The sequence below is a fragment of the Microbacterium commune genome (assembly GCF_014836945.1).
Taxonomy (GTDB): Bacteria; Actinomycetota; Actinomycetes; order Actinomycetales; family Microbacteriaceae; genus Microbacterium; species Microbacterium commune.
This window is the reverse complement of sequence record NZ_JACSPX010000002.1, coordinates 26,353-84,023: the sequence shown is the minus strand read 5'-3', so window position 1 is coordinate 84,023 and position 57,671 is coordinate 26,353. Positions and strand designations below refer to the sequence as shown.

Sequence of the window (57,671 nt, the reverse complement as noted above, 5' to 3'; positions counted from 1 at the left end):
GTGCACGCCGATGTCGAGCACGACGCGCAGGGCGCGCATGCGCTGGCCGTCGAGCATGCCCAGACGATCGGCCGGGTCGGCGAGGTATCCGAGCTGCTCCATGAGTCGCTCGGCGTACAGCGCCCACCCCTCCGCGTGGCCCGAGGTGCCGGCGAGCACTCGCCGCCAGGTGTTCAGCTCGGCGCGGTTGTACGTCGCCTGCGCGATCTGCAGGTGATGACCGGGGACGCCCTCGTGGTAGACGGTGGTCAGCTCGCGCCAGGTGTCGAACTCGGTGACGCCCTCCGGAACCGACCACCACATCCGACCGGGGCGGGAGAAGTCGTCGGTGGGGCCGGTGTAGTAGATCCCGCCCTCCTGGGTGGGGGCGATCATGCACTCGAGCTCGCGGATCTGCTCGGGGATGTCGAAGTGGCTGGCACCGAGATCGGCGATGGCCCGGTCGCTGGTCTCCTGCATCCACCTCTGCAGCGCGTCGGTGCCGTGCAGCTTGCGGCTGGCGTCGGCCTCGAGGTGGGCGACAGCCTCTTCGACGCTCGCGCCGGGCAGGATCTCGTTCGCGATCGCCTCCTGCTCGGTGATCATCCGCTGCAGCTCCTCGCGGCCCCACTCGTAGGTCTCGTCGAGGTCGATGCTCGCGCCGAGGAAGCGACGGGAGTTGAGTGCGTAGAGGTCGCGCCCGACGGCGTCCTCGGAACCGGCGACCGGCGCCAGCTCGCTGATCAGGAAGTGGCGGAGATCGTCGTAGGCGACCCGTGCGGCGCCGGCGTGATCGGCGATGTCGCGGGCGAGGGAGGCTGGCAGCTGGCCGTCACGCGGCCCGGCGGTGGCGGCGAACGAGGCGAAGAAGCCGCGATCGGCGCTGTACCGGGCGATCTGCGTGGCGACCTCCGTGACCTGGCGGCGCGCGGGCACGACGCCGTGCCGGATGCCCTGGCGCAGCGTCTCGACGTACCCCTTCAGCGCAGTCGGCACCGCGGCCAGCCGCTCGCAGATGACCGCCCAGTCATCGATCGTGTCGGTGGGCATGAGGTCGAACGCCTGACGGAAGTCCTGCGGCGCCGAGGCGATGACGTTCAGGTCGCGCAGATGCCACTGCGCATCGTGCAGCTCGAGCTGCAGTCGCAGCTCTGCCGAGAGGTCGGTCCTGGTGACCTCGTCGATGCTGTCGACGGGGGTCGCGGCATTCAGAGCGGCGAGCGTCTCGCGCGCTGCGGCGATGCTGCGCTCGTGCCCTTCCGGGCTCACGTCGTCGAGGCGGGCGCCTGCCTCGTTGCGTCCGATGTAGGTCGCGAGGATGGGCGACAGGTCTACCAGGGTGTCGACCCAGTCCTCGGCGATCTGATCGATGGCAGAGGGGGTGCGAGGCTCGGAACTCATGATCTCGAGCCTAGCCTCGCGCCCCTCCGCGCCGGGGATCAGTGCGCGGCTTCGTTCCAGTCGCGCCCGCGGCCCACCTGCACGTCCAGCGGCACGGTGAGCTCGGCAGCACCGGCCATGCGATCGCGGACGATGCCCTCGACCTCGTCCCACTCCCCCGCGGAGACCTCGACGACGAGCTCGTCGTGGATCTGCAGCAGGGCGCGCGAGGTGAGCCCCCGCTCGCGCAGGTCTGCGTGGATGCGGTTCAACGCGATCTTCATGATGTCGGCGGCGCTGCCCTGGATGGGCGCGTTCAGCGCGGCCCGCTCCGCGTTCTCACGCAGCACACGATTGGGGCTCGCGAGGTCGGGGAACGGACGCCGTCTACCGAAGATCGTCTCGGTGTAGCCGTCTTCCTTCGCCTGCATCACGGACGCCCGCAGGTAATCGCGCACGGCTCCGAAGCGGGCGAAGTACTCCAGCATCAGCTGCTTCGCCTCCGACTGCTCGATGCGCAGCTGCTTCGACAGGCCGAACGCGCTGAGCCCGTAGACGAGACCGTACGACATGGCCTTGACCTTCGTGCGCATGGCCGAGGTCACCTCCTCGGGCTCGACCCCGAACACCCGCGCCCCCACGAAACGGTGCAGATCCTCACCCGAGTTGAACGCCTCGATGAGACCAGGGTCGCCCGACAGGTGCGCCATGATGCGCATCTCGATCTGGGAGTAGTCGGCGGTCAGCAGCGCCTCGTACCCCTCGCCGACCTGGAATGCGCTGCGGATGCGGCGCGACTCCTCGGTGCGGACGGGGATGTTCTGCAGGTTCGGGTCGGTGCTCGACAGGCGGCCGGTCTGGCTTCCGGTCTGCACATAGGTGGTGTGGATGCGGTGATCGTCGCCGATCGCCGCATCGAGCGACTCGATGATCTGGCGCAGCTTGGTCGCCTCCCGATGCTGCAGCAGCAGCGCGAGGAAGGGATGCGGGTGGGTGTCCTGCAGGTAGGCCAGCACCGCGGCATCCGTCGAGTACCCCGTCTTGGTCTTCCGGGTCTTCGGCAGCTGCAGGTCTTCGAACAGCACCTCCTGGAGCTGCTTGGGCGAGCCGAGGTTGAACTCCCGCCCGACGAGAGCGAACGCCTCGGCGGCGAGCACGTCGGTGCGCGCGAGCAGCTCGCCCGAGAAGGTGGAGAGGACGTCGTGCGATACCGCCACCCCCGCCGATTCCATGTCGGCCAGGGCGATGACCGCGGGCAGCTCGATGTCGCCGAGCACGGCTGCGACCGACGCGGGCATCGCCTCACGGATGGCGGCGGCGGTGCGCAGCGTGAACCACGCCTCCTGTGAGGGAGTCGCACCGTCGGTCTCCGGGACCAGCTGTGTGGGGTCGGCTTCGGGGAGCTTCTCGTCGAGGTACCGGCCGACGAGGTGCGCGAGCGTCTTGTCGGGGAAGCTCGGCCGCATCAGCCAGCCGGCCAGCAGGGTGTCGTGAGCGAGTCCGCCCAGCCGGATGCCGTCGCGCAGCAGCGCCTTGACCTGCGGTTTGGCGTCGTTGAGCACCTTGGGCGCATCGGACTCGAGCCACGCGGTGAGCGCGTGCGCCGTCTCCGGGCCCCAGCTGCACTCGCGCAGCTCGGTCTCGGTCGCCGCGCCGACTCGCGTGATGGCTCCGCCGACGAGAGTGAGCAGCAGACCGACCTCGCCCTGCTGCTCCCCCAGCCATGCGGCGAGTTCGGCCGCGGACGATTCGACGGGCTCCGGCACCGCGACGGCCGGCTCGTCGTGTGCCGGCTCGTCGGGCGCGCCCACCGCTTCGAAGACGCGGGGCAGGAGTGTGCGGAACTCGAGGCGGGCGAAGATGTCGCGCACCCCCTGCGCGTCGATGGGCCTGACGATCAGCTCAGCCGGGGTGACGGGCAGCTCGACATCGTTCAGCAGGCGGTTGAGCCTGCGGTTGCGGCGCACATCCTCGATGTGCTCGCGCAGGTTGCCGCCGACGACGCCCTTGATCTCGCCGGCGCGCGCGAGCAGCTCGTCGAGGCTGCCGAACTGGGTGAGCCACTTCACCGCGGTCTTCTCGCCGACCTTCGGAACGCCGGGCAGGTTGTCGCTCGTCTCGCCGACGAGGGCGGCGATGTCGGGATACTGCTCCGGTCGCACCCCGTAGCGCTCCTGCACGGTGACCGGGTCGTAGCGCTTGAGCTGCGACACCCCCTGCACCAAGGGGTACAGCAGCGTGACGTCGTCGTTCACGAGCTGGATGGTGTCGCGGTCGCCCGAGACCACCAGCACGTCGTACCCCTGCTCCGACCCCTGCTTCGCGAGAGTGGCGAGGATGTCGTCGGCCTCGATCCCCTCCTGCGTCAGCACCGGGATGGACATCGCCGCCAGGCAGTCCTGCAGCAGCGGGATCTGGCCCTTGAACTCCCCCGGGGTCTCGGACCGGGTCGCCTTGTACTCGGGGTACTCCTCGGTGCGGAACGAGTGACGTGACGTGTCGAACGCGATCGCCATGTGCGTCGGCTTCTCCGCCTTGATCAGGTTCACGAGCATCGACAGGAAGCCGTAGATGGCGTTCGTGTGCTGGTTGTCCTTGGTGGTGAAGTTCTCGACCGGGAGGGCGAAGAAGGCCCGGTAGGCGAGCGAGTGGCCGTCGACGACCATGAGGGTAGGCTTTGCGGAGTCCGTCACCCTGCAAGCCTAACGAGGGCGACGGACACGTGCTGAGGAGGAGCATTGAGCGAGCAGACCGAGATGACCGGGCTGGAGTGGGCCACGCACCGCGGCATGGGCGCGCTGGCCGAGAAGATGGGCATCGAGTTCACCGAGTTCACCGTCGAGCGCGCGGTCGCGACGATGCCGGTCGAGGGCAACACGCAGCCGGTCGGCCTGCTGCACGGCGGCGCCTATGTCGTGCTGGGCGAGTCGCTCGGGTCGATGGCGGCGAACCTGCACGCCGGACCCGGCCGTCTCGCGGTCGGCATCGACATCAACGCGACCCACACGCGCTCGGCGACCTCGGGCTTCGTGACGGGCGTCTGCACACCCGTGCACCTCGGGCGCACCATGACCGTGCACGAGATCGCCGTCTCCGACGAGCAGGGTCGGCGCTGCTCCACCATCCGCATCACGAACCTGATCAAGACCGTCGACGCCTGACGGAGAACGCGAAACGGCCCCCGGCGTGACGTCGGGGGCCGTTTCACTGTCCGAGTCGATGCGACTCGGACCGAAGTCATTTCTTGGGAGCGAGCTGCTCGATGATCGCCTTCGCGACGTCCTGCATCGTGAGGCGACGGTCCATCGACGCCTTCTGGATCCAGCGGAACGCCTCAGGCTCGCTCAGGCCCATCTTCTCGTTCAGCAGACCCTTGGCGCGGTCCACGAGCTTGCGGGTCTCGAAGCGTTCGACCATGTCGGCGACCTCGGCCTCGAGCGTGATGATCTGCTCGTGGCGGGCCAGAGCGATCTCGATCGCGGGCAGCAGGTCGTTCGGGGTGAAGGGCTTGACGACGTAGGCCAGGGCCCCGGCCTCGCTGGCGCGCTCGACGAGCTCCTTCTGGCTGAACGCCGTGAGCAGCACGACGGGGGCGATGTTCGCCTTGTGCAGCTTCTCGGCGGCGCTGATGCCGTCGAGCTGGGGCATCTTGACGTCCATGACCACGAGGTCGGGCCGAAGCTCGGTGGCCAGCTGCACGGCGGTCTCGCCGTCGCCGGCTTCGCCGACGACATCGAATCCGTTGTCGCGCAGGATCTCGACGATGTCGAGGCGGATCAGCGACTCATCCTCAGCGACGACGACGCGACGCGGGGCGGATGCCGTGGGCTGCTCGGGCTGCTCTTGCTCAGTCACCCGTCCATCCTAGTCGAAGCCCGCCCGCGTCGGCGGAAACCGCGCACGGTCGACCTGTGCGGCTGCGCTACAGTCGAATGCGCGGTGTGCCGGCCGGCGTGGCGGAATGGCAGACGCGGAGCACTCAAAATGCTCTGTCCGAGAGGGCGTGTGGGTTCGAGTCCCACCGCCGGCACATGCGCAGAGGGCCGTCCCGGAGGGGCGGCCCTCTGCGCATCACGAAGACAGGGCCGCGAGCTCGGCGATCACCCGAGGATGGGCGAGCACGCGGAAGTGGCCTCCCGTGTCGAGGGGCACGTTCTTCGCGCCGGGCAGCTCGCTGCCCTCGGGGATGTGCGGATCGAACCGCGAGTAGATCGACACGATCCGCGCGTCCGCGTCGCGCTGGGCGGCGAGGGCGGTGATCGACGGATGCCGCGGCGACAGCGCGCGCAGACTGCGGGTCAGCATCATCCTGGCGTAGCGAGATCCGCCGAACGGGGTCGCGACCGCGAGCATGCCGCGCACCCTCGACGCCTCGCGGCCCAGCATCACCAGCTTGCCCGCGAGACCGCCCTTGCTGTGCGCCAGCAGCACCACGTCGTGCAGGTCGTGCTCGGCGAGATAGGTGCTCACCCGGTCGGCCATCTCGGCTATCGGGCTCAGGTTGCGCTCGAGCGGTTCGATGACGTGCACCGGATGCCCGTCACGGTGCGCCCGCTCGATCAGCGGCCGCATGAAACGCCAGCTCTCGTAAATGCCGGGAAGCACGACGATCGGCACTCCGGTGCCCCGGGAGTACGCCTCGGCCCTGTCCCGGTCGCCGAAGGCGCGAATCTGCCATGCCGCCGCGTAGGCGTAGTCCTGCGCCCACCAGATGGCTCTGCGCAGCAGGCCGCTCACCCGGCGTCGCCGTCCCGCACCCCGGCCGCGAGGTGCGCGGAGCAGAAGTGCTCGATGGCGGATGCCACGGCGCCAGGCGCCGTGTGCTGCGCATTGTGGGCACGGCCGGGGATCTCCACCAGCTCCGCGGTCCGCGCTGCCGCGCGCAGATGCCGGCACCAGCTCAGCGAGGCGATCGGGTCGCGGGAGCCGCGCATGATGAGCACGGGTACGTTCAGCTGCCCGATCCGATCCTCGATGCGGTAGTCCAGCAGGTGCCCCAGCTGCGTCAGGTACCAGAACGGACCGCACCGCAGGTAGTCGCCGAACACCAGGGCGTTCGCGCCCGGTGGCTCCCGCACCGTGTCCAGCGCCAGCAGCCAGGCCTGCTGCAGGACGGTGCGGCGACGCTCGTCCGCCACGGGGCCGATCAGCATCACCGCCAGGGGGAGATCGGGACGACGAGCGGCGAGCTCGACGACCCACTGCGTCCCCATCGATTGGCCGACGAGCACGACGGGCCCGGTCGCGATCTCGTCGAGCACGGCGCCGAGGGCATCCGCCATCTCCGCGACATCGACGTCGTGTCCTGGCTTCGGCAGACCGCCGAAACCGGGCAGGTCGACGGAGATCACCCTCCCGTGCGCCGTCAGGGCATGGTGCAGCCGCTCGAGGTAGCGGTGCGACATGCCGATCCCGTGCACCAGCACGAACGTCGTCGCCGCGGTGCCCCCAGACGCGACCGTGCGCACGCGCAGCGACCCGATGCGATGCGTCTGCTGCGTCTCCGTCGTCATCCCAGCACCGTATCGCGTCTCACGCGCACAAGCGCCGAGGGGCGGACCCGTCGGGCCCGCCCCTCAGCGCTGGAATGCTGCTCAGACTCCGGTCTTGTAGACGGGAGCCGCACCGCCCACGGCATCCCCGACCTTGTGGACGCGGATGTCGTTGGTCGAACCGATGATCCCGGGAGGCGATCCGGAGATCACGACGATCTGATCGCCCTCCTTCGCCAGGCCGCTGCCGAGCAGGTACTCGTCCGCCTGGCGGTACATCGAGTCGGTGTGCTGCACCATCTCCACCAGCGTCGACTGGATGCCCCAGGTCATGGCCATGCGGCGGCGGATGCCCGGCTCCGGAGTGAACGCCATCATGGGGATGCGGGGCCGCAGACGCGACAGACGGCGGGCCGAGTCACCCGACTGGGTGAAGACGCACAGGTACTTCGCGCCGACGAACTCGGCCACCTCGAGCGCGGCGAGCGTGATCGCGCCGCCCTGGGTGCGGGGCTTCGTGTTCAGCGGCGAGATGCGCTCGAGCCCGTGCTCCTCGGTCGACTCGATGATCCGCGCCATGGTCTCGACCACGACGATCGGGTAGTCGCCCACGCTCGTCTCGCCCGAGAGCATGACGGCGTCGGCCCCGTCGAGGACGGCGTTCGCGACGTCGGAGGTCTCGGCGCGGGTCGGCACCGGGCTCGAGATCATCGACTCGAGCATCTGCGTCGCGACGATGACCGGCTTCGCGTTGCGGCGGGCGAGCTCGACAGCGCGCTTCTGCACGATCGGAACAGCCTCGAGGGGCAGTTCGACGCCGAGGTCGCCACGAGCGACCATGATCCCGTCGAACGCGTCGACGATCTCCTCGAGGGCGTCGACCGCCTGCGGCTTCTCGATCTTCGCGATGACCGGGATGCGGACACCCTCTTCGGCCATGATCTCGTGCACGCGCTCGACGTCCGTGGCGTTGCGCACGAACGACAGGGCGATGACGTCGGCGCCGATGCGCAGACCCCACCGCAGGTCGTCCTCGTCCTTCTCGCTCAGGGCGGGGACGTTGACCGCGACACCGGGCAGGTTGATGCCCTTGTTGTTCGAGACGGCGCCGGCGACGATGACCTTCGTGGTGACGACGGTGCCGTCGGTCTCGACGACCTCCACGCGCACCTTGCCGTCGTCGATCAGCAGGAAGTCGCCCGGCTTGACGTCGTTGGGCAGTCCCTTGAACGTCGTACCGCAGATCTCGCGGTTGCCGATGATGTCCTCGGTGGTGATCTTGAAGATGTCACCGACCTCGAGCTCGTACGGACCGTCCTCGAAGCGGCCGAGCCGGATCTTCGGCCCCTGAAGGTCGACGAGGATGGCGACGGCACGACCCGAGTCCTCGGCCGCCCGACGGACGTTCGAGTAGTTCGCCTCGTGCACCGAGTAGTCCCCGTGGCTGAGGTTCAGGCGGGCGACGTCCACACCGGCGTCGATAAGGGCACGGACCTTCTCATAGGTCGAGGTTGCAGGGCCGAGTGTGGCGACGATCTTCGCGCGTCTCAACATCATCTCCAGGGTAAGAGGACAGAAATCAACATGGCGACGTTGCCGCGCTCAGCCTACGCGGGCTGAACGCTGAACGCGACATCTGTGACCGCGACCGGGGCGGGCAGCACCGTGGCACCCATCAGGTGCCTGTCGATCGCCGCGGCCGCCGAGCGGCCTTCGGCGATCGCCCACACGATGAGGGACTGCCCGCGTCCGGCGTCGCCGGCCACGAACACGCCGGGCACGGCGGTGGCGTACTCGCCGTCGCGCTGCAGGTTGCCGCGGTCGGTCACCACCGGCACGGTGTCTCCGCCGTACGACGCCGTCTCGGGGCCGGTGAACCCCATGGCGATGAGCACGAGCTCGGCCGGGATCTCCCGCTCGGTGCCGCCGCGCGGCACGCGCCGGCCGTCCACGTACTCGGTCTCCGCGACGCGCACGGCACGCACGCGCCCCTCCGAGTCGCCCAGGAACTCCACGGTGGAGGCCAGGTACGTGCGCTCACCGCCCTCCTCGTGCGCGGACTGCACCTCGAACAGTGTGGGCATGGTCGGCCACGGCTGGTCTTCGGATCGCACCGTTCCCGGCTGCTTTCCGATCGCGAGGTTGGTCACGCTGCGCGCGCCGTGACGGTGCGCGGTTCCGATGCAGTCGGCGCCGGTGTCACCGCCGCCGATCACGACGACATGCTTGCCGGCCGCGGTGATCTGACCGGCGACCTCGTCACCCGCACCGACGCGGTTCGACGGCACGAGATAGTCCATCGCGAAGTGCACGCCGTCGAGGTCGCGACCGGGGATGGGCAGGTCGCGCGGCACCGTGGCCCCCGTGGCGATCAGCACCGCGTCGTAGCGGCCGCGCAGCTCGTCCCACGACAGATCCCGCCCGATCTCCACGCCGGGGCGGAAGCGGGTGCCCTCCTCCTGCATCTGCTGCAGGCGCGCGTCGAGGTGGCGCTTCTCCATCTTGAAGTCCGGGATGCCGTAGCGCAGCAGCCCGCCGATCCGGTCATCCCGCTCGAACACGACCACCGTGTGCCCGGCGCGGGTGAGCTGCTGGGCCGCGGCGAGACCGGCGGGTCCCGACCCGACCACCGCGACCGTGCGGCCGGTGAGACGCTGCGGCGGCTGCGGCTCGACCCACCCGTTCTCGAACGCCTCGTCGATGATCGAGACCTCGATCTGCTTGATCGTGACCGCCGGCTGGTTGATGCCGAGCACGCACGCGCTCTCGCACGGCGCCGGGCACAGCCTGCCGGTGAACTCGGGGAAGTTGTTCGTCGCGTGCAGCCGCTCGATCGCCGCGCGGTCGGCGCCGCGCCAGGTCAGGTCGTTCCACTCCGGGATGAGGTTGCCCAGCGGGCATCCGGAGTGGCAGAACGGCACACCGCAGTCCATGCACCTGCTCGCCTGACGCTTCAGAACGGCCCGGTCGCCCGGCTCGTAGACCTCTTTCCAGTCCATGATCCGCACCGGCACCGGCCGCCGGGGCGGCAGCTCGCGTTCGGTCGTCTTCAGAAAGCCCTTGGGGTCAGCCACCGGTCACCTCCAGGATCCGGTCCCAGACGACGTCGCCGTCGGGGTCGATCCCCGCGGCCTCCGCCTCCTGGCGCATGGTGCGCACAGCCGCGTAATCCCGCGGCAGCACCTTCGTGAATTCGTTGATGACGCTCTCGAAGTCGTCCAGGAGAGCGGATGCCAGCGGTGAGGCCGTCCGCTCGACGTGCTCGACGAGCAGCTCGCGCAGCACCTCCGCATCGTCGCGCTCGAGCGCCGTGAGCAGCAGCTCGCCGCTCTGCAGCGCCTGGCTGTTCACCCGCGCCTCGCTGAGCCCGCGCACATACGCGACCCCGCCGGACATCCCGGCGCCGAGGTTGCGGCCGGTGTCGCCGAGGATGACCGCGACGCCGCCCGTCATGTACTCCAGAGCGTGATCCCCGACGCCTTCGACGACCGCGGTCGCCCCGGAGTTGCGGACCAGGAACCGCTCCCCCACCACCCCGGAGATGTACATGCTGCCGCTGGTCGCCCCGTAGCCGATCACGTTGCCCGCGATCACGTTGCGATGCGGCTCGAACCGGGCATCCCGGGCCGGACGGATGGTGACGTCTCCGCCCGAGAGGCCCTTGCCGACGTAGTCGTTCGCGTCGCCCTCGAGTCGCAGCACGATGCCCGGCGGCAGGAAGGCGCCGAGGGATTGCCCCGCGGTGCCGTGCAGGGTGATGTCGATCGTTCCGCGCGGAAGCCCCGCCACCCCGTGCCGGGCCGTCACGTGATGGCCGAGCATCGTGCCGACGGCGCGCTCGGTGTTGCGGATCGGCAGCTCGATGACGACCGGCAGCGCGCTGTCGATGGCTTCGGTCGCATGCGCCAGCAGCGCCGCGTCGAAGTGCTTCTCGAGCTCGTGATCCTGCGCCCGAGCGCTGCGCCTGGGCTCCCCGGCGGGGAACGCCGGACCTTCGAGGATCGGCGCGAGATCGAGGCCATCCGTCTTCCAGTGCCGCACCGCGGGATCGGTGCGCAGCAGGTCGTGCCGGCCGATGATCTCGTCGATCGAGCGGAACCCGAGCGCGGCGAGCAGCTCGCGCACCTCCTCGGCGATGAACTCCATGAAGTTGATCACGAACTCCGGCTTGCCGGTGAAGCGCTGCCGCAGCACCGGGTTCTGCGTCGCCACGCCCACCGGGCAGGTGTCGAGGTGGCACACCCGCATCAGGATGCAGCCGCTGACGACCAGCGGCGCGGTGGCGAAGCCGAACTCCTCCGCACCCAGCAGCGCGCCGATGATCACGTCGCGTCCGGTCTTCAGCTGCCCGTCGACCTGCACCACCACGCGGTCGCGCATGCCGTTGAGCATGAGAGTCTGCTGCACCTCGGCGAGGCCCAGCTCCCACGGCGTGCCGGCATGCTTCAGCGAGTTCAGCGGGCTCGCACCCGTGCCGCCGTCGTGTCCCGAGACGAGCACGACGTCGCTGAGTGCCTTCGCGACGCCGGCCGCGACCGCGCCGATGCCCGACTGGCTCACCAGCTTGGTGTGGATCCGCGCCTTCGGGTTGGCGCGCTTCAGGTCGAAGATCAGCTGCTTGAGGTCTTCGATCGAGTAGATGTCGTGGTGCGGCGGTGGGGAGATCAGCCCGACACCCGGGGTGGCGTGCCGTGTGCGAGCCACCCACGGGTACACCTTCTGCGGCGGCAGCTGCCCGCCCTCTCCGGGCTTGGCGCCCTGGGCGAGCTTGATCTGCAGGTCGTCGGCCTCGGTGAGGTACTGACTCGTCACGCCGAATCGGCCGGATGCGACCTGCTTGATGGCGCTGCGTCGCTCGGGGTCGGTGAGACGCTCCGGGTCCTCACCGCCCTCGCCCGTGTTCGACTTCGCTCCGAGGCGGTTCATCGCGATCGCGAGGGTCTCGTGCGCCTCCTGCGAGATCGACCCGTAGCTCATGGCTCCGGTCGAGAACCGCTTCACGATCGCGCTCACCGGCTCGACCTCGTCGAGGGGCACCGGCGGCCGCTCGCCGGTGCGCAGCTCGAACAGTCCGCGCAGCGTCTTCAGCTCGCGAGCTTGGTCGTCGACCAGACGGGTGTACTCGCGGAAGATGTCGTAGCGGCGGGTGCGGGTGGCGTGCTGCAGCCGGAACACCGTCTCGGGGTTGAACAGGTGCGGCGAGCCGTCTCGCCGCCACTGGTACTCGCCGCCCGTCCAGAGACGCTCGTGCGCCCGCGGTGCGGCGTCCTGCGGGTAGGCGTAGTCGTGCCGCCTCTGGTTCTCGGCGAAGACGTCGGCGATGCCGATGCCGCCGAGCTTCGTCTCAGTGCCCGTGAAGTAGCGGTCGACGAACTCCTGGCTGAGGCCGATCGCCTCGAACACCTGCGCTCCCGCGTAGGACGAGACGGTCGAGATGCCCATCTTCGACATGATCTTCAGCACGCCCTTGCCCAGGGCGTGGATGAGGTTGTGCACGGCCTCGTCGGGTGTGATCCCCGTGATGAACCCGGTGCGCACGAGATGCTCCACCGTCTCCATGGCGAGATAGGGGTTCACCGCCGCGGCGCCGTAGCCGATCAGCGCGGCGACGTGGTGCACCTCGCGCACATCCCCGGCCTCCACGATCAGGCCGACGCGCATGCGCGTCTCACGGCGGATCAGGTGGTGGTGCACGGCCGAGACCATCAGCAGCGACGGGATCGGCACGCGGTCCTTGTCGGAGTCCCGGTCGGAGAGGATCAGGAACTCCGCGCCGCGCTCGATCGCCGCGTCGGCCTCGGCGCACATGGCCTCGAGCCGCTCGGGCAGCGACTGCGGGCCCGCATCGAAGTGGTAGAGGCCGGAGATGGTCGCGCTGCGCCGGCCGGGCAGCGCGCGGTCGACGTGCTTGATCTTCGCGAGCTCGTCGTTGTCGATGACCGGGAAGTCGAGGCTCACCGCGCGCGCGTGCTCCGGACCCCACTCCAGGAGGTTGAGCTGCGGTCCGAGGCCGAGCCGCAGACTGGTCACGACCTCTTCGCGGATCGCGTCGAGCGGCGGGTTGGTGACCTGCGCGAACTGCTGCACGAAGTAGTCGAACAGCAGGCGCGGCCGGTCGCTGAGCACCGCGATCGGCGTGTCGCTGCCCATCGCGCCGAGCGGCTCGGCACCGGTCTGCCCCATCGGGGTGAGCAGCACCCGCACCTCCTCCTCGGTGTAGCCGAAGGTGCGCTGGCGGCGGGTGATGGATGCGGCGGGATGCACGATGTGCTCGCGCTCCGGGAGATCCGCGAGGCGCACAGCACCGGCATCCAGCCACTCCTGCCACGGATGCAGTGCCGCGAGCTCGCTCTTGACCTCCGCGTCCTCGATGATGCGGCGCTGCGCGGTGTCGACGAGGAACAGGTGACCGGGACGCAGCCGTCCGCGCCGCTTGATCCGCTCGGGCTCGAACTCGAGCACCCCGGTCTCGCTGCCGATGACGACCAGTCCGTCGACCGTCTCCGTCCACCGTCCGGGGCGCAGACCGTTGCGGTCGAGGGTCGCTCCCACCTGGCTGCCGTCGGTGAAGATGAGCGCGGCCGGACCGTCCCAGGGCTCCATCTGGATGTCGTGGAACTCGTAGAAGGCGCGCAGATCCGGCGCGATGTCGGACTGCTTCTCCCACGCCTCCGGCACCATCATCATGATCGCGTGCGGCAGGCTGCGCCCGGTGAGGGTCAGCAGCTCGAGCACCTCGTCGAAGGACGCGGAGTCGCTCGCGCTGTCGCTGCAGATCGGCAGGAGCGGACGGATGTCGCCCAGCAGATCGGAGTGCAGCTGCGACTGACGCGCGCGCATCCAGTTGCGGTTGCCGCCGACCGTGTTGATCTCGCCGTTGTGCGCCAGCATGCGCAGCGGCTGCGCGAGCGGCCACGACGGGAAGGTGTTCGTCGAATAGCGGGAGTGCACGACCGCGAGCTCGGAGGCGAAGCGCTCGTCCTGCAGATCGGGGTAGAACGGCTCCAGCTGCAGGGTGGTCAGCATGCCCTTGTAGCCGAGCGTGCGGCACGACAGCGAGACGAAGTAGGCGCCGAGCTCGTGCTCGGCGCGCTTGCGCAGTCGGTAGGCGAACCGGTCGAGGGTCAGCGGCGAGCCGCCGCGGGCGCCGGGAATGCTGATGAAGAGCTGCTCGAAGGCCGGGCGGGCTTCGTCGGCGAGCTGGCCGAGGTGCTCATTCGCGGTGGGAACGACTCGCCACCCGAGCACGTCCAGGCCCTCGGCGGCGGCGATGCGCTCGATGCCGGCCTTCTGCTCACGGCGGGCGCTCGACTCCCGGGGGAGGAACGCGAGGCCTGCGGCGTACTCGCCTGCAGGGGGGAGATCGAAGGAGACGACCTCTCGGAGGAACGCATCCGGCATCTGGGTGAGGATGCCGGCGCCATCGCCGGTGCCGGCATCAGAGCCGATCGCACCGCGGTGTTCCAGGTTGCGCAGCGCCTCGAGCGCCAGCGCGATGATGTCATGGCCGGGTTCCCCGCGGAGCGTCGCGACCATGGCCAGGCCGCAGGCATCCTTCTCGTGGGCGGGGTTGTACAGACCCTGCTTCGGGGGGTAGGCGCCGGAGGCGCCGTAGGGAGGCTGGAAGTACACCAGTCACCGTCCTCAGATTTCAGGTGAACCCGGGGACATCATCGGCCCGTGCGTTCAGTGCGATCTCTCGCGCGGAAGGAGAGCCCGAGCGGACCCTCACGTGACGGGAGCAGTGCTTGTGGCGATGGCTCCTAGTTGGCTTCGGCCGGGACGGGAGGCTCGCTCACGTCGACGAAGTCGGAGGAATTGTCCTGTGAGTCTACATCGGCGATCTCGGGTTCCCGACCGCGCACGTAGGGCGACGGCTCGACACCCGGGTGGCGACGGGTCTGCACGATGAGGATCACGATGCCGACGAGCACGCCGAGGATCGCAGCCCAGACGTTGCTGCGAAGACCGAACAGCACCTCGCTCGGATCGATGCGGATCGACTCCCACACGATGCGCCCGGCGCTGTACCAGATGAGGTAGACCGCGAACAGGCGCCCCCACTGGAAGAACACCGTGCGACCGAGCCACAGCAGCACCAGCACGCCCAGACCGTTCCAGAGCACCTCGTAGAGGAAGGTGGGGTGGAACAGCGTGCCCTCGGCGAGTCCCGCGGGGAACGCCGAGTTGGTCGACTCGATCTCGAGCCCCCAGGGGACGTCGGTCGGCAGACCGAAGAGCTCGTGGTTGAACCAGTTGCCGAAACGGCCCATCGCCTGCGCGAGCAGGATGCCGGGCGCCAGAGCGTCGGCGAACGTCCAGAATCGGATGCCGGTCCAGCGGCATCCGATCCACGCGCCGACGGCGCCGCCCAGAAGCGCGCCGAAGATCGCGATGCCGCCCTCCCAGATCGCCCACACCGAGCCGTACTCGAACGGGTTCCACGGGTTCCTGCCGGGACCGAAGTAGAAGTTCGGGTGGGTGAGCACGTGGAAGATCCGCGCACCGATGATGCCGAGGGGAACGGCGACGATCGCGATGTCGATCACGACCCACTTCTCGGCGCCCCGCTTCGTGAGGCGGTGGTTGGTCAGCAGCACAGCGGCGATGATGCCCGCGATGATGCACAGCGCGTAGTAGTGGATCGTCAGCGGGCCGATCTGGAAGCTGCTCTCCGGCGGGCTCGGGATGCTCGCGGGCACGACGGAGAAGCTGCTGAAAGGCGCGAGGGGCATGAGAGAGATCCTAGTATCGCGTCGTCGGCGTACCGCCGGCGAGGGTTCTGGTGGTTTCGGCGAGGGCGTCGAGTCCGCCGTCGCGGAGCGCCTTGACGAGGGCCGTGCCGACGATGGCGCCGTCGGCGTATTCGACGACGCCGGCGATCTGATCGGCGTTCGAGATGCCGATGCCCACGCACGCGTGCACGTCACCGCGGGCCCGCATGCGCTCGACGAGAGTACGCGCGGCGCGGTCGAGCTCGGCACGCTCGCCCGTGATCCCCATGGTCGACACCGTGTACACGAAGCCGGTGGACGAGGAGAGCACCAGGTCGAGTCGCTCGTCGCTCGAGGTCGGTGCCGCGAGGAAGATCCGGTCGAGGCCGGTGCGCACGCTGGCGTCGATCCACTCCCCTGCCGACTCCGGGGTGATGTCGGGCGTGATCAGGCCCGCCCCACCCGCGGCGAGCAGGTCGTCAGCGTAGCGTTCGACGCCGTACTGCATCACGGGATTCCAGTAGGTCATCACGACCACGGGAACGTCGGTCTGGTCGGTGATCGCCTTGACCGCGGTGAAGAGATCGCGCATCCGGAACCCGTTGGCGAGCGCATGCTGCGTCGCCTCCTGGATCACCGCGCCGTCCATCACCGGGTCGGAGTAAGGCGGGCCGAGCTCGATGATGTCCACGCCGTTGCGCGCGAGGGTGAGGGCGGCCTGGATGCTCGTGTCCAGGTCCGGATAGCCCACCGGCAGGTAGCCGATGAACGCGCCTCGTCCGGCCTCGTGCGCTTTGCGGATGGCATCCTCGACGCGACTCACTCTGCGTTCTCCTCAGCGTCGCGCGCCGAGGCGTCGTACAGCTCGAAGTACCGCGCAGCCGTGTCCATGTCCTTGTCGCCACGGCCCGACAGGCAGATCGCGATGAGTCCGTCGGAGCCGAGCTCGCGGCCGATGCGCAGGGCGCCCGCCAGCGCGTGGGCGGACTCGATCGCGGGGATGATGCCCTCCGTCCTGCTGAGCAGACGCAGAGCCTGCATGGCCTCGTCGTCGGTCGCGGGGATGTACTCGGCGCGACCGATCGCGCTCAGCCACGAGTGCTCGGGACCGACCCCCGGGTAGTCCAGACCTGCGGAGATCGAGTGCGATTCCACGGTCTGGCCGTCTTCGTCCTGGAGCACGAAGGTCTTCGCGCCGTGCAGTACGCCGGGCCGCCCGCGACCGATCGATGCCGCGTGGCGGGGCGTGTCGACACCGTCGCCGGCCGCCTCGACGCCATAGAGCTTCACGTCCTGATCGTCGAGGAAGGCGTCGAACATGCCGATGGCGTTCGAGCCGCCGCCCACGCAGGCGACGACGGCGTCGGGGAGTCGACCGGCCTCGGCGAGCAGCTGCTCACGAGCCTCTTCGCCGATGATCTTCTGGAAGTCGCGCACCATGGCGGGGAACGGGTGCGGTCCCGCCGCCGTGCCGAAGATGTAGTTGGTCGTCTCCACGCTCGCCACCCAGTCGCGGTAGGCGTCGTTGATGGCATCCTTCAGCGTTCGCGAGCCCGTGGTCACAGCCACCACCTCGGCGCCGAGCAGGCGCATGCGCGCGACGTTGAGCGCCTGACGCTCGGTGTCGACCTCGCCCATGTAGATCGTGCAGTCGAGGCCGAACAGCGCGGCCGCCGTCGCGGTCGCCACGCCGTGCTGACCCGCGCCCGTCTCGGCGATCACCCGGGTCTTGCCGAGCCGCCTGGTGAGCAGCGCCTGTCCGAGCACGTTGTTGATCTTGTGCGAGCCGGTGTGGTTGAGGTCCTCCCGCTTGAGGAACACGCGCGCTCCGCCGGCGTGCTCGGCGAATCGCGGCACCTCCGTGATGGGCGACGGACGTCCCGCGTAGGAGTGCAGCAGCGTCGCGAGCTCCGCGCGGAAGGCCGGGTCGGCTATCGCGTCCTCGTAGGCGGCGGCGAGCTCGTCGATCGCGGCGACGAGCGATTCGGGCATGTACCGCCCGCCGAACTCGCCGAAGAACGGCCCGTGCTGATCGCGCAGACTCACTTCGTCTCGCTCCGCTCGCTCAGTGCACCGCACTTGGTCTCCGTTCTGCCGCGCACCGGTGTGTCTCCGGCGGCGAGGAATGCGTTGAGGGTGGCGACCGGGTCGCCGGTGACCAGCGCCTCGCCGATGAGCACCACGTCGGCGCCGGCATCCCGGTACCGCGTGACGTCGGCGGGCTGCAGGACGGCGGACTCGGCGATGCGGATCGCAGAGTCGGGGATACGGTCGGAGAGCCGGGCGAACAGGTCGCGGTCCAGCTCGAGGGTGTGCAGGTTGCGGGCGTTGACTCCGATGAGGTGTGCGCCCAGATCGATCGCGACCTCGAGCTCCTCGGCGGAGTGCGTCTCGACGAGGGGCGTCATGCCGAGATCGGTGATGAGACCGTGCAGCTCGGTGAGCACCGTGCGTGACAGCCCGGCGACGATGAGCAGCACGAGATCCGCGCCGGCGGCGCGCGCCTCGAAGACCTGGTAGGGCGTGGCGACGAAGTCCTTGCGCAGAACCGGCACGGATACGCGCGCGGTGACCGCCTCGAGATCAGCGAGGCTGCCGCCGAAGCGACGCTCCTCGGTCAGCACGCTGATCGCCGACGCGCCACCCTGCTCGTAGAGCGAGGCCTGCAGCGCGGGGTCGGGGATCTCGGCGAGGGCCCCGCGAGACGGGCTGGCACGCTTGACCTCGGCGATGATCTTCACCCGGTCCGCCGGGGCGAGCGCGGCGAGCACATCGCGGGCCGGGGTTCGCGCTGCGGCCGCACGCTCGACATCGGCGAGCGGGCGGGAGACTGCGCGACGCTCGGCATCCTCCACGGCGCCGGCCGTCAGGTCGGCGAGGACCATCAGTGCGCCTTCGGTGCGTACTTCGGGCCCTTCACACCCCAGCCGGCCTTCGCCATCGCCCAGCCGACGATCGCGCCGATCACGATGACGGCGGCGCAGACCCACACCGCGATGGGCTGGTTCAGGCAGAAGAAGACCGTACCGGCGGTGAAGCCGACGAGCATGATCACGACGGCGGTCCAGGCAGCAGGCGAGTGTCCGTGGCCGGGGTCGGCGATCGGGTTGGTCATGTTCTCCTCCGGGTGGCTAGGCGATGCTGACAGTCTACCGGGCGGAGTCCGTCGGGTCGGTGCCGTGCGACAGCTCGTCCCACGAATCGACGGCGTCCTGCGGTCCTGTTTCGCGGTGTTCGGCTTCGGACGCCGACCGGTAGCGGCGCCCACCCGACTTCCAGCCGGGCGCGGTGGCGCACACGAAGGCGGATGCCAGCAGGAGGAGCACCCAAGCCGCCAGGGCGATCGCAGGCCAGCCTGTCGGCAGGATCGCGTCGACGATGTCGTAGAGAGCGGCGTCGCCGCTGAGTCCGGTCGCCTCCGCCACCGCCTTGGCAGCCACACTGCGGGGCGGGCCGAACAGCAGCGTCGTCGTGCCCATGATCAGGATGATCGCCGCGCCCGCCGCGAGCACCGCGAAGACGTACCGCAGCGCGATGCCGGCGATGGAGAGGGCCGCCCCGAGCGCCAGCACAGCGAGCGACAGCGGTGCGAGGAGGGTGAGCGCATCGGCTCCGACGATGAGCAGCGGCTCCGCAGCATCCGATCTCTCGACGACGAGCCAGGTCTGGGTGGACGAGATGATGCCGATCGCTCCCGCGAGCAGGAACGACAGCACCGCCAGCATGCGCGCACGACGCACCATCAGACCTCCTCCTGCACCGGGGCGAAACCGAGTTCGCGCCCGTCGAAGCAGGTGCTCGTGCCCGTGTGGCAGGCGGGACCCTGCTGGTCGACCCGCAGCAGGATGGTGTCCGCATCGCAGTCGAGCGCGACGCTCACCACCCGCTGGGTGTTGCCCGAGGTGTCGCCCTTGCGCCAGTACTCCTGACGCGATCGCGACCAGTACACCGCGCGGCCGCCGGTCAGCGTGCGCTGCAGCGCTTCGGCGTCCATCCACGCCAGCATGAGGACGTCGCGGGTGTCGTGCTGCTGCACGATCACCGGGGCGAGCCCGGCATCGTTCCAGGCGATCCGTGTGAGATCGGGCGACGTCATCGCACCACCACTCCGGCCTCCCGCAGCGCGTCCTTGACCTCACCGATCGTGAGCTGCCCGCTGTGGAACACGCTCGCGGCGAGCACGGCATCCGCCCCGGCGGCGATCGCGGGGGCGAAGTCGCCCACATCTCCCGCTCCCCCGGACGCGATCACGGGAACGGCCGACACCTCGCGCATCAGGCGCACCAGCTCGAGGTCGAAGCCGTCCTTGGTGCCGTCGGCGTCGATCGAGTTGACCAGCAGCTCGCCCGCTCCGCGCTCGATCGCCTCTCGGGCCCAGTCGAGGGCGTCGAGGGTCGTCTCGGTGCGTCCGCCGTGCGTGGTGACGACGAAGCCGGAGGGCGTCGTCGCGGCGCGCTTCACGTCGAGTGAGAGCACGAGCACCTGTGCGCCGAAGCGGTCGGCGATCGCGTCGATCAGCGCCGGGCGGGCGATCGCGGCGGAGTTGACCCCGACCTTGTCCGCTCCGACGGAAAGCAGACGAGCGACATCGTCGACGCTGCGCACGCCGCCGCCGACGGTCAGCGGCACGAACACGTTCTCGGCCGTGCGCTGCACGACGTCGTACGTCGTCGCTCTGGCATCGACCGTGGCGGTGACGTCGAGGAAGGTGATCTCATCCGCGCCCTGCGCCGCGTAGTGGGCGGCGAGCTCCACCGGGTCGCCCATGTCGCGCAGGTTCTGGAAGTTCACGCCCTTCACCACGCGCCCCGCCGCGACGTCGAGGCAGGGGATGACCCGGGCCGCGAGCGTCATCAGAGCCTCGCCGCGTCGATCGCGGTGACGAGGATCGCCCGCGCGCCCAGCGCGTACAGGTCGTCCATCACCTGGTTCACGCCCTTGCGGGGCACCATCACCCGCACGGCCACCCACGCGGGGTCGCGCAGCGGCGAGATGGTCGGCGACTCGCGGCCCCCCGCGATCTCGACGGCCTGATCGACGAGGTGGGCGGGCAGGTCGTAGTCGAGCAGCACGTACTGCCGGGCGACCATCACCCCACGCAGGCGGCGCAGCAGTCGGTCGGTTCCCGGAGCGTCGCCCGGGCGGCTGATCAGCACCGCCTCGGACTGGATGATGATCGGCCCGAAGATCTCGAGGCCGGCCTGACGCAGCGTCGTGCCGGTCTCGACGACGTCCGCGATCACGTCGGCCACGCCCAGCTGCACGGCGGATTCGACCGCGCCGTCGAGAGGGACGAGCTGCGCCGTCACGCCGTTCTCGCGCAGGAAGTCGTCGACCAGGCCGGGGTAGGCGGAGGCGACGCGGACGCCCTCGAGGTCCTCGATGGTCGCGTATCTGCCGGGAGGGGCGGCGAACCGGAAGGTCGAGCGGGCGAAGCCCAGCTGCTCGATCTCCCTCGCGTCGTCCTGCCGGACGTCGCGCAGCAGATCGCGACCGGTGATGCCGACGTCGAGCGCGCCGGACGCCACGTAGGTCGCGATGTCGCGCGGGCGGAGGTAGAAGAACTCGACGCCGCTGTCGGCGTCGATGACGTGCAGGGTCTTGGGGTCACGGCGACCGGTGTATCCGGCCTCCGCCAGCATCTCGGCGGCTGTCTCGGAGAGCGAGCCCTTGTTCGGAACGGCGATGCGCAGCATGGATGTCTTTCGTCTCTGGTGAACGGTGGTCTGAGCCTCGCTCACAGATGTCGGTAGACGTCCTCCAGGCTCAGGCCCTTGGCCAGCATCATCACCTGCAGGTGGTACAGCAGCTGGGAGATCTCCTCGGCGGCCTCGTCGTTCGACTCGTACTCGGCGGCCATCCACACCTCGGCCGCCTCCTCGACGATCTTCTTGCCGATCGCATGCACTCCGCGATCCAGCTGTGCGACGGTACCCGATCCCTCGGGTCGCTCGAGCGCGGTGGCGCTGAGCTCGGCGAACAGTTCGTCGAATGTCTTCACGATTCCAGGCTAGCCGCTCGCGCGCGCTCGCGAAGACCGATGACCGCGGCCTCGATGTCGCGGGCGCCGTAGACCGCCGATCCCGCAACGAACGTGTCAGCGCCCGCGGCCGCGGCCTGGGCGATCGTGTCGTCCGAGATGCCGCCGTCGACCTGCAGCCAGACGTCGGATCCGCGCCTGCGCGCCTCGTCGTGCAGAGCGCGCAGCTTCGGCATCGTCTCCGGCATGAAGCCCTGGCCGCCGAACCCGGGCTCGACCGTCATCACGAGGATCTGGTCGAACTCGTCGAGGATGTCGTACAGCGACTCCCCCGCCGTTCCCGGCTTGATCGCGATGCCCGCACGTGACCCGATCGCACGCAGGCGCCGCGCGAGGGCCACCGGGTCGGCGGCGGCCTCGAGGTGGAAGGTCACGCTCGCGGCTCCCAGGTCGGCATAGCCCGGTGCCCACCGGTCGGGGTCGTCGATCATCAGGTGCACGTCGAGCGGGATGGGGCTGGTCGCCTGGATCCGCTCCACCATCTGCGGGCCGAAGGTGAGGTTGGGGACGAAATGGTTGTCCATCACGTCCACATGCGCGAAGTCGGCGGTCGCGATGCGGGCGAGCTCGGTCTGCATGTTCGCGAAATCCGCGGCGAGGATGCTCGGATTGATGCGCGGTGCGGCGGGGAGGGTCACGAGGTGGTCCTTTCCGGATCGGTGCGCTGCAGCAGCGCGAGGAACATGGCGTCGGTGCCGTGCCGGTGCGGCCACAGCTGCGCGCTGCCGGCGCCGGGGCCGTCGCCGCGCGGGGCCAGATCGATGGGCGTCCGGGAGATGCCGGTCATCACCTCACGCGCGTCGAGCTCGACGATGTCGTCGCGACGGCGCAGGATCTCGGCGACGATGCCCGTCGTCTCCGCCAGATGCGGCGAGCAGGTCGCGTAGCCGACGATCCCGCCGGGCTTCACCGCGTCGATGGCGGCGTCGAGCAGCTGCATCTGCAGCTCCACGAGCTCGGCGACGTCCTCCGGCGACTTGCGCCAGCGGGCCTCCGGGCGCCGGCGCAGCGCACCGAGACCGGTGCAGGGCGCATCGACGAGGATCCGGTCGAAGGACGCCGGATGCTGTGCCGCGAACACGCGGCCGTCCTGCTCGTGCACGGGCACGTCGATCGGCAGGGGACGCACGGCATGCCGCACGAGCCCGGCGCGAGCGGGAACGACCTCGTTCGCCTCGAGCTCAGCCCCCGATTCGAGCGCGAGCGCGGCCAGCATGGCCGTCTTCCCGCCCGGCCCCGCACAGAGATCCAGCCACCGCTCCCCCGCGCGCACCGGCGCCGCTGCGGCCAACGCCAGCGCGACGAGCTGCGAGCCCTCGTCCTGCACGCGGACGGTGCCGCCGGAGTCGGAGATCACCCGGCGCGGGGCGCCGCCCGGCGACCCGAACGCGGTGGCCGCGTACGGGCGCGGTGGGGTGCCCGCCTCGGCGAGACCGGGGAGCGCGGCGAGGGTGACCTCGGGCGCATCGTTGTCGGACGCCAGCAGAGCGTCCAGCTCGTCCGCTCGGCCCTCGGCGGCGAGGGCGCGGCGGAGGGCGCGGATCACCCACACGGGATGTGCGGTGCGCAGCGCGAGACGCTCGTCGTCCGAGCGTGCGCCGGCTTCGATCCGCTGCTGCCAGGTCTCGGCGTCGTCCCGCCCGATCCGGCGCAGCACGGCGTTCGCGAACCCGGACGCCCCTCGCCCGGCCTCGGCGGCGACCAGCGACACGGATTCGTTCACCGCCGCGTGGGCGGCGACGCGCGTGGAGAGCAGCTGGTGGGTGCCGAGGCGCAGGGCGTCGAGCACCGCGGGGTCGATCTGCTCGACGGGCCGGCCGGCCGCCTCCGCGATGATCGCGTCGTACGTGCCGCGGCGACGCAGGGTGCCGTATGCGAGCTCGGTGGCGAGCCCGGCATCCTGCGGATTCAGGTTCGCTTCGACGATCAGCTTCGGCAGCAGCAGGTTGGCATACGCGTCGTCGTCCGATACGGCGCGGAGCACGTCGTAGGCGACCCAGCGGGCGGCCTGGATCTTCGGCGCGGTCACGATCCGAGCCTCACTGGTCCGGCATCGCGCATCCCGCGCCACCAGTCCGCGGCATCCATCGCTCCCTTGCCCGCCGGCTGCACGCGGGTGACCGCGAGCGGGGTCGTGCCCGTGCCGACGAACACGGCGGTCTTGGTGCCGTGCAGCAGGCCGGGGTCGAGGTGCGGTGCGTCTACCGGCGCCGGCGCCGCACCGAGGATCTTCAGCCTGGCCCCGGCGAGTGTCGTGTGTGCGCCGGGTTCGGGGGTGACGCCCCGGTAGCGCGCGTACACCTCGTCGAGTGGTGCGCTCCAGTCGATCGCGCCGTCGTCGAGGGTGAGCTTCGGGGCGAGGGTCGGCTCTCCCTCCTGCGGGTGCGCCTGGGCCGTCCCGGCGGCGATCCCGGCGACGACGTCGGCGGTGAGCGAGGCCCCGTCCTCCGCGAGCAGGTCGAGAGCGACGTCAGCCGTGGCGTCGTCCGGCACGGCGACGGAGCGCATGGCGAAGACGTCCCCGGCGTCGAGTGCGGGCACGAGCTGGAACACGGCGACGCCCAGTTCGGCGTCGCCGCCGATCAGCGCCCGCTGCACCGGTGCGGCGCCGCGCCAGCGCGGCAGCAGCGAGAAGTGCAGGTTGATCCAGCCCTTCTCCGGCGTCGACAGCAGCGGTTCGCGCACGATGCCGCCGTAGGCGACGATCACGCCGAGCTCGGCGTCGAGAGCGGCGATCTGGGCGGTCGCCTCATCATCGAGTCGCGCGGTCTTGATGACGCGCAGTCCGAGCTGCTCGGCGGCCGCGGCGACCGGCGACGGGGTCAGCACGCGCCTGCGCCCCAGCGGGGCGTCGGGGCGAGTGACGACGGCCGCGATCTCGTGCTGTGCGGCGAGGGCGCGCAGGGTCGGTACGGCGACGGCGGGGGTGCCTGCGAACACGAGGCGCATGGAAGGTTCTCCGGTCGGTCGAGCTGGTTCGGGTGATCAGATGTCGGGTTCGAGGATATCGAGATGCACCGAGAGGGGGATCCGCTGGCGCCCACGGCCGCGCCGGCTCTGCGCGGCGTCGGCGACGACGCTGGCGCGCAGCGTGTCGGCTACCTCCTGGCCGGCGGCGTACGGGAAGCGCACGAGTGCGCGCACGCGACCCTCCTCGTCGATCGGCACGGGTCCGAGCACGGCGTCCGCCGGGATGCCGATGCCGCCGAGCGCATCGAGCGCCCCGCGCACCGAGGCCGGGATCCCCTCGAGCTGCGCGAACCGGGCCGTCGGGGGCATGTGCAGCGGCATCCGCGCCTCCAGCTCGGAACGGGCGTACGCGGCGGCCGACCAGGTGGCGAGAGCGCGGGCCACGGGACCGTCTACGCCGACGAGGTGCACGGGTGCTCCGGGGGCGGCGAGGGCGGCGGCGTTCGCCCACCAGCGCAGGCACGACTCGCCGATCCGCAGCTCGGGTGCCTGCAGCATGCGTGCGCCGTCGAGCAGGATGACTGCCCGGTAGCCTCCGTCGGCGACCGGCTCGGCACCGCGGGTGGCGACGACCAGCGCCGGACGACCGTCGACGTGCTGCACCGCGTGCGCACCGTCGGAGACGATCACCCGCACGCCGGGGAACGCGCGGCCCAGCTCGTCGGCGGTGCGCTCCGTGCCCGATGATGCCAGCCGCACCTGGTCGGACGAGCACTCGACGCAGCGCCAGGAGTGCGCGGAGCGCCCGCACCACCCGCACACCGGAACGGCGCCCCGGCGTCGGGCGCCGAGCGGCCCGCCGCACTCCCGGCACCGGGCGGGATGCCGGCAGGAGGCGCAGACGAGGGTCGGGGCGAACCCGGGGCGGGCGACCTGCACCAGCACGGGGCCGTCTGCGGCTGCGGCGCGTGCGGTGGCGAAGGCGCTCGAGGGCACCCGCTGGCTGATCGTGCGCTCGAGCTCCTGCGGGGTGCTCAGCCGCACGTTCGGGATCACGCGGCGCGACGCGGTGATCTCGCGCAGCCAGGAGTGCTGCACGAGACGCTCCACGTCGGTCGAGCGGGTGTGCGCGACGAGCAGCAGCGCGCTGCCCTCCTGCTCCTGCCGGAGCAGGGCCGCGTCGCGGGCATGCACGTACGGCGCGAGCGGTTCGGCGAGCAGCGGGTCGGAGTCGTCCCAGATCGCGACGAGCGCGGCGCGAGCCGGTGAGTAGACCGCCGAGCGGTTGCCGACCACGACGCAGGGCGCCTCGTCGAGCGTCCGCAGGAATGCGCGGTAGCGGTCGGGGTTCGTCTGCCTCGCGTCATGGCGTGCGATCGCCGCTGCGGGCACGAGCTTCTCGAGCGCCGCGAGCAGCAGCTCCTGGTCGCGGTAGTCGGGCACGACCAGGATGCTCGATCTGCCGTCCGCGAGTTCCCGGGCGGCGGCGGAGGCCAGCAGCGTCGCCCATCCCGGCTCCGAGCCGCTCTGCACCGGGATCGCCTCGACGGCCGCCCGGCCCGACTGCGCGAGCACCTCCGCCAGGCCCTCGTAGCGCGTGATGACCTCGTGCGCGCGGGTCACGGCATCCGGATCGACCTCGATCGTCTCCTCGACCGGCGTCCACGCCTTCTCGACCCGCACCTGCCGTTTCGGGATGGCGAGTCGCAGGACGTCGGATGCCGAGCCCGCGGCGCGCTCCGCCGCGCGTCGCGCGAGACGGTACAGGCGGTCGGGCATGACCACCGTCGGCGAGACGACGCTCTCGATCTCGGAGAGCGTGCGGGTGGCATCGGGCTCGACGTCGATCTCGACGATGAACCCGTCGACGACGCGACCCGCGGTGCGCAGAGGCGCCTTGATGCGCACGCCCGGCACGACCTCGCCGAGCGTCTCCGGCAGCGCGTAGTCGAACAGCCGGTCCAGCTGCGGCAGCGGTGAGTCGATCAGCACCCGCGCGATGCGCCGCCCCTCCCCCGCGCTGGGCGCCGCCCGCGCGGGACGAGCCTCTGACACGACGACCTCAGAGGCCGGCGGCGCGACGCAGGTCGTCGGCGCGGTCCGTGCGCTCCCAGGTGAAGTCGGGCAGCTCGCGTCCGAAGTGCCCGTAGGCGGCGGTCTGCGCGTAGATCGGGCGCAGCAGGTCGAGCTCCTCGATGATGGCCTGCGGGCGCAGGTCGAACACCTGCGAGATCGCCTCGGTGATGGTCTCGTCCGAGACACGACCGGTGCCGAAGGTCTCGACGTAGAGCCCGACGGGACGAGCGACCCCGATGGCGTACGCGACCTGCACCTCGGCGCGGTCGGCGAGACCCGCTGCGACGACGTTCTTGGCGACCCAGCGCATCGCGTAGGCGCCGGAGCGGTCGACCTTCGACGGGTCCTTGCCGCTGAACGCGCCCCCGCCGTGCCGGGCAGCGCCGCCGTACGTGTCGATGATGATCTTGCGGCCGGTGAGACCGGCGTCGCCCTTCGGGCCGCCGGTGACGAAGGGACCGGCGGGGTTGATGTAGTACTTCAGGTCGTCGGCCAGGTCGAGGCCGGTCTGCTCGAGGACCGGGTCGATGACGACGGCGCGCACGAGCTGCTTCAGCTCGTCCTGGGAGATGTCGGGGTGGTGCTGCGTCGACAGCACGACGGCGTCGACGGTCTTCGGGGTGAAGCCGTCGTAGCCGAGCGTGACCTGCGTCTTCCCGTCTGGACGCAGGAAGTCGAGCTCGCCGGAGCGGCGGACCTCGGTGAGGCGCTCGGCGATGCGGTGCGCGGTCCACGCGGCCATCGGCATGAGCTGCGGGGTCTCGTTGGTCGCGAAGCCGAACATGATGCCCTGGTCGCCCGCGCCGAGCAGATCGCGGGGATCGGTCGATCCCCCGTCGCGCTGCTCCTGAGCCTGGTCGACGCCGTTCGCGATGTCGGTCGACTGCTCGCCCACCGAAATGCTGACACCGCACGACGAGCCGTCGAAACCGGTGTCGCTCGAGGTGTAGCCGATGCCGTTCACGACGTCGCGCACGATCGTCGGGATGTCGACGTAGCCCTCGGTGCGGATCTCACCGGCGACGTGCACCAGGCCGGTCGTGACGAGCGTCTCGACCGCCACGCGCGAGTCGCGGTCGACCGTGAGGAGTCCGTCGAGGATGCTGTCGGAGATCTGGTCGCAGATCTTGTCGGGGTGTCCTTCGGTGACGGACTCGGACGTGAACAGGCGCAGCGCGCTCATCGGGGCTCCAAAGCGGGGTCGTGGGGCGGAGCCGGTGACGGCTCGACGCCAGTGTGCATGAAGCCGCCGACATCCTGAGGAGGACGTCGGCGGCTCACAGTGCGAAGGCGATCACTCAGCGTGACGGATGCGCAGCTTGTCCTCGTTGATCTCGTGCAGGGCGATCGTGAGGGGCTTGTCCTCGACCGACGAGTCGACGAGCGGGCCGACGTTGTCGAAGAGGTTCCCCTCGTGCAGGTCGGAGTAGTAGTCGTTGATCTGACGCGCGCGCTTCGACGCGTAGATCACGAGCTCGTACTTCGACGAGACGCGCTCGAGAAGGTTGTCGATGGGCGGGTCGATGATGCCGTTGTTGTGTCCGGCCATGGTGGACCTCCTGGTCAGGCGACGGTGGCGTCGGGGGTGACGAGCTGTCGCGAAATCGATGCGGCGCGCAGCCTGAGGGCTCAGGGAGCCGAGCGACGCGCAGAGTCTGTGGCCAATTCTACGACCTCTTCGGCCGCCGTGGCGACGTCGGCGTTCACGACGAGGTAATCGAACTCGTTCTGCGCGGCCAATTCCACCCGCGCGGTGCGCAGCCGACGGGTGCGTTCCTCGGCATCCTCGGTGCCTCGGCCGACGAGACGCTGCACGAGCTCGTCCCAGCTCGGGGGCAGCAGGAAGACGAGGGATGCCGACGGCTCGGCCGCCCGCACCTGCCTGGCGCCCTGCAGGTCGATCTCGAGCAGCACGGTTCTGCCTTCGGCCAGCGCCGCGTCCACGGGCCCGCGCGGCGTGCCGTAACGGTGCTTGTTGTGCACCACCGCGTACTCGAGGAGCTGCTCGTCGGCGATGAGACGGTCGAACTCGGCGTCGTCGACGAAGTAGTAGTGCACTCCGTCGACCTCGCCGGGGCGCGGCGCGCGCGTGGTGGCCGACACCGAGAGGTGGATCTCGGGGTGGGTCTCGCGGATGCGGGCGGCGACCGTCCCCTTGCCGACCGCGGTGGGGCCGGCAAGCACCAGCAGGCGGCTGCGGGCAGGGCGCGGGTGGTGCGGCGGGAAGCGCTCGTCGAGCCAGTCCCCCAGCGCGCCGCGCTGGCGGACGCCGAGTCCGCCCAGCCGCTTGACGGGCGCGATGTGCAGCTCGGCGAGCACCCGGTCGCGCTTGCCGGCGCCGATCGCGGGCAAAGCCATCAGGAAGTCGGTGACCCGCATGGTGGCGGCGTCGGAGTCGGCATCCTCGCTCGCCTGGCGCAGCACGCTCTGCGGTGCCACGACCCGCGTGCTGAGGTCGCGTTTGAGTGCGGCGCGCGCACGGCGGCGCTCGAGCGCACGCCGGGAGGCGGCGACGCGGTCGACGTCCGGGACGGCGGGTCGTTCAGCCACGAAGGACCTCCTGATATCGCTGATTGCGGATGCTGATCGTCTCGGCGATGCCCGCCGCACCCATGCTCAGGATGCTGCGGCTCTCGCTCGCGAGCACGTTCGCCGCGACCGGACCGAATCGCGCGGTGAGGTCGGCCTCGGTCGCGCCCTGCGCCCCGAAGCCGGGCGCCAGGATCGGCGTGCCGGCGAGGATCTCGTCGCCGATGCCGACCTCCGCGCGGTCCACCGTCGCGCCGATCACGACGCCGACCGGGCCGAGCGCGCCCTCGAAGGCCGCAGAGCGGTTGACCCAGGTGACATCGCGGGTGACGCGCGCGGCGACGGTCTGCTCGTCGCCACCGGCCACATCGACCGTGCGGGCGGTCTGCAGCGCGGCCGCCTCGGGGTTGCTCGTCGCCGCGAGCACGAATACGCCCTTGTCTGCCCTGACGGCGGTGGTGAGCGTCTCACGCAGCGACTCCGGTCCGAGGTACGGGCTGATCGTGACCGCATCGGCCTCGAGCGGCGAGCCCGCCTCCAGCCACGCCGCCGCGTAGCCGGCCATCGTCGAGCCGATGTCGCCGCGCTTGGCGTCGGCGAGCACGATCAGCCCGGCATCCCGCGCGGCCGCCATGATGTCCTCCAGAGCGGCGTAGCCTCGCGACCCGAAGCGCTCGAAGAACGCGACCTGGGGCTTGACGACGGCCGCTCGGCCCGCCGCGGCATCCACCACGGCGAGTCCGAACGAGCGCAGTCCGTCGGCGTCCTGCGCCAGGCCCCACTGGTCGAGCAGGGCAGCGTGCGGATCGATGCCGACGCACAGCGGACCGAAGCGGTCCATCGCCGCCCGCAGGCGCGCTCCGAACGATTCGGTCATAGAGCGGCCTCGCGGTCGGCTGCGTACTCCTGCAGGCTGCGCACCCGGAAGCCCTCCTGGGTGGCGTCCATGCCGGTCACCGCAGCACCGAGCACGGCCATCGTGGTGAACAGCGCCTTGTCGGCGGCGACGGCCGCGGCGCGGATCTCGTACCCGTCAGCACGCGCGGCGCCGCCCGACGGGGTGTTCACGACGATGTCGATCTCCCCGTCGTTGATCAGATCGACGATGTTGCGCTCGCCGTTCTCCTGCGTCTCGCTGTACTTGGCCACGACCCGAGCCTCGATGCCGTTGCGGCTGAGGATCTCCGCCGTTCCCTCTGTCGCGACGAGCGTGAATCCGAGCTGCTGCAGGCGGTGCGCCGGGAGGATGACCTCGCGCTTGTCGGCGTCGGCGACCGAGATGAACACGGTGCCCGAGGTCGGCATCCCGCCGTATGCGGCGGACTGGCTCTTCGCGAACGCGGTCGGGAAGTCGCGGTCGATGCCCATGACCTCACCCGTCGAGCGCATCTCGGGACCGAGCACCGAGTCGACGACCTTGCCGTCGTGGGTGCGGAACCGCTTGAACGGAAGCACCGCCTCCTTCACGGCGACCGGTGCGCCCAGCGGCACCCGTGAGCCGTCCTGCGCGGGCAGCATGCCCTCGCCGATCAGCTCGGCGATGGTCGCTCCGGCCATGATGCGGCTCGCGGCCTTCGCCATCGGGATGCCCAGCGCCTTCGACACGAACGGCACGGTGCGGCTGGCACGCGGATTGGCCTCGATCACGTAGAGCACGCCGGCGCTGATCGCGAACTGCACGTTCAGCAGGCCGCGCACGCCCACGCCCTGCGCGATGGCCAGGGTCGCCGTGCGCACACGGTCGATGTCGGTGCGGCCCAGCGACACCGGCGGCAGGGTGCAGCTCGAGTCGCCGGAGTGGATGCCGGCCTCCTCGAGGTGCTCCATCACGCCGCCGATGTACAGGTCGGTCCCGTCGTACAGCGCGTCGACGTCGAGCTCGATCGCGTCGTCGAGGAAGCGGTCCACGAGCAGCGGCTTGCCCTCTTCGATGATCACCTCGCCCGCGGTGCGCACGAAGTAGTCGCGCAGCGACGGGGTGTCGTAGACGATCTCCATGCCGCGCCCGCCCAGCACGAAGCTCGGACGCACGAGCACGGGGTAGCCGATGTCCTCGGCGATCCGGACGGCGCCGTCGACGTCGATCGCCGTGCCGTTGCGGGGCGCGACGAGACCGGCGTCGTCGAGCAGGCGGGCGAACAGCTCGCGCTCCTCGGCCAGGTCGATCGCGGCGGGGCTGGTGCCGAGCACGGTGTAGCCGGCCGCCTCGATGCCCTTCGCGAGTCCCAGGGGCGTCTGCCCGCCGAGCTGGCAGACCACGCCGAGGATGGTGCCGCTGGCGGCTTCCGCGTCGAGCACCTCGAGCACGTCCTCCAGGGTCAGTGGCTCGAAGTAGAGGCGGTCGGAGGTGTCGTAGTCGGTCGAGACCGTCTCCGGGTTGCAGTTGACCATGACCGTCTCGTACCCGGCATCCGACAGCGCGAACGACGCGTGCACGCACGAGTAGTCGAACTCGACGCCCTGGCCGATGCGGTTGGGACCCGAGCCGATGATGACGATCTTGGTGCGCTCGCTCGGCGCGACCTCGGTCTCGAAATCGTAGCTCGAGTAGTGGTACGGGGTGAGCGCCGGGAACTCGCCGGCGCACGTGTCGACGGTCTTGAAGACCGGGCGCACGTCGAGTCGGTGACGGATGCCGCGCACCTCGGCCTCGTCGAGGTCGCGCAGCTGCGCGATCTGGGCGTCGCTGAAGCCGTGCTCCTTGGCCAGGCGCAGGGTGGCGCGGTCGAGCTCCGCAGCACCGGCGACGGTGTCGGCGACCTCGTTGATCAGCACGATCTGGTCGAGGAACCACGGGTCCATCGCCGTCGCGTCGAAGGCCTGCTCGATCGTCGCGCCCTTGCGCAGCGCCTGCTGCAGGACGACGATGCGTCCGTCGGTCGGGGTCTTCGCGATCTCGAGCAGCTCGTCGACCGTCCGGCTCTCGGTCCCCCAGTGGAAGCTGGAGCCGCGCTTCTCGAGCGAGCGCAGCGCCTTCTGCAGCGCGGTCGTGTAGTTGCGGCCGATGGCCATCGCCTCGCCGACCGACTTCATGGTGGTGGTCAGGGTGGCGTCGGCGGCGGGGAACTTCTCGAAGGCGAACCGGGGAACCTTCACCACGACGTAGTCGAGGGTCGGCTCGAAGCTCGCCGGCGTGACCCCGGTGATGTCGTTCGGGATCTCGTCGAGGCGGTAGCCGAGCGCCAGCTTGGCGGCGAGCTTCGCGATCGGGAATCCGGTCGCCTTCGACGCCAGGGCCGACGAGCGCGAGACGCGCGGGTTCATCTCGATGACGATGATGCGTCCGTTGGTCGGGTCGACGGCGAACTGGATGTTGCAGCCGCCGGTGTCGACACCGACCGAGCGGATGATGTCGATCGAGATGTCGCGCATCTTCTGGTACTCGCGGTCGGTGAGGGTGAGCGCGGGGGCGACGGTGATCGAGTCGCCGGTGTGCACACCGACCGGGTCGACGTTCTCGATCGAGCAGACGACCACCGTGTTGTCGGCGGTGTCGCGCATGAGCTCGAGCTCGTACTCCTTCCACCCGAGGATCGACTCCTCGAGCAGCACCTCGTTGGTCGGCGAGTCGTGCAGTCCCGCGCCGCCGATGCGGCGGAGGTCGGTCTCGTCGTAGGCGAAGCCCGAGCCCAGGCCGCCCATCGTGAACGACGGGCGCACCACGAGCGGATAGCCGAGCTCTGCGGCACCTGCGATCAGCTCGTCCATCGTGTGGCAGATGACCGACTTCGCCACGTCGGCGCCCGCCTCGATGACGAGCTCCTTGAACACCTGGCGGTCCTCACCGCGACGGATCGCGTCGACCTTGGCGCCGATCAGCTCCACGTCGTACTTCTCGAGGATGCCCCGCTCGTGCAGCGCCATGGCCGCGTTGAGCGCGGTCTGGCCGCCGAGGGTCGGCAGGATGGCATCCGGCTTCTCCTTGGCGATGATGGTCTCGATGACCTCGGGAGTGATCGGCTCGATGTAGGTCGCATCGGCGAAGTCCGGGTCGGTCATGATCGTCGCCGGGTTGGAGTTGACCAGGATGACGCGCACGCCCTCCTCGCGCAGCACGCGGCACGCCTGGGTTCCCGAGTAGTCGAACTCGCAGGCCTGACCGATCACGATCGGACCCGAGCCGATGACCAGGACGGAGTTGATGTCTTCACGCTTCGGCATCAGTTGGCGCCCTTCTTGTTCGCGATGACGAGTTCGCGGAATCTGCTGAACAGGTAGTGGGCGTCGTGCGGACCCGCCGCCGCCTCCGGGTGGTACTGCACCGAGAAGGCCGGGATGTCGAGCGCCCGAAGACCCTCGACCACCTGGTCGTTGAGCCCCACGTGGCTCACCTCCACCCTCCCGTAGCCGTGCGGGCTGTCGAACTCGCCCTCGAGCGGTGCCGCGACGGCGAAGCCGTGGTTGTGCGCCGTGATCTCGACACGGCCGGTGGCCTTGTCGATGACCGGCTGGTTGATGCCGCGGTGACCGAAGGTCAGCTTGTAGGTGTCGAGCCCCAGCGCCCGCCCGAACAGCTGGTTGCCGAAGCAGATGCCGAAGTACGGGATGCGCGCGTCGAGCACCTGCCGCAGCACGGCGACCTGCTCGTCCGAGGCGGAGGGGTCGCCGGGGCCGTTCGAGTAGAACACGGCGTCGGGCGAGGTCGACGAGATGTCCTCGAAGCTCGCGGACTGCGGCAGCACGTGCACGTCGAAGCCGAGGGCGGCCAGGTTGTCGACGGTGGACTGCTTGATCCCCAGGTCGATCACGGCGACGTTCCCGATGCGCTCGGTGGTGGCGGTGATGACGACCGGCTCGGAGACCGAGACCGTGGCCGACAGGTTCTGTCCGGCCATCTCCGGCGCGGCCGTGACCTGTCGCAGCTGCTCCTCGGCGTCCGAGGTCGCCGCGTCGCCCGAGAAGATCCCGCCGCGCATGGATCCCGTGTCGCGGGTGCGACGCGTGAGGGCGCGGGTGTCGATTCCGCTGATCCCGACGATGCCCTCGCGCACGAGGGCGTCATCAAGCGTCTCCTCCGAACGCCAGTTCGACACCCGGCGTGCGGGGTCGCGCACGATGTAGCCGGCGACCCAGATGCGCGACGACTCCTGGTCCTCGCGGTTCATGCCGGTGTTGCCGATGTGCGGCGCGGTCTGCAGCACGATCTGGCCGGCGTACGACGGGTCGGTCAGCGTCTCCTGGTAGCCGGACATGCCGGTGGCGAACACCACCTCGCCGAGCGTCGTGCCTCGGGCGCCGTATGCACGACCTTCGAAGCGGGTGCCGTCCTCGAGCACGAGCACGGCCGGCTCGGCGGGATTGACAGTGTGCGATGTCACGGGTTCTCTCCGTTCTCCGCGCCGGCGCAGAGGCGCTCGAGCTGCGGCAGGATCTCTGAGGGCCCACTCGAGGTGGGTCGGATGAAGGAATCGACGCGGACGTCATCGGTCGCCCGCCACACGAGGCGGATGAGACCGTCGCGCTCCACGACGCGGTCGATGGCGACGGTCGCCCGGTCTGCGGCGACCAGCCGCGCGGACGACAGGAACACGGTCGGCGCACCGTCGAGGCTGAACGCGACGCCCCGGTCGGTGAGCACGAGCTCGCCCCGAGCGCGGTAGGTCAGCGGTCTCACGGCGAGCCGCTCGAGAGGCTGATCGTGCGCGGTGGTGGCGACGTACAGGATCTCGTGTCTGCCGGTCACGTCGGCATGCTCGGGCACGCCGAGCGGGGCGGTCAGACCGGAGTCCCGCCGCAGGCGCCGGCGCCAGCCGATGAACATCGAGAGCAGGATCAGCGCGGCGACGAGGGCGATGATCAGCGCGGCGAGTTCGCGCGTCACTTCGACTCGCTTCGCTCGCTCAGCACATCGCACTTCGACTCGCTGCGCGCGTTCAGCTCCTCGACGAGGGCTCCCCCGTCGACCGTCACGACACCGCCGTGGATGGTCCACTGCACGCGGCCGGGCAGCTCGCGTCCGAGGTAGGGCGAGTTGTGACTGCGCCCGTGCAGATCGGACTCGGTGAACACCCCGGGCACGCTCGGGTCGTACAGGGTGACGTGCGCGGGGCGTCCGACCTCGAGCGCGCCGAAGCCGTCGAGGCGTCCGATGCGGGCGGGGGCGGCGCTCATGACCCGGGCGACGTCGGCCCAGTCGAGCTGGCCGGTGGCGACCATCGACTGATGCACGACGCGCAGCGCGCTCTCGAGTCCGACCATGCCGTTCGCGGCGGCCTGCCACTCGCACGCCTTGTTCTCGGCCGGGTGCGGGGCGTGGTCGGTCGCCACGATGTCGATCGTGCCGTCGGCCAGACCCTCGCGCACGGCCATCACGTCCTCGATGGTGCGCAGCGGCGGGTTGACCTTGTACCGGGCGTCGTAGTCGCGCACGAGTTCGTCGGTCAGCAGCAGGTGGTGGGGGGTGACCTCGGCGGTGACCTGGATGCCGCGCTTCTTGGCCCAGCGGATGATGTCGACCGATCCGGCTGTGGAGAGGTGGCAGACGTGCAGGCGGGAGCCGACGTGCTCCGCGAGCAGCACGTCGCGGGCGATGATCGACTCCTCGGCGACGGCCGGCCAGCCGGTGAGCCCGAGCTCGGCCGACACGACGCCCTCGTTCATCTGCGCGCCCTCGGTCAGACGGGGGTCCTGGGCGTGCTGTGCGATGACGCCGTCGAACGACTTCACGTACTCCAGGGCGCGCCGCATGATCAGCGGATCCCAGACGCAGGAGCCGTCGTCGCTGAAGACGCGCACCCTGGCGCGGGACCCGGCCATGGCGCCGAGCTCGGCGAGTCGCTCGCCCTTCTGCCCGACGGTGACGGCGCCGATCGGCTGCACCGTCGCGTATCCGGCTGCCTCGCCGAGCGCGAGCTCCTGCTCGACGACACCGGCGGTATCGGCGACGGGCTGCGTGTTCGGCATGGCGAACACGGCGGTGAAACCGCCGGCCGCCGCGGCGCGCGTGCCCGTCAGGACGGTCTCGGACGTCTCGAAGCCGGGCTCGCGCAGGTGGGTGTGCAGGTCGACGAGGCCGGGCAGCGCGACCAGGCCCGCAGCGTCGATGACGCGCGCTCCCGAGCGGGTGAGCCCGGTGCCGATCTCGGCGATGACGCCGTTCTCGATCACGATGTCGGCGCTGTCGCGCCCCAGCAGCTGGACGCCTGCGATGACGAGGGTCTGGCTCACTTCACTTCCCCTCTTCGTCGTGGCGCTCGCCTGCAAGCAGCAGATAGAGCACCGCCATGCGTACCGAGACCCCGTTGGTGACCTGCTCCAGCACGGTGGAACGGGGGGAGTCTGCGGCTTCGGATGAGATCTCGAGCCCGCGGTTCATCGGTCCCGGGTGCATCACAATGCTATCGTCCGGCAGGGTCGCCGCGCGCACCGCATCCAGACCCCACAGCCGGGAATACTCCCGTTCAGTGGGGAAATACGCGGCGTGCATCCGCTCGGCCTGGATGCGCAGCATCATGACGGCGTCCGGCCCGGCGGCGAGGGCGGCGTCGAGGTCGTAGAGCACGCGCACCGGCCACTGCGTCACGTTCTGCGGCACGAGTGTCGGCGGGGTGACCAGCGTGACGTCCGCCCCGAGCGTCGACAGCAGCCACACGTTCGAGCGCGCGACGCGCGAGTGCAGCACGTCGCCGACGATCACGACGCGCAGCCCTGTGAGGTCACGGCCGCGGCTGTCGCTGCCGTAGCGGCGCTTGCGGATCGTGAAGGCGTCGAGCAGCGCCTGGGTGGGATGCTCGTGCGTGCCGTCGCCGGCGTTCACGACGCCGGCGGAGATCCAGCCGCTCGTCGCGAGTGTGCGGGGTGCTCCGGATGCCGAGTGGCGCACCACCACGGCATCCGCACCCATCGCCTGCAGGGTCTGGGCGGTGTCCTTCAGGCTCTCGCCCTTCGAGACGCTGGAGCCCTTCGCGGCGAAGTTGATCACGTCGGCGGAGAGCCGCTTCGCCGCAGCCTCGAACGAGATGCGGGTACGCGTGGAGTCCTCGAAGAAGAGGTTGACGACGGTCTTGCCGAGCAGCGTCGGAAGCTTCTTGACCTCGCGCGACTGGGTGTCGGCCATGTCCTCGGCGACGTCGAGGATGCGCAGGGCCTGCTCGCGATCGAGGGTGCGGGTGTCGAGCAGATGCCTCATGATTCGATCGTCACCTCGTCGGCACCGTCCAGTTCGCGCAGGCGCAGGTTCACCCGCTCCGCGCGGGAGGACGGGATGTTCTTGCCCACGAAGTCGGGGCGGATCGGCAGCTCGCGATGGCCGCGATCGATGAGGATCGCCAGGCGCACCGCCGACGGGCGGCCGATGGACTGCAGGGCGTCGAGCGCCGCGCGGATGGTGCGGCCTGAGAACAGCACGTCGTCGACGAGCACGACGGTCTTCTGATCGATGCCACCGGCGGGGATCTCGGTGCGCTTCGGCGCGCGCGTCGGGTGCTTCGACAGGTCATCGCGGAACAGCGTGATGTCGAGGGATCCGACCGGGATCTCGGTGTCGGCGATGCCGGAGATGACCGAGCCGAGCCGCTCGGCCAGCGTCACTCCCCTGGTCGGGATGCCGAGGAGCACGAGCCCGTCGGCGCCTCGGTTGGATTCGAGGATCTCGTGGGCGATGCGCGTCAGGGCGCGCGAGATATCGGCTTCGTGCAGCACAGTGCGTGCAGACAACGGCCACTTCCCTTCTCCGCCTCACAGGACGGTGTTAAAGGTTCGGTGATGGTGAAAGTCTAGCTGAGACCGGGCGGCGCCCGACGCTGCGTGACGTCAGCGCTGTGCTGCAGCGCGCTGGGGCTCTTCCTCGGCGTGGGAGCCGGTCTTGATGACCCGCGAAGCGCGGATGGGGTGCCCCGTCGTCGTCAGGCACTTGCCGGTCTCGAGGTCCCACTTCCAGTCGTGCATCGAGCAGGTCAGCACGCCGTCCTCGATCTTGCCGGTGCGGGTGAGGTCGGCGCGCAGGTGCGGGCAGCGGCGCTGGACCACCCAGTCGTCGATCTCGGCATCCTCGGTCTGGTCGGTCTGCTCCTGATACCAGTTCTCGACGTACTCGATCCGGTCGACCGACAGGCACTTGAGGAAGGTGGTGAGGAACTCGTTGAACTTGCCGCTGCGCCCGACCGAGAACTGCATCGAGAGGAAGATGGAGTTCGACCAGTCGATCTCGTGGTCGCGGATGTTCGTCGAGACGAGGTCGGCGGGAATCGTGTACCAGTAGATGCACTCCTCGCCCGCGTACTCGCGGACCTTCGCCTTGGGGAAGTCGACGACCATGTCCAGCTCGCCGATCTTGAAGCGCACGTTGCCGCCGACGCCGAGGCGGATGGTGCGCGACTTCTTCAGCAGCGGCTCCCACCACTCCTTGATCGCCGCGAGCATCTCCGCCGGGGGGATGACCTCCGCGCGGGTGGCCTCTTCGTCGATGATCTCCTGCTGGCGCGATGCGCGCTGCTCTTCGAGGTAGTCCCACTTCTCGTCGAAGATGTGGGCGATCTCGTCTTCCGAGTACAGGCTCTGCGAGACGTCCATCTCGCCGTGGTTCATCTCCACCACGGTGCCGGGGATGAAGAGGTGACCGTCGTACTTCGGCGCGAGCTGCTTCATGTGCGCCAGGAACTCCTTCTGATCCGTGAAGATCGAGTCGTCGTCCTGACCCTTGCCGTTGAACCGGAAGAGCTCGTCGCGCAGGAACATCGGCGGTCCCGCCATCGGGAACACGTGGGGGGCGTCGACCTTCTCGATGTAGTACATGGCGCGCTTGTTCTGCGCCTCGCGCTTGAGCGCGGCGAACTTCTGCTTGGCGTCCTGGGGCAGGTCGTAGACCATGGGCCACCAGATCGCGCCGGACACCTGGGTGAAGTAGGCCTCGGGCTTGCCGAACGACAGCAGCGCCTCCAGGTCGAGCGGGTGCGAGTCGTTCTGGTTGAGGATCGACGCCGTCCCGTCGTCGACGCTCAGCGACGAGTCGCCGATCGGGCCGTCGCTGGGGGCGCGCAGCGGCGTGATCATGATCTTCAGATCGCCGCGCTCGATCACCTGGCCCGCGGGAGCGTAGGTGATGTTGTCGTAGCCGAGCTTGCGGATGTCGACCTCGAGGTCATCGGTGACGTACTCGGGCAGCAGGACCTCGATGTCCTTCGAGATGTACCTCTCGAGCAGGTTCGGGTCGAAGTGGTCGCGGTGACGATGCGAGATGTACAGGAAGTCAGCCTCGCGGCCCAGGCGCTCCCAGTCCAGCCCGCGGTTGTCGGGGAACGGGAACCAGGAGCCGTAGAAGGAGGGTCCGAGAACGGGGTCGCAGATGATGTTCCCGCCGACCGTCTCGATGAACATCCCGGCGTGGCCGAGTCCCGTGATCCGCATGTCTCTCCTCAGGGTTGGACGACGTCGATTGTATCGAGCGCTCGCTGGGCGAGGCCGGTGACCGGCCGTGGTTATCGGGATGGCCGCGGTGCGCCGCTCACGATTCGAGCAGACCGCGGATGTCGTCGGCGGTGAGCGCCTGCGAGAACAGGGCCTCATCGTCCATCACCGCGGTGAACAGTCGCGCCTTGCGCTGCTGCAGGGCGAGGACCTTCTCCTCGATGGTGCCCGCGGCGATCAGTCGGTACACGATCACCGGCTGCGTCTGCCCGATCCGGTGGGTGCGATCGATGGCCTGTGCCTCGGCCGCAGGATTCCACCACGGGTCGAGGAGCAGGACGTAATCGGCCTCGGTGAGGGTGAGCCCGAAGCCGCCGGCCTTGAGACTGATCAGGAACACCGGGGCATCACCCGAGCGGAACCCGTCGATGACGTCTTCTCGCCGTCGGGTCGAGCCGTCGAGGTAGTCGTAGGCGATGCCGGCGGCGCGCAGCCGCTCAGCGGCCATCTCGAGGTACGACGTGAACTGGCTGAACACCAGTGCGCGGTGTCCTTCCGCACGCAGCTCATGCACGTGCTCGAGCAGGACGTCCAGCTTCGCGGACGAGGCATCATCGGCATCCGGATCGATCAGCCGCGGCGACAGCGCGAGCATCCTCAGCATGGTGAGCGAACGGAACACGATGAAGCGGTTGCGGTCGAGGTCGGCGAGCAGGCCGAGCACCTTCTGACGCTCTCTCTGCAGGACGGTGTCGTAGACGGCGCGGTGTGCGGGGCTCAGGTCGACGAACAGCTCCTGCACCTGCTTCTCGGGAAGGTCGCTCGCGACCAGCTCCTTCGTTCGTCGCAGCATGAGCGGGCGGATGCGGTGGCGCAGCCGCTCGAGTCGCCGCTGCCGGTACGGCGCCCCCTCCTCGTTCTCGGGCACCTTGCCCTGCTCGATGGGCTGCACGTATTCTTCGCGGAAGCGGCGCTTCGAGGGGAACAGCCCTGGTGCGGTCAGCGAGAACAGCGCCCACAGATCGGTCAGGCTGTTCTCGAGCGGTGTGCCGGTGACGGCGATCGTGACGACCGACCGCAGCTGCGCGATCGCCTGGTGCACCTTCGTGGCCGGGTTCTTCGCGAACTGGGCCTCGTCGATGATCACGCCGGCCCAGTCGATGCCCTGATACTCCTCGGCATCCAGCCGCAGCAGCGTGTAGGAGGTGACGATGATGTCGGCTTCGGCTGCCATCGCGCCGATCTCGTCGGCACGCCGAGACCCGGTGCCCTCCACGAGGCGCACCCCGAGGTCGGGGGCGAACCGGCGGGCCTCGCTGCGCCAGGTGCCGAGCACCGAGGTGGGGGCGATGACGAGGAAGGGACGCCCCTCCCCCTCTTCCACCGCGTGCGCGACGAGCGAGAGCAGCTGCAGGGTCTTCCCCAGGCCCATGTCGTCGGCGAGGATGCCGCCGAGCCGGTGCCGCCAGAGGAAGGCGAGCCAATCGAGACCCTGCTGCTGGTAGGGGCGCAGCTGCGCGTGCAGGCCCGCGGGCGGCGCGGTGCGGGGCACGTGCTGGATTCCGCGCAGGCCCTCGGCGGTGGTTCGCCAGCCCACCGCCTGCTCGGACTCGTCGGCGAGGTCTTCGAAGTCCTCCCAGAGCGCGGTCTGATATCTGCTGATGCGCGGGCCCGTCTCCCACTCGGTGAGCGCACCCGCCTCGTCGATGAGCTCGCGCAGCTGCTGCAGTGCGGGGTGCGCGAGCGAGAAGTAGGTGCCGTCGACGAGCATGAGCTTGGTGCGCCGCATGCTCAGGGCCGTGAACAGCGGGGTGAACGGAATCGAGTGTCCGTCGATCTTCACGAGCACCCCGAGGTCGAACCAGTCCGGATCGGTCGATTCGACGGTCGAGACCGAGATCTCGGGAGTGCCGGTGAGTTCTCGGTAGCGGGTTCGACGCCCGGTGACGACGACCTTCACGTCCGACGCCTCGAACGCCGGCAGAACGTGCGCTGCCCACTCCGCGGCGGCGAGATGTTCGAGGTCGGCACGCTCGCGGAACGCGTCTCGGGTCGCTCCGGCCCAGATCGTCTCCATGTCACGAGCGCGGGCTCGCTCGGCATCCGGATCGCGGAAGCTCGCCGAGCCGCCGGTGAAGGCGACCGTGCCGTGACCGGCGTACTCCCACTCGAACCGGTATGCGATGCGATGGCCGCTGCGGAACGCCACCCGCAGCACCGGATCCGGCTCGGCGAGGGCGGGCAGCGCGAGGTGATCCGGTGCCGTCACGGCCGTCTGCCTGGCGAGGGCGGGGTAGGCGTCGGCAAGAAACCCTTCCCGGTCGTGCGGCGGCACGTCGATCGGCGTGGAGGCGTTGATGGCGTTCAGCACGGCGGGCGCGAGCCCGACGCGCGCGATGGTCACCTCGACGCCGGATCCCACGAGTTCCCACCGGTACAGTCCGATGCGTCCGATCGGCCGCAGCTGCGCCGCCGGAGCCGGGTGCGCGTCGATGACCGCATCGACGCTGACCGAGAGCGCACCGCCCGCGGCCGGGTCGATGCGCAGACCGATCGCCGCGTCTTCGGCGAGTCGGACGGCGGTGTGCTTCTGCGTGGGAATGATCGGGATGCCGAGCCCGGCCAGAGCGTCGATGTGCTGCCACAGCAGCGGCGTCTCCACCCTGTCGAGCGCGATCCAGTCCCCCGCGGTGCCCGAGAGCAGCGAGTCGCGCGCGATGTTGAGGAAGTCGGTGAACCAGCGCGCCTGCTCGGCATCGAAGCGCCCCGATGAGCGACGTACCGAGTCCCAGGAGGCATCGCCGTGAATCCATCGACCGGTCGATGCGCTGCGCATGAGCGGCCGGACGCAGAGCAGGATCTCGCCGTGTTCGCCGGCGAGGTCGCGGGGTGTCGCCGTCTGCAGCGCGGCGGGCCCCCATCGCTCGAACGTGTGGCGCGGACGCACCCGCAGCTCGATGCCGAGGGCGAGCGGCAGCGTGGTCGACTCCACGGCAGGCGTGCTCAGCAGGGCGCGCCATGCCGCCTGCGGGACGGGTCGCGCGAATGCACCGAACTGCTCCCACGGCTCTCGCGGCGGGGGCGCCGGTCGCGGCGGATCGGCGGGCGGCAGGGGCGCCTGGTCCGGCGTCTCATCCGGGTCGGCTCCGATGAGGATCGCCGCGATCGCATGCTTGCATGCGGAGACGACCGGACATGTGCAGCTGGTCGTCATGATCCGCGGCCCGTCGAAGCGCACCCGGCAGCGGTAGGGGGAACGCTCGCTGCCGTACACCTCGGCGACGAGGGTCTGCGACCCGGCATCCCACCGCGCGTCCCTGACGCGACCGCGGCGGGCGTAGTCGAGGCCGCGCTGATAGCCGCCGTCTCCGGCCAGCTCGCGAAGCGCGGTGGCGGAGGGACGGGGAGAGCTCATGACAGCATCCTCCCCGTCACCACCGACACGCGCTCAGCGCCGGCTGCGACTCAGATGGAACGGGCGATGCGGGCCAGCACGCCGTGCACGAATGCGCCGGAGTCCTCGGTGGAGAGCTCCTTGGCGAGCTCGACGGCCTCATCGATCGCGACAGCGGTCGGGACCTCGTCGTTGTAGACGATCTCCCACGTGCCGATGCGCAGCAGAGCACGGTCGACGGCGGGCATCCGGTCGATCTTCCAGTCGTTGCTGTGGGTCGTGATGTGCTCGTCGATCTCATCGCGGTTGTCGATGATTCCGTCGACGATCTCGCGGGCATACAGCCACGAGGCTTCGCGAGCCGGTTCGCTGGCGGCGCGCTTGGCGGCCGCGGCGAGCACGACCGAGAGCTCCTCGCCGCGCACGTCGGCCGAGAAGAGGATGTCGAGGGCGCGCTTGCGCGCCTTGGTGCGGGCGCTCAAGGTCAGTCGTTGACGCGGCCGAGGTAGTCACCCGTGCGGGTGTCGACCTTGACCTTGGTGCCGGTCTCGAGGAAGAGCGGGACCTGGATCTCGTAGCCGGTCTCGAGGGTGGCGGGCTTCGTGCCTGCCGACGAGCGGTCGCCCTGCAGGCCAGGCTCGGTGTAGGTGACCTCGAGCACGACCGATGCGGGCAGCTCGATGTACAGCGGGTTGCCGTTGTTCAGCGCGATCTGCACCTGCTGGTTCTCGAGCATGTAGTTCTTCGCGTCGCCGACGGTGGCCGCGGGGACGTTGATCTGGTCGTAGTCCTCCTGGTCCATGAAGACGAAGCTGTCGCCGTCGGTGTACAGGTAGGTGAAGTCGCGACGATCGACGTTCTCGATCTCGATCTTGGTGCCGGCGTTGTAGGTCTTGTCGACCGACTTGCCCGTGACGACGTTCTTCAGCTTGGTGCGGACGAAGGCGCCGCCCTTGCCGGGCTTGACGTGCTGGAACTCCACGACGCTCCAGAGCTGTCCGTCGATCTTGATGACGACGCCGTTCTTGATGTCTGCGGTGGATGCCATGGTGATGCGGGTCCGTTCATTCAGAAGCTTCGAGGGCCGGGCGCGGATGCGCGCAGTGAAGTGGCCGAAAAGCGATTCTATCGGATGCCCCGGATCGGGCGATCTGTCCGGACGTCGCCCTTCCCTTGTTCGAATCTTTGTTCTATACTGGTGTCATGGTCATCGATGAGAAGCTCGGCGTGATCCCGCAGTCCGCGGGTGATGTGCTGGGGGTGCTTCTGGATGATGTGACGTGCTCTGAGGTGGATGCGAACCGGTCGGCGGCGCGTCAGGCGCAGCGGGTGGTGGAGGCGGTCGAGTTCGCTCGTCGGCATCCGGAGATCTACACGATCGACGCCGACGTGCAGATGGCCGAGCGGGCTGTGGTGCTGGAGCTGTCGCTGCGGTTGCGGATCTCGCAGGAGCGGGTACGGGAGCTGTGCTCGACGGCGGAGACGGCGGCGCGGGATCTGCCGTTGCTGTGGCAGCGCGCCCGCGACGGGTTCGCGTCGATGCACAGCGTCGGAGTGATCGTCACCGCCGCCGGCCCGCTCGCGTCTCCGGTGGGCGCGCCGCGGGGGGTGCGGGATGCTGCGGCTGCGGCCCTCGCCCGGCTGGATCGTGCCGCGCACGAGTGGGTGCTGACCTGCTCATCGGCGGTGCTGCGGCAGCGGGCGAAGAAGCTCGTCGACCGGATCACCGGCGATACTGCCGCGCGCCGGCACACCCGGGCGATGGCCGACCGGCACGTGAGCGTCTCCCCCGCCGGCGACGGGATGTCGTGGCTGACCGCGCTGCTCCCCGCCCACGAGGCGGTCGCGGCGATGCGGCGCCTGTCAGCGACGGCCAAACACACCCGCAAGGACACTCGTGAGGGGCGCACCCGGGATCAGATCCGCGCCGATCTGTTCAGCGCCTGGCTGCGCGGGGTCGGCACCGCCACGGCGGTGCAGACGAAGGTCTTCGTCACCGTGCCCGTGCAGCTCCTCGCCGGCGGCCCGGTCCCCGTCGAGTCCGCCTCCATCGTCGGCGGCGACAGCATCGACCCGCTCACCGCGAAGCAGCTCTTCCTCGACGCGCGCGGCTTCCGTCGGGTGATCACCGACCCGGTCAAAGGCGTCGTCGTCGACATGGACCGCCGCACCTACCGCCCCACCCGAGCACAACGCGACTGGCTCACCCTGCACCACGGCACCTGCTCCCGCGACGGATGCACCCGCCTCGCCGTCGACGCCGACCTCGACCACGACATACCGTGGGCGACGGGCGGAACCACCGACCTCACCCAACTGCGGCCGCTCTGCCCCCGCGACCACACCATCCGACATCGCACGCGCGTCCGGTACCGGACCCGACCCGATCGCTCGGTGCAGGTCATCTCCCCCACCGGATACGCCAGCTCCGCGCCACCACCCTTTTAGCCGCCGACGCGCGGCGCGATAGGAACAGGCCGTATCGGGATCACGTTCGCTTGCTCTCCACACGATCCGTGCAAGGCAGATCTGGCGCCGACGACCACGAGTGTGGCCGCTGCCACCCGACGGAGCCGTCGACGTGGTCATGCAGTGGCCGACATTCGGCATCGGCGAGACACGGGTGCGCATCGACCATGGAACGATGTCCGACCTGAGCTCGCGAGCCCGCCCGTTCTGGGCCGACGGAGGTCAGAGCAGCGCGGCCAGCTCCCGCACGGCCCGCGCGTAGCCGTCGACGCCTTCGCCGACGACGCGCACGGTGGCGACGTCGTCGAGGTAGGAGAAGTGGCGGAACTTCTCCCGGGCGTACACGTCCGAGATGTGCACCTCAGCGAACGGCAGGCCGACGCCGGTCAGCGCATCGCGCAGCGACACCGACGTGTGCGTGAGCCCGCCGGGGTTGATGATGATGGCCGCGCAGTCCTCGCGGGCCGCGTGGATCGCGTCGATCAGCACACCCTCGTGATTGCTCTGCAGCGCACGCAGCTCGTATCCTGCGTCCGCCGCGGCAGCGGCGGTGAGCTGTTCGACGTCGGCCAGCGTCGCGGTGCCGTACACGTCGGGCTCCCGGGTGCCGAGCAGGTTGAGGTTCGGACCGTTCAGCAGCATCAACCGGCGGGCGTCGCTCATCCCACGACCTCCTGGTATGCGGCGAACATGAGCGACTCGTCCGGCGCCTGCACGACGGTGGGCTTGGCGATGTCGTCGAGCAGGATGAAGCGCAGCATCCCGCCGCGCGCCTTCTTGTCGCGCTGCATGGTCGCCAGCAGCTGCGGCCAGGCACCCGCGCGGTAGGTGGTCGGCAGCCCGAGCGATTCGAGCACCGTGCGATGCCGGTCCGCACCGGCATCGGAGAGCCGGCCCGCCAGACGCGACAGCTCGGCGGCGTACATCATGCCGATCGAGATCGCCGCTCCGTGGCGCCACTGGTAGCGCTCGGCGTGCTCGATCGCGTGCCCGAGCGTGTGGCCGTAGTTGAGGATCTCCCGCAGCCCCGCCTCGCGGAAGTCATCCGAGACGACCTTCGCCTTCATGTCGATCGCCAGCTCCACGGTGCGGCGGAACTCGTCGGTCGTCGGATCGACCGCCCGCTCCGGAGATGCCTCGATGATGTCCAGGATCTCCGGCGCCCAGATGAATCCGGCCTTCACCACCTCGGCGTACCCCGCCGTGGCCTCGTTCGCGCTCAGTGTCTGCAGCTCATCGAGATCGCCGATGACGGCGCGGGGAGCCCAGAACGCCCCGACCATGTTCTTGCCCTCGGCCGTGTTCACACCGGTCTTGCCGCCGACGGCCGCGTCGACCAGGCCGAGCACGGTGGTCGGCACCTGCACGACCTGCACGCCGCGCAGCCAGGTGGCGGCGACGAAGCCGGCGACATCGGTCACCGATCCGCCGCCGTAGCCGACCACGGCATCCGTGCGGGTGAAGTCGGCCTGGCCCATCACCTGCCAGCAGAACGCCGCGACCTCGATGCGCTTGCCGGCCTCGGCATCCGGAATCTCGGCCAGCAGCACCTCGAGACCGCCCTCCGCCATGAGCCGCTCGCGCAGCTCTGCCGCCCGCTTGCCGAGCGTCGGCGGGTGCACGACGAGCACCTTGCGAACCGCCGGGTCGAGAGCCGCATGAACCCGGTCGAGGATGTCACGCCCGACGGTGATCTCATAGGGTGTCTGTCCGGAGACGCTGATCGTGGTCGTGGTCATTGCTGCTTCCTCCTCCAGGCGGCGATCTCCTCCGCCAGTGCCCGCATGGGTCTGCGTGATGTGTCGACGGTGAGGTCGGCGACCTCCTCGTACCAGCGTCGACGCTGATCGAAGATGATGCGCCACCGCTGCACCGGGTTCTCCTCGTCCGCGAGAAGCGGGCGGCTGGCCCCGCCGATGCGTCTTTCGACGGCCTCGGCGGTAACGGTCAGGAAGACGACCGGATGCCGGTGCAGCAGAGCACGGGTCTCGGCATCCGTCACCGCTCCCCCGCCCAGCGAGACCACACCGCCCTCCGCGACCGCCGTGGCGACGGCCTCGCGCTCGAGCTCGCGGAAGTGCGCTTCACCGTGTTCGGCAAAGATCTCAGGGATGGGACCGTGCTCGGCGGCGATGCGCTTGTCGGTGTCGATGAAGGGCACGTCGAGCAGTCGCGCGACCTTGCGGCCGACACTCGTCTTACCCGCGGCCATCGGGCCGACCAGCACGAGAGTCAGCGGATGGTCAGACGAGCTCATCATGGGCGAGCAGCGCCGCCTCGGATGCGGGTGCTGTGCGCAGCGACTCCGGGATCGCCGCGAGGTAGGACTCGAGGTTGCGTCGCGTCTCGCGGATGCTGTCGCCGCCGAACTTCTCGAGCAGCGAATTCGCGAGCTCGATGGCGACCATCGCCTCGGCGACGACGCCGGCGGCGGGTACCGCACAGACGTCCGAGCGCTGATGGTGCGCCGTGGCAGTCTCGCCCGAGGCGACGTCGACCGTGCGCAGCGCACGCGGAACCGTGGCGATCGGCTTCATGCCGGCACGGATGCGCAGCACGGTCCCCGTGCTCATGCCGCCTTCGATCCCCCCGGCGCGGTCGGATGCCCGGGTGATGCCGTCATCGGCGGCGAACAGCTCGTCGTGAGCCGCCGAGCCGCGGCGACGGGTCGTCTCGAAGCCGTCACCGACCTCGACGCCCTTGATCGCCTGGATGCTCATCAGCGCCTGCGCGAGGCGGCCGTCAAGACGGCGGTCCCAATGCACGTGCGAGCCGATTCCGGGCGGCAGTCCATAGGCGAGCACCTCGACGATGCCGCCGAGGGTGTCGCCGTCCTTGCGGGCGGCGTCCACCTCCTCGACCATGCGCGCGGACGTCTCAGTGTCGAAGCAGCGCAGCGGGTCGGCGTCGAGCGCGTCGACGTCGTCCGGCGTGGGCAGCGCGGCGCCCTCCGGAGCCCGCACCGGTCCGATCGAGAGCGTGTGACTGACCAGGCGGATGCCGAGCTCGGAGAGGAACGAGCGCGCCACGGCGCCCAGGGCCACTCGCGCGGCGGTCTCGCGTGCGCTCGCACGCTCGAGGATCGGTCGGGCCTCATCGAAGTCGTACTTCTGCATGCCGACGAGGTCGGCGTGGCCGGGACGCGGACGCGTGAGCGCGGCGCCCCGTCCGCGAGACTTCTCGGTCAGCTCTGTGGGCGCCGGGTTCATCACCTCGGTCCACTTCGGCCACTCGGTGTTGCCGATACGCAGCGCGATGGGGCTGCCGAGCGTGAGACCGTGACGAACACCGCTGGAGATGGTCAGCTCGTCCTGTTCGAACTTCATGCGCGAGCCGCGGCCGTAACCGAGCTTGCGACGCTGGAGGTCGGCCTGGATGGCCTCGGCCGTGACCGTCACACCGGAGGGCAGACCCTCGACGATGGCGATGAGTTCGGGGCCGTGCGATTCGCCGGCAGTGAGCACGCGGAGCATTGCCCTAGTCTCCCATGCCCGCCGACCGCATGATGCCGACTGTGACGGCTTCGTCGGGCAGCTCGCGCTGCGGGTCGCCGCCGCAGAAGACGCGGATCTGCCGCACGGCCTGGAACAGCAGCATCTCGAACCCCGAGATGACGTTCGACGAGGGCCACAGCGCAGCCAGGGCGGAGGGCCACGGCGCGTACGCCGCCTCGAAGAGCGTGCCGCCGACGGCGGCGAGCGGTGTCGCGACGTCAGCGTCGAGCACCGTTCCGCTCGGCAGCGTGGCGACGGTCACATCGACGTCGGATGCCGGTGCCGCGAAGTCGACGGTGCGGAGCTGCACACCCAGAGCCTCGGCGGTCGGGCGCAGCCGGTCGACGGCTTCGGGCCGCCGAGCGCGGAACTCCACCTCCGTCGTGCCGAGGTCGCTCAGCGCCACCAGAGCGGATGCCGCCGTGGCGCCGGCTCCGAGGATGCGCCCGCGCCGAACGCCCGCGATCCCGGCATGAGTGAACGAATCCACGATGCCGCCCACGTCGGTGTTGAAACCGCGCACGGTCTCGCCGAGCAGCAGGGTGTTCACCGCTCCGGTCAGCACCGCATGTCTGTCGAGCTCGTCGGCCGCGGCGTGCGCGACCTCCTTCAGCGGCATCGTCAGCGACAGCCCGCGCCAGGAGTCGTCGAGGGAGCTCAGGGCGGCAGGGAACGCGGCCGCGTCGACCTGACGACGCTCGTACGTCCAGTCCAGCCCGAGATGACGGTAGGCGGCCGTGTGCAGCAGCGGTGAGCGGCTGTGCCCGATCGGGTCACCCCACACGGCGAGACGCGTGCGCGAGGCCACCTCAGCAGCCCGTGTACTCGGGGTTCGCCGAGCACCAGGCGCGCATCTTCTTGATGCCCTGCTGGTGCTCTTCATAGGTCTGGGAGAACTGCGTCTCACCGGTCGAGAAGTCGACGGTGACGAAGTACAGCCACGGGCCGTCGACCGGGTGCATCGCGGCGTCGATCGCCGCGTATCCGGCGTTCGCGATCGGTGTCGCGGGGAGGCCGCTGATGACGTACGTGTTCCACGCGTTGTCGTCATGCTGCGCGGCTTCGGACGTGCTCGCCTTGCCGGCGTGCAGCTCGCCGTAGCCGTACTGGGCGGTGGAGTCCATCTGCAGCATCATGCCGTCGGCGACGCGGTTGGCGATGACGCGCGACACCTTCGGGAAGTCGGGGGTGCGCGCTTCGCGCTCGATGATCGATGCGATCGTGAGCACGCGCTGCTCGTCCTCTGCGGGAACACCCGCCTCGGCCAGCGACTCGCGGGTGCGATCGACCATCGCGGCGATCACGTCCTCGGCCGTCGCACCGGGGTCGAACGTGTAGACGGCCGGGAACAGCCAGCCCTCGAGGCTCTGCGCGGAGACACCGTACGCGGAGGGATCCTGAACGGCGGCCTTCAGCTCTTCGATCGGGATGCCCACGCCCTCGGCGATCTGCGGCAGCGAGGAGGCGACCGTGCTGCCCTCGGCGATGCGCACGGTGTTGGCCATCCGGTTCTCCGGGTTCGACAGCGCCTTCAGCGCTGCAGCCGCCGTCATCTTCTGCTGGAGCCTGTACACCCCGGGATAGAACGTGGCATTCGGTTCGTTCTCGATCAGGTACTCGTAGAACACGCGGTCGGTCTTGGTGACCTTCGCCTCGAACAGTGCCGTCGACACCGGACCCCCGGTATCGCCCTTCTTGATGGTCACGAACGCCTCGCCGGTGGCGATTCCGGCCTCGTAGTCCTTCGGCTCGCCCCAGCCCATGATGTCGTCGATCTGGGTCTGGTACGTGTTGTAGATCCAGACGCCCGCGCCGGCGGCGACACCGCCGATGACGAGCAGCACGACCAGGGTGATCAGGCAGCCACGACCCCGTCGCCTGCGCGGCGCAGGGGCCGGGGGCTCGGGAGCGAAGAGCGCGTCCAGAGGCTCGGAGCCCTCTGCGTCGTGCGCCACCGCAGCCGGGCTCGGTGCGGCAGCTGCGGGCCGTGCGGCTGCTGCGGCGTCGCCGGCCGCCGCTTCCTGGTCCGGCTGAGCCGACGGGTTCGCCGGAGCCGTCTCGCGCTCTGCGGATCCGCGGGCGGCCGCCTGGCGCAGTGCGCGTCGCGAACCGGGGGCCGGTTCATCGCGGGCTTCGCGCTCGGGCACCGGCGGCGGCGCTGTGGGGACGTTGTCGAAGAAGTCACCGAGCGAGTCGGATCTGCGATCGTGCGGGTCAGACATCGCGGGGCGGCTCCTGGGCAGGCGTGATCAACGCACCGGCGGGCATCCCGGTGCTCTTCTCGGTGTCCACGGCATGCTGCAACAGCACCACTGCGGCCACTTGGTCGACAATGCTACGAGAGTTCTTCTGTGTTCGCCCGGAAGCGCGCAGGGCGGTGTGGGCGCTGACGGTGCTCAGCCGCTCGTCGACCATGCGGATATCGAGGCCGGAACGGCGCTGCAGCTCCTCGGCGAAGGCGCGCGCGTCGTCGGTCGACAGCGTCTCCTCGCCGCGCATGTTCACGGGCAGGCCCACCACGATCTCCAGCGGCTCCCACTCGGCGATGAGCTGCAGGATGCGGTCGATCGACGTCTCCGACCGGGGCACGGTCTCGACCGGAACGGCCAGCATGCCGTCGGGGTCGCACCGGGCGACGCCGACACGCGCCTTGCCGACATCGATCCCGATGCGGGTGCCTCGCCGGAAACCGGTCACGCTCCCGCGAGCTCCGACACGATCGCTGCCAGTGCGGCGTCCAGAGCCGCAGCATCCGTCCCCCCGCCCTGCGCGACGTCGTCCTTGCCGCCTCCGCCGCCGCCGAGCATGCCCGCCGCGATGCGCACCAGCGCACCCGCCTTCGCACCGGCGACGCGCGCGGCGTCGTTGGTCGCCACGACGACGATCGGCCGACCGCCGACGACACCGCCGAAGGCGACGACAGCGGCGTCGGAGCCGAGACGCTCGCGCACGCTCAGGGCGAGGGTGCGGATGTCGTCGGCCGATCCGACCTCGCCGAGCGAGGTGGATGCCACGCGGTAGCCGCCGACCTGCGCTGCCGCCTCGACCAGAGCGGGGACGCGTCCCTCGCGCTCCTTCGCCTCGAAGTGCGCGATGCGCTTCTCGGCTGCCTTGAGGTTCGCCTGCAGCTCTTCGATGCGGGCGCCGAGCTGGTCACGCGGCGCCTTCAGCGCCGAGGTCAGCTGCGACACGACGGTGCGCTCCGCGGCCAGCTCGCGGAAGGCGTCCTGCCCCACGAGGGCTTCGATACGGCGGTTGGATGCACCGACCGATGACTCGCCGACGAGGCTGACCAGTCCGATCTCGGAGCTCGTGGCCACGTGCGTGCCGGCGCAGAGCTCGCGAGACCAGGGCCCGCCGATGTCGACCATGCGCACCACGTCGCCGTACTTCTCGCCGAACAGCGCCATGGCGCCGGCATCCTTGGCCTCGTCGAGCGAGACGATGCGGGTCGTCACCTCGAGCGCGTCGTTCACCGCGCGGTTGGTGATCTCCTCGATCTCCGAGCGGGTCTCCAGCGACAGCGGCTGCGACCACGAGAAGTCGAAGCGCATGTACCCGGCGCGGTTGAGCGAACCCGCCTGGGTCGCGGTCTTGCCGAGCGTGTCACGCAGGGCCGCGTGCACGAGGTGCGTGGCCGAGTGGGCCTGCCGCGCCGCGCGACGGTTGGCGGCGTCCACCACGGTGGTCGCGCGGTCATCGACCGACACCGACCCGGTGGCCACGTGCACGGTGTGGCTGATCAGCCCGGGCACGGGGCGCTGCACGTCGAGCACGTCGAGCTCGAACCCGGCGCCCACGATCGTGCCCTTGTCCGCGACCTGGCCACCCGACTCGGCGTAGAGCGTGGTCTCGGCGAGGACGACCTCGGCGACCTGTCCCTCGGATGCGGTCTGGACGGGCGCGCCGTCGACGATCAGTCCGAGCACCCGGGATTCGGTCTGCAGGTCGGTGTACCCCGCGAAGCCGGTCTCACCGAGCGCGCGGAACTCGCGATACACCGACACATCGGCGAGCTGACGCTTGCGGTTGCGGGCGTCGGCCTTGGCGCGGTCGCGCTGCTCCTTCATGAGCGCGTCAAACGCGGGGCGGTCGACGTCGAGCCCTGCCTCCTCGGCGACCTCGAGCGTGAGGTCGATCGGGAAGCCGTACGTGTCGTGCAGCAGGAAGGCCTCGGAGCCGCTGAGGGTGGCGGCGCCCTTCTTCTTGGTGTCGCCGAGCGCGAGATCGAGGATCGTCGATCCCTGGGCGAGGGTGCGGCGGAAGGTCTCCTCCTCGGCGAAGGCGGCCGAGGAGAGCGTCGACCAGTCCGCCTCGAGCACGGGGTACGCCGACTTCATGGCGTCCTTCGACGCCGCGAACAGCTCGGGGAACGACGGCGCGTCCACCCCGAGCAGGCGCATCGATCGCACGGTGCGGCGCATCAGGCGGCGGAGGATGTAGCCGCGGCCCTCGTTCGAGGGGCGCACGCCGTCGGAGAGCAGCATGAGCGACGAGCGCACGTGATCCGCGATGACGCGGAAGCGCACGTCATCCTCGTGCACCGCGCCGTACTTCTTGCCGGAGAGCTCGACCGCGCGGTCGAGGACCGGACGCACCTGGTCGGTCTCGTACATGTTCTCGACGCCCTGCTTCAAGAAGGCGACGCGCTCCAGCCCCATGCCGGTGTCGATGTTCTTCATGGGCAGTTCGCCGACGATGTCGAACTCCGTCTTGCTGCGGACGTTCTCGACGAGCTCCTGCATGAACACGAGGTTCCAGATCTCGAGGAACCGCGAGTCGTCGGCGGCAGGGCCGCCGTCCTTGCCGTAGGCGGGCCCGCGATCGAAGAAGATCTCCGAGTCGGGGCCGCCGGGGCCGGGCTGCCCAGTGTTCCAGTAGTTGTCCGCCCGGCCGAGCCGCTGGATGCGCTCCGGCTTGAGCCCGATGATGTCGCGCCAGATCGCCTCGGCCTCGTCGTCGGTCTCGTAGACGGTGACCCACAGGTCCTTCTCGTCGAAGCCCAGTCCTCCGTCGGCCTCGGACGAGGTCAGCAGCTCCCAGGCGTACCGGATCGCGCCTTCCTTGAAGTAGTCGCCGAACGACCAGTTGCCGAGCATCTGGAAGAACGTGCCGTGGCGGGCGGTGCGGCCGACCTCTTCGATGTCGTTCGTGCGGATGCACTTCTGCACATCGGCGATGCGCGGATGCGGAGCGGGAACGACCCCCGTGAGGTACGGGATCATCGGCACCATTCCGGCGACGGTGAAGAGCAGCGACGGGTCATCGCTGACCAGGGATGCCGACGGGACGATGAGGTGGTCGTTCTTCTCGAAGTAGTCGAGGTACCGCTGCGCGATCTCCGCAGTTTTCATAGAGCTCGTGGCATTCCTTGCGTGGGAGCGCCGCGTCGGGGCGCGCGGCGATTGTGAATCGGGTTCAGTCGTCTGCGGGGTCGGACAGGCGGGCTTCCTGCTGCCGATACGCGTCGCCGATGACGGCGGTGACCTGAGACAGACGGGCGTCGAGGTCGGCGAAGATCTCCTGCCCGCGAGGATCCTTGTTCATGAAGTGGGCGGCGACGAATCCGCCGATCACGCCGGTCAGGAACCAAGACAGTCTCTTCATCGCTCCATCCTACGACGAGAGGCGCCGGGGAAACCCCGACGCCTCTCGTGCGGATGCTGATATCAGCGGGCTGCGTAGTACTCGACGACGAGCTGCACTTCACAGGTCACGGGGACCTCGGCGCGCTTCGGACGACGGACCAGGCGGGCCTGCAGCTTGTCGAGCTCGACCTCGAGGTAGCCCGGGACCGGGGGCAGGACCTCGGCGTGACCGCCGGCTGCTGCGACCTGGAAAGGCTCGAGAGCCTCGGACTTGGCCTTGACGTGGATGAGCTGACCCGGCTTCACGCGGAACGACGGGCGGTCGACGAGCTGACCGTCGACGAGGATGTGACGGTGCACGACCAGCTGACGGGCCTGCGCGGTGGTGCGGGCGAAGCCGGCACGCACGACGAGCGCGTCGAGACGCATCTCGAGCAGCTCGACCAGGTTCTCACCGGTCAGGCCGTCCTTGCGGCGGGCCTCGTTGAACGCGATGCGCAGCTGCTTCTCGCGGATGCCGTACTGCTCGCGCAGACGCTGCTTCTCACGCAGACGGACGGCGTAGTCGCTGTCGGCCTTGCGCTTGGTGCGGCCGTGCTCGCCCGGAGCGTAGGGACGCTTCTCGAGGTAGCGGGCGGCCTTCGGGGTGAGCGGGATTCCCAGCGCACGGCTGAGACGGACCTTGCGGCGGTCCTGGGACTTCGTGACCACGAAGTGTTCCTTCCGTGACGTGGACGCGTCTTTCGCGCCTCACGGGCGTATCGCCTCGCTTCCTCCTTCTCGTCGCGCACGCCGGGGCGCGTCGGGAAGTGGTGCAGGAGCGGAGGGATGCCCGAAAACTCTGTTTCGAGCCGGTCAATGCTAACAGATCGGGCTGAGCGTCTCAGCGGTCGCCGAGGATCCGCCGGATGCGCTCCAGCCGGGGTGCGATGTCGCGCTCGGCACCGAGGTTCTTCGGTTCGTAGTAGCGCCGCCCCACGAGCTCGTCGGGCAGGTACTGCTGAGGCAGGATGCCCGCGTCGCTGTCGTGCGGATAGCGGTAGCCCTTGCCGTGCCCGAGGCGCTTCGCTCCGGCGTAATGGGCATCGCGGAGGTGGATCGGCACACGGCCGAATCCGCCGGCCCGCACGTCCGCGATCGCCTGATTGATCGCGGCGTACGCGGCGTTCGACTTGGCGGTCGTCGCCAGGTAGATCGTCGCCTCGGCGAGCGGGATGCGCCCCTCTGGCATCCCGATGAAGGCGACCGCATCGGCGGCGGCCGTCGCGATCGTCAGCGCCTGCGGGTCGGCGAGACCGATGTCCTCCGCAGCGGAGATCACGAGTCGACGGGCTATGAACCGCGGGTCCTCCCCCGCCTCGATCATCCGTGCCAGATAGTGCACCGCCGCATCGGCATCCGACCCGCGGATCGACTTGATGAAGGCGCTGATCACGTCGTAGTGCTCGTCGCCCTGTCTGTCGTAGCGCAGCAGCGCCCGATCGACGGCCTGGGCGACGTCCTCATCCGTGACGACGACCTCCTCACCCTCCTCGTGCTTCGAGAGCGCGACGGCCGCGGCCGCCTCGAGTCCGGTGAGAGCACGGCGCCCATCCCCCGACGCGAGACGGATCAGGGCCGCTCGCGCATCATCGGACACGCTCACCGCGCCGGCCAGCCCGCGCGCGTCTTCCACGGCACGGTCGAGCAGCACGCCGATGTCGTCGTCGGTGAGGGGCTTCAGTGTCAGAAGCAGCGAACGCGAGAGCAGCGGCGAGATCACCGAGAACGACGGATTCTCGGTGGTCGCCGCGATGAGGATGACCCAGCCGTTCTCGACGCCGGGCAGCAGGGCATCCTGCTGGGCCTTCGTGAACCGGTGGATCTCATCCAGGAACAGGATCGTGGTCTGGCCGTAGAGGTCGCGCTGCGTGATCGCCTCCTGCATGACCTCCCGTACGTCCTTGACCCCGGCGGTGATCGCCGACAGCTCGACGAACCGGCGCCCCGAGGAACGGGCGATGGCCTGAGCGAGCGTGGTCTTGCCTGTGCCGGGCGGACCCCAGAGGATGATCGACACCGCGCCGGGCGCCTTGGCATCCGGATCGGCGAGGGCGACGATCGGCGACCCCGCGCGCAGCAGATGCTGCTGCCCGGCCACCTCGTCGAGCGAGACCGGCCGCATGCGCACGGCGAGCGGTGTCTGTCCCGAGAGCAGGGGCGCGGAGGTCATCCTCCCAGGCTAGTCGGGGCGGATGACACCCGTCTTGCTCACAGCGCCGCGCGGGCGAGGTGAGAACTTGGTTCCATAGGCGTAACCACACACACGAACCTCGGAAACATCGCTGGACCACGCTGTCCTCGAGAGAGCCCGACCGGGCTCCTTTCCTAGGAGGTACTCGTGTCTTACGTCAAGCCCGCCCAACTCGTCGGCCACATGCTCGACGCCGGCGCCGCCAAGATGCAGATGTCCGCACGCGACACTCTGATCCGGGCCTTCATGGGCGCAGCCCTGCTCACCATCGGCGCGGCCTTCGCCGTGACGATCGCCACGCAGACCGGCCAGCCGCTGCTGGGCGCCGTGCTCTTCCCCGTCGGCTTCGTCATCCTCTACCTGTTCGGCTACGACCTGCTCACCGGCGTGTTCACCCTCGGTCCTCTCACCGTCCTCGCACGGCGCCCCGGTGCCACGGTTCCTGCCATGCTCCGCAATTGGGGCCTGGTGTTCCTGGGCAACCTCTGCGGCGCGATCCTCGTCGCCGTGCTCATGGCCGCGGTCTTCACCTACGGCTTCTCAGCCGAGCCGAACGAGGTCGGCCGCGCGCTGGGCGAGATCGGCCACAGTCGCACCGTCGGATACGCCGATCACGGCCTCGCCGGCATGCTGACGCTGTTCATCCGCGGAATGCTGTGCAACTGGCTCGTGTCGACCGGCGTCGTGCTGGCGATGGCGTCGAACACCGTCGGGGGCAAGGTGATCGCCATGTGGCTGCCCATCATGCTGTTCTTCTACATGGGCTTCGAGCACTCGATCGTGAACATGTTCCTGTTCCCTTCCGGCCTGCTCATGGGCGGGGAGTTCACGCTGTGGGACTACCTGATCTGGAACGAGATCCCCACGGTCGTCGGCAACCTCGTGGGCGGACTGCTCTTCGTCGGGCTCCCCCTCTATCTGACGCACGGCGGCAGCTCTGTCCGGCAGCCCGCGGAGGAGTCTCGTTCCGTCATGGTGTGAGCGCAGGTGCATTCGCGGACGGGCCGACGGAGAGGCACGCGAGGTGCC

Annotated in this window: 50 protein-coding genes and 1 tRNA gene (1 of these 51 running past the window's edge); 4 read left to right on the top strand and 47 right to left on the bottom strand. The window is 69.8% G+C overall.

Going from position 1 to position 57,671, the window contains the following annotated elements:
* Nucleotides 1-1,380, bottom strand: the 5' portion of a protein-coding gene (locus H9633_RS09715; RefSeq protein ID WP_191713026.1) for a DUF885 domain-containing protein. 294 nt of this gene lie to the left of the window's left edge; only the first 1,380 of its 1,674 coding nucleotides appear in the window; its start codon is at nucleotides 1,378-1,380; the stop codon falls past the left edge of the window.
* A gap of 38 nt (nucleotides 1,381-1,418) precedes the next feature.
* Nucleotides 1,419-4,025, bottom strand: coding sequence for a DNA polymerase I (polA, locus tag H9633_RS09710; RefSeq protein WP_225211367.1), 2,607 nt, complete (start codon nucleotides 4,023-4,025; stop codon nucleotides 1,419-1,421).
* A gap of 90 nt (nucleotides 4,026-4,115) precedes the next feature.
* Here polA and H9633_RS09705 point away from each other — a divergent pair, with 90 nt between their 5' ends.
* The gene (locus H9633_RS09705; protein WP_191713090.1) at nucleotides 4,116-4,520 is read left to right on the top strand and encodes a hotdog fold thioesterase; all 405 of its coding nucleotides are present in this window, start codon (nucleotides 4,116-4,118) and stop codon (nucleotides 4,518-4,520) included.
* Between the two features lie 76 nt (nucleotides 4,521-4,596).
* Here H9633_RS09705 and H9633_RS09700 read toward each other — a convergent pair whose 3' ends face one another.
* Nucleotides 4,597-5,214, bottom strand: a complete 618-nt coding sequence (locus H9633_RS09700) for an ANTAR domain-containing response regulator (protein ID WP_071644465.1) — start codon at nucleotides 5,212-5,214, stop codon at nucleotides 4,597-4,599.
* Nucleotides 5,215-5,306: 92 nt separating this feature from the next.
* Between H9633_RS09700 and H9633_RS09695 the strand changes: the two genes are divergently transcribed.
* Nucleotides 5,307-5,389 (top strand) — tRNA-Leu (locus H9633_RS09695).
* Between the two features lie 41 nt (nucleotides 5,390-5,430).
* Here H9633_RS09695 and H9633_RS09690 read toward each other — a convergent pair.
* From H9633_RS09690 to efp, 33 genes are all read right to left on the bottom strand, one after another.
* A complete protein-coding gene (locus H9633_RS09690) occupies nucleotides 5,431-6,096 on the bottom strand; it encodes an esterase/lipase family protein (protein WP_191713024.1) in 666 nt (221 codons plus the stop codon).
* Entirely contained in the window at nucleotides 6,093-6,872 is a 780-nt protein-coding gene (locus H9633_RS09685; RefSeq protein ID WP_191713023.1) for an alpha/beta fold hydrolase, read from the bottom strand. Before H9633_RS09685 ends, H9633_RS09690 begins: the two co-directional genes overlap by 4 nt.
* 81 nt (nucleotides 6,873-6,953) lie before the next feature.
* Nucleotides 6,954-8,402 (bottom strand): pyruvate kinase, encoded by a 1,449-nt coding sequence (gene pyk / locus H9633_RS09680; RefSeq protein WP_071644491.1) that lies wholly within the window; start codon nucleotides 8,400-8,402, stop codon nucleotides 6,954-6,956.
* Between the two features lie 56 nt (nucleotides 8,403-8,458).
* Nucleotides 8,459-9,925 carry a glutamate synthase subunit beta gene (locus tag H9633_RS09675; protein ID WP_191713022.1) on the bottom strand — a complete coding sequence of 489 codons (1,467 nt, stop codon included), beginning with the start codon at nucleotides 9,923-9,925 and terminating at the stop codon, nucleotides 8,459-8,461.
* On the bottom strand, nucleotides 9,918-14,483 hold the full coding sequence (gene gltB, locus H9633_RS09670) for a glutamate synthase large subunit (protein ID WP_318247252.1): 4,566 nt from the start codon (nucleotides 14,481-14,483) through the stop codon (nucleotides 9,918-9,920). The genes H9633_RS09675 and gltB overlap by 8 nt, the downstream gene beginning before the upstream one ends.
* 131 nt (nucleotides 14,484-14,614) lie before the next feature.
* Nucleotides 14,615-15,586 (bottom strand): prolipoprotein diacylglyceryl transferase, encoded by a 972-nt coding sequence (lgt, locus tag H9633_RS09665; RefSeq protein WP_071644469.1) that lies wholly within the window; start codon nucleotides 15,584-15,586, stop codon nucleotides 14,615-14,617.
* Nucleotides 15,587-15,596: 10 nt separating this feature from the next.
* Nucleotides 15,597-16,388 (bottom strand): tryptophan synthase subunit alpha, encoded by a 792-nt coding sequence (gene trpA / locus H9633_RS09660; protein ID WP_191713021.1) that lies wholly within the window; start codon nucleotides 16,386-16,388, stop codon nucleotides 15,597-15,599.
* Nucleotides 16,385-17,611 carry a tryptophan synthase subunit beta gene (gene trpB, locus H9633_RS09655; RefSeq protein WP_191713020.1) on the bottom strand — a complete coding sequence of 409 codons (1,227 nt, stop codon included), beginning with the start codon at nucleotides 17,609-17,611 and terminating at the stop codon, nucleotides 16,385-16,387. Before trpB ends, trpA begins: the two co-directional genes overlap by 4 nt.
* Entirely contained in the window at nucleotides 17,608-18,450 is an 843-nt protein-coding gene (trpC, locus tag H9633_RS09650; RefSeq protein ID WP_191713019.1) for an indole-3-glycerol phosphate synthase TrpC, read from the bottom strand. Before trpC ends, trpB begins: the two co-directional genes overlap by 4 nt.
* Nucleotides 18,450-18,680 carry an HGxxPAAW family protein gene (locus tag H9633_RS09645; protein ID WP_071644472.1) on the bottom strand — a complete coding sequence of 77 codons (231 nt, stop codon included), beginning with the start codon at nucleotides 18,678-18,680 and terminating at the stop codon, nucleotides 18,450-18,452. The genes trpC and H9633_RS09645 overlap by 1 nt, the downstream gene beginning before the upstream one ends.
* A 34-nt stretch (nucleotides 18,681-18,714) precedes the next feature.
* Nucleotides 18,715-19,308, bottom strand: coding sequence for a Trp biosynthesis-associated membrane protein (locus H9633_RS09640; protein ID WP_191713018.1), 594 nt, complete (start codon nucleotides 19,306-19,308; stop codon nucleotides 18,715-18,717).
* A complete protein-coding gene (gene hisI, locus H9633_RS09635) occupies nucleotides 19,308-19,661 on the bottom strand; it encodes a phosphoribosyl-AMP cyclohydrolase (RefSeq protein WP_191713017.1) in 354 nt (117 codons plus the stop codon). Before hisI ends, H9633_RS09640 begins: the two co-directional genes overlap by 1 nt.
* The gene (hisF, locus tag H9633_RS09630) at nucleotides 19,658-20,419 is read right to left on the bottom strand and encodes an imidazole glycerol phosphate synthase subunit HisF (RefSeq protein ID WP_191713016.1); all 762 of its coding nucleotides are present in this window, start codon (nucleotides 20,417-20,419) and stop codon (nucleotides 19,658-19,660) included. The genes hisI and hisF overlap by 4 nt, the downstream gene beginning before the upstream one ends.
* Nucleotides 20,419-21,261, bottom strand: a complete 843-nt coding sequence (gene hisG / locus H9633_RS09625) for an ATP phosphoribosyltransferase (RefSeq protein ID WP_071644476.1) — start codon at nucleotides 21,259-21,261, stop codon at nucleotides 20,419-20,421. Before hisG ends, hisF begins: the two co-directional genes overlap by 1 nt.
* Before the next feature lie 41 nt (nucleotides 21,262-21,302).
* A complete protein-coding gene (locus H9633_RS09620) occupies nucleotides 21,303-21,566 on the bottom strand; it encodes a phosphoribosyl-ATP diphosphatase (RefSeq protein WP_071644477.1) in 264 nt (87 codons plus the stop codon).
* A complete protein-coding gene (gene rpe / locus H9633_RS09615; protein WP_071644478.1) occupies nucleotides 21,563-22,243 on the bottom strand; it encodes a ribulose-phosphate 3-epimerase in 681 nt (226 codons plus the stop codon). Before rpe ends, H9633_RS09620 begins: the two co-directional genes overlap by 4 nt.
* Nucleotides 22,240-23,634 carry an RsmB/NOP family class I SAM-dependent RNA methyltransferase gene (locus H9633_RS09610; RefSeq protein WP_318247251.1) on the bottom strand — a complete coding sequence of 465 codons (1,395 nt, stop codon included), beginning with the start codon at nucleotides 23,632-23,634 and terminating at the stop codon, nucleotides 22,240-22,242. The genes rpe and H9633_RS09610 overlap by 4 nt, the downstream gene beginning before the upstream one ends.
* Nucleotides 23,631-24,554 carry a methionyl-tRNA formyltransferase gene (gene fmt, locus H9633_RS09605; RefSeq protein WP_191713015.1) on the bottom strand — a complete coding sequence of 308 codons (924 nt, stop codon included), beginning with the start codon at nucleotides 24,552-24,554 and terminating at the stop codon, nucleotides 23,631-23,633. The genes H9633_RS09610 and fmt overlap by 4 nt, the downstream gene beginning before the upstream one ends.
* Nucleotides 24,555-24,590: 36 nt before the next feature.
* Nucleotides 24,591-26,570, bottom strand: a complete 1,980-nt coding sequence (locus tag H9633_RS09600) for a primosomal protein N' family DNA-binding protein (RefSeq protein WP_191713014.1) — start codon at nucleotides 26,568-26,570, stop codon at nucleotides 24,591-24,593.
* 7 nt (nucleotides 26,571-26,577) lie between these two features.
* On the bottom strand, nucleotides 26,578-27,774 hold the full coding sequence (gene metK / locus H9633_RS09595) for a methionine adenosyltransferase (RefSeq protein WP_071644480.1): 1,197 nt from the start codon (nucleotides 27,772-27,774) through the stop codon (nucleotides 26,578-26,580).
* Between the two features lie 111 nt (nucleotides 27,775-27,885).
* Complete coding sequence (gene rpoZ / locus H9633_RS09590; protein WP_071644481.1) at nucleotides 27,886-28,140, bottom strand: DNA-directed RNA polymerase subunit omega; 255 nt, start codon at nucleotides 28,138-28,140, stop codon at nucleotides 27,886-27,888.
* Between the two features lie 80 nt (nucleotides 28,141-28,220).
* Entirely contained in the window at nucleotides 28,221-29,141 is a 921-nt protein-coding gene (gene gmk, locus H9633_RS09585; RefSeq protein WP_191713013.1) for a guanylate kinase, read from the bottom strand.
* Entirely contained in the window at nucleotides 29,134-29,997 is an 864-nt protein-coding gene (gene pyrF, locus H9633_RS09580; RefSeq protein WP_071643666.1) for an orotidine-5'-phosphate decarboxylase, read from the bottom strand. Before pyrF ends, gmk begins: the two co-directional genes overlap by 8 nt.
* Entirely contained in the window at nucleotides 29,994-33,281 is a 3,288-nt protein-coding gene (gene carB / locus H9633_RS09575) for a carbamoyl-phosphate synthase large subunit (protein ID WP_191713012.1), read from the bottom strand. The genes pyrF and carB overlap by 4 nt, the downstream gene beginning before the upstream one ends.
* Nucleotides 33,281-34,438, bottom strand: a complete 1,158-nt coding sequence (gene carA / locus H9633_RS09570) for a glutamine-hydrolyzing carbamoyl-phosphate synthase small subunit (protein ID WP_191713011.1) — start codon at nucleotides 34,436-34,438, stop codon at nucleotides 33,281-33,283. The genes carB and carA overlap by 1 nt, the downstream gene beginning before the upstream one ends.
* Entirely contained in the window at nucleotides 34,435-34,941 is a 507-nt protein-coding gene (locus H9633_RS09565) for a PH-like domain-containing protein (RefSeq protein WP_071643669.1), read from the bottom strand. Before H9633_RS09565 ends, carA begins: the two co-directional genes overlap by 4 nt.
* A complete protein-coding gene (locus H9633_RS09560; protein WP_404802967.1) occupies nucleotides 34,938-36,269 on the bottom strand; it encodes a dihydroorotase in 1,332 nt (443 codons plus the stop codon). Before H9633_RS09560 ends, H9633_RS09565 begins: the two co-directional genes overlap by 4 nt.
* 19 nt (nucleotides 36,270-36,288) lie before the next feature.
* On the bottom strand, nucleotides 36,289-37,248 hold the full coding sequence (locus H9633_RS09555) for an aspartate carbamoyltransferase catalytic subunit (protein WP_191713009.1): 960 nt from the start codon (nucleotides 37,246-37,248) through the stop codon (nucleotides 36,289-36,291).
* Entirely contained in the window at nucleotides 37,245-37,775 is a 531-nt protein-coding gene (gene pyrR / locus H9633_RS09550) for a bifunctional pyr operon transcriptional regulator/uracil phosphoribosyltransferase PyrR (RefSeq protein ID WP_191713008.1), read from the bottom strand. The genes H9633_RS09555 and pyrR overlap by 4 nt, the downstream gene beginning before the upstream one ends.
* A 96-nt stretch (nucleotides 37,776-37,871) precedes the next feature.
* Entirely contained in the window at nucleotides 37,872-39,464 is a 1,593-nt protein-coding gene (locus H9633_RS09545; protein WP_191713007.1) for a Rieske 2Fe-2S domain-containing protein, read from the bottom strand.
* 97 nt (nucleotides 39,465-39,561) lie between these two features.
* Nucleotides 39,562-42,879, bottom strand: coding sequence for a DEAD/DEAH box helicase (locus H9633_RS09540; protein WP_225211366.1), 3,318 nt, complete (start codon nucleotides 42,877-42,879; stop codon nucleotides 39,562-39,564).
* A gap of 50 nt (nucleotides 42,880-42,929) precedes the next feature.
* Complete coding sequence (gene nusB, locus H9633_RS09535; RefSeq protein WP_071643675.1) at nucleotides 42,930-43,340, bottom strand: transcription antitermination factor NusB; 411 nt, start codon at nucleotides 43,338-43,340, stop codon at nucleotides 42,930-42,932.
* 2 nt (nucleotides 43,341-43,342) lie between these two features.
* A complete protein-coding gene (gene efp / locus H9633_RS09530; protein ID WP_071643676.1) occupies nucleotides 43,343-43,906 on the bottom strand; it encodes an elongation factor P in 564 nt (187 codons plus the stop codon).
* A 155-nt stretch (nucleotides 43,907-44,061) separates the two neighbouring features.
* On the opposite strand from efp, the gene H9633_RS09525 reads away from it, so the two are divergent.
* Complete coding sequence (locus H9633_RS09525) at nucleotides 44,062-45,306, top strand: HNH endonuclease signature motif containing protein (protein ID WP_191713006.1); 1,245 nt, start codon at nucleotides 44,062-44,064, stop codon at nucleotides 45,304-45,306.
* A gap of 243 nt (nucleotides 45,307-45,549) precedes the next feature.
* Here H9633_RS09525 and H9633_RS09520 read toward each other — a convergent pair whose 3' ends face one another.
* The 11 genes from H9633_RS09520 to H9633_RS09470 form a co-directional block, all read right to left on the bottom strand.
* Complete coding sequence (locus tag H9633_RS09520) at nucleotides 45,550-45,990, bottom strand: type II 3-dehydroquinate dehydratase (RefSeq protein ID WP_191713005.1); 441 nt, start codon at nucleotides 45,988-45,990, stop codon at nucleotides 45,550-45,552.
* Nucleotides 45,987-47,066: a 3-dehydroquinate synthase gene (gene aroB, locus H9633_RS09515; RefSeq protein WP_071643680.1), complete on the bottom strand. Its 1,080-nt coding sequence runs from the start codon at nucleotides 47,064-47,066 to the stop codon at nucleotides 45,987-45,989. The genes H9633_RS09520 and aroB overlap by 4 nt, the downstream gene beginning before the upstream one ends.
* The gene (locus H9633_RS09510) at nucleotides 47,063-47,584 is read right to left on the bottom strand and encodes a shikimate kinase (RefSeq protein ID WP_071643696.1); all 522 of its coding nucleotides are present in this window, start codon (nucleotides 47,582-47,584) and stop codon (nucleotides 47,063-47,065) included. Before H9633_RS09510 ends, aroB begins: the two co-directional genes overlap by 4 nt.
* Nucleotides 47,571-48,800, bottom strand: a complete 1,230-nt coding sequence (gene aroC, locus H9633_RS09505; RefSeq protein WP_071643681.1) for a chorismate synthase — start codon at nucleotides 48,798-48,800, stop codon at nucleotides 47,571-47,573. The genes H9633_RS09510 and aroC overlap by 14 nt, the downstream gene beginning before the upstream one ends.
* Before the next feature lie 4 nt (nucleotides 48,801-48,804).
* A complete protein-coding gene (locus H9633_RS09500) occupies nucleotides 48,805-49,629 on the bottom strand; it encodes a shikimate dehydrogenase family protein (RefSeq protein ID WP_071643682.1) in 825 nt (274 codons plus the stop codon).
* A 1-nt stretch (nucleotide 49,630) separates the two neighbouring features.
* Nucleotides 49,631-51,043, bottom strand: a complete 1,413-nt coding sequence (gene mltG / locus H9633_RS09495; protein ID WP_191713004.1) for an endolytic transglycosylase MltG — start codon at nucleotides 51,041-51,043, stop codon at nucleotides 49,631-49,633.
* Nucleotides 51,036-51,518, bottom strand: a complete 483-nt coding sequence (ruvX, locus tag H9633_RS09490; protein ID WP_071643683.1) for a Holliday junction resolvase RuvX — start codon at nucleotides 51,516-51,518, stop codon at nucleotides 51,036-51,038. The genes mltG and ruvX overlap by 8 nt, the downstream gene beginning before the upstream one ends.
* Nucleotides 51,515-54,175 carry an alanine--tRNA ligase gene (gene alaS / locus H9633_RS09485; RefSeq protein WP_191713003.1) on the bottom strand — a complete coding sequence of 887 codons (2,661 nt, stop codon included), beginning with the start codon at nucleotides 54,173-54,175 and terminating at the stop codon, nucleotides 51,515-51,517. The genes ruvX and alaS overlap by 4 nt, the downstream gene beginning before the upstream one ends.
* 64 nt (nucleotides 54,176-54,239) lie before the next feature.
* On the bottom strand, nucleotides 54,240-54,428 hold the full coding sequence (locus H9633_RS09480) for a hypothetical protein (protein ID WP_071643685.1): 189 nt from the start codon (nucleotides 54,426-54,428) through the stop codon (nucleotides 54,240-54,242).
* A gap of 62 nt (nucleotides 54,429-54,490) precedes the next feature.
* Nucleotides 54,491-55,120: a 30S ribosomal protein S4 gene (rpsD, locus tag H9633_RS09475; protein ID WP_071643686.1), complete on the bottom strand. Its 630-nt coding sequence runs from the start codon at nucleotides 55,118-55,120 to the stop codon at nucleotides 54,491-54,493.
* Between the two features lie 172 nt (nucleotides 55,121-55,292).
* Nucleotides 55,293-56,621: a replication-associated recombination protein A gene (locus H9633_RS09470; protein WP_083428747.1), complete on the bottom strand. Its 1,329-nt coding sequence runs from the start codon at nucleotides 56,619-56,621 to the stop codon at nucleotides 55,293-55,295.
* 168 nt (nucleotides 56,622-56,789) lie between these two features.
* On the opposite strand from H9633_RS09470, the gene H9633_RS09465 reads away from it, so the two are divergent.
* Nucleotides 56,790-57,623: a formate/nitrite transporter family protein gene (locus H9633_RS09465; protein ID WP_191713002.1), complete on the top strand. Its 834-nt coding sequence runs from the start codon at nucleotides 56,790-56,792 to the stop codon at nucleotides 57,621-57,623.
* Nucleotides 57,624-57,671 lie beyond the last annotated feature (48 nt).

Excerpts from the sequence above, each read along its gene's own strand:
- polA (WP_225211367.1), bottom strand. The coding sequence starts at position 4,025 with ATGGTCGTCGACGGCCACTCGCTCGCCTACCGGGCCTTCTTCGCCCTC.
- H9633_RS09705 (WP_191713090.1), top strand. The coding sequence starts at position 4,116 with ATGACCGGGCTGGAGTGGGCCACGCACCGCGGCATGGGCGCGCTGGCC.
- H9633_RS09685 (WP_191713023.1), bottom strand. The coding sequence starts at position 6,872 with ATGACGACGGAGACGCAGCAGACGCATCGCATCGGGTCGCTGCGCGTG.
- lgt (WP_071644469.1), bottom strand. The coding sequence starts at position 15,586 with ATGCCCCTCGCGCCTTTCAGCAGCTTCTCCGTCGTGCCCGCGAGCATC.
- trpC (WP_191713019.1), bottom strand. The coding sequence starts at position 18,450 with ATGGTCCTCGCCGACCTGACGGCCGGCGCCGTGGAGGATGCCGAGCGT.
- H9633_RS09645 (WP_071644472.1), bottom strand. The coding sequence starts at position 18,680 with ATGACCAACCCGATCGCCGACCCCGGCCACGGACACTCGCCTGCTGCC.
- H9633_RS09640 (WP_191713018.1), bottom strand. The coding sequence starts at position 19,308 with ATGGTGCGTCGTGCGCGCATGCTGGCGGTGCTGTCGTTCCTGCTCGCG.
- hisI (WP_191713017.1), bottom strand. The coding sequence starts at position 19,661 with ATGACGTCGCCCGATCTCACACGGATCGCCTGGAACGATGCCGGGCTC.
- hisF (WP_191713016.1), bottom strand. The coding sequence starts at position 20,419 with ATGACGCTCGCGGCCCGGGTCATCCCCTGCCTCGACGTCGCGGCGGGG.
- hisG (WP_071644476.1), bottom strand. The coding sequence starts at position 21,261 with ATGCTGCGCATCGCCGTTCCGAACAAGGGCTCGCTCTCCGAGACAGCC.
- fmt (WP_191713015.1), bottom strand. The coding sequence starts at position 24,554 with ATGCGCCTCGTGTTCGCAGGCACCCCCGCCGTCGCCGTACCGACCCTG.
- metK (WP_071644480.1), bottom strand. The coding sequence starts at position 27,774 with ATGAGCGCGCTGCGCCTGTTCACGTCCGAGTCCGTCACCGAAGGACAC.
- rpoZ (WP_071644481.1), bottom strand. The coding sequence starts at position 28,140 with ATGGCCGGACACAACAACGGCATCATCGACCCGCCCATCGACAACCTT.
- pyrF (WP_071643666.1), bottom strand. The coding sequence starts at position 29,997 with ATGACCGAATCGTTCGGAGCGCGCCTGCGGGCGGCGATGGACCGCTTC.
- carB (WP_191713012.1), bottom strand. The coding sequence starts at position 33,281 with ATGCCGAAGCGTGAAGACATCAACTCCGTCCTGGTCATCGGCTCGGGT.
- H9633_RS09555 (WP_191713009.1), bottom strand. The coding sequence starts at position 37,248 with ATGAGGCATCTGCTCGACACCCGCACCCTCGATCGCGAGCAGGCCCTG.
- H9633_RS09545 (WP_191713007.1), bottom strand. The coding sequence starts at position 39,464 with ATGCGGATCACGGGACTCGGCCACGCCGGGATGTTCATCGAGACGGTC.
- H9633_RS09540 (WP_225211366.1), bottom strand. The coding sequence starts at position 42,879 with ATGAGCTCTCCCCGTCCCTCCGCCACCGCGCTTCGCGAGCTGGCCGGA.
- efp (WP_071643676.1), bottom strand. The coding sequence starts at position 43,906 with ATGGCATCCACCGCAGACATCAAGAACGGCGTCGTCATCAAGATCGAC.
- H9633_RS09525 (WP_191713006.1), top strand. The coding sequence starts at position 44,062 with ATGGTCATCGATGAGAAGCTCGGCGTGATCCCGCAGTCCGCGGGTGAT.
- H9633_RS09520 (WP_191713005.1), bottom strand. The coding sequence starts at position 45,990 with ATGAGCGACGCCCGCCGGTTGATGCTGCTGAACGGTCCGAACCTCAAC.
- aroB (WP_071643680.1), bottom strand. The coding sequence starts at position 47,066 with ATGACCACGACCACGATCAGCGTCTCCGGACAGACACCCTATGAGATC.
- H9633_RS09510 (WP_071643696.1), bottom strand. The coding sequence starts at position 47,584 with ATGAGCTCGTCTGACCATCCGCTGACTCTCGTGCTGGTCGGCCCGATG.
- aroC (WP_071643681.1), bottom strand. The coding sequence starts at position 48,800 with ATGCTCCGCGTGCTCACTGCCGGCGAATCGCACGGCCCCGAACTCATC.
- mltG (WP_191713004.1), bottom strand. The coding sequence starts at position 51,043 with ATGTCTGACCCGCACGATCGCAGATCCGACTCGCTCGGTGACTTCTTC.
- alaS (WP_191713003.1), bottom strand. The coding sequence starts at position 54,175 with ATGAAAACTGCGGAGATCGCGCAGCGGTACCTCGACTACTTCGAGAAG.
- H9633_RS09480 (WP_071643685.1), bottom strand. The coding sequence starts at position 54,428 with ATGAAGAGACTGTCTTGGTTCCTGACCGGCGTGATCGGCGGATTCGTC.
- H9633_RS09470 (WP_083428747.1), bottom strand. The coding sequence starts at position 56,621 with ATGACCTCCGCGCCCCTGCTCTCGGGACAGACACCGCTCGCCGTGCGC.